Here is a 54,137-nt window from a genome sequence, read left to right on the forward strand (position 1 = left end):
TCAGGTGTGGTCATGCCGCCACCGTATCGCGGCGGGCGCACTCGGCGATGCGGTCGGAAACCACGCCGATCACCTGCCACGCCCGGTCGAGGACCGCGAGCACCGACTCCTCGGTCCAGTCCCCGCGCTGCCGCAGGAGTTCGTAGCCCATCTCGAGGTGCTCGACGTCGGCTTCGTCGTGCAGCTCGAAGTATTCGTCCTCGGGGAACGCGCGGGTGCCCGCCTGGCTGAACACGAGGCTGCCGGCTTCGAGGGCCAGGTGCGCCAGCACCGCGCGCTGCACGCCGGGCAGGATCGCGAACTGGTCGACGAACCAGGAAGCGCCCATCTCGATGACCGGGTCCCAGACCAGCTGCCGGTCCTCCGCGCGGCTGCGGGCCAGGATCTTGTCGTGGCCGACCTCTTCCTGCTGGTGCTCCAGCGCGAGCGCCCGCAGCTCCGGGTCGCTCTCGAAGCTGACTCGCGCGCTGATCATCCGCTGGAAGGCGTTCGACCACGGCTGCAGGTACGTGAGCACCGCTTTCCTGGTCTCCGGCGACGTGGTCTCGTCGCTCAGCAGGCGGATCAGTTCCGAGGACTCGTATTCCCGTTGCCGCTGCTCGTTGTGGCGGGCGATGCGCTCGACGTCCTGCTGGGTCACGATCGGCTCCTTACCGTGGTGCTGCGGGAGATCATCCTTCCGGGGACCGCTATCCGAGGTCGACGGGCGCGAGCGCCCGGTCGTAGACGGGGAACCGGAAGTACGTGGTCACGTCGCCGCGGCGACCGGCGGTGCGGTAGCTCACCAGCTCCAGCACGCGCGTCTCGGAAAGCGGGCCCGGCGCCAGCGCGGCGGTGAGGAGGCGGAACCGGCCGGGGTCGACGCCTTCGCGGTGCAGCAGTTCCGCCGTGCGCTCGACGGCTTCTTCGTCACCGGACGTGAGATCGGGCAGCCGCAGGTACGTCGTGGCCTCCGCGGCCCGGTCCACCCCGGACCGGAAAGCCAAGCAGCTCAGCGCGGCCTCACCCGCGTCGAGCCGGTCGCCCGCGAGGGTGCGGTACGCGGCCGCCGCGGCTTCGGCGTCGTGGCTCAGCGCCACCGAAGCGACGTCGTTGACCTCGGCGAGGCCGGCACCGTGGTTGCGGTAGTAGATCTTGACCCGGGCTTCGGCCTCGTCGCCCAGGTCCACCGCGAAGAACTCGATTTCCCGCACCCCGTCGACGGTTTCGACCCGGCGGCGGGCGTCGTCCCAGGCCGCGCCCATGCCGAGCCGCTCCATGGCCTCGGTGACGGCGCCCTCGCGGTGGGCGGGCGGCCAGGCGTAGAGGCCGAAGTACGTCTTGTGGACGACCCGCGACGGCGGGCGCCAGGCGATCGAGTGCCACACCGGCGCGGGGGACGGGCGGCCCGTCCGCGGGGTGAACGTCTCGTGGACGCGGTCCAGCCTGCCGGTGACGGGATCGCCGTCCCCGGGCCAGACGACGTCGTGGCCGAGGCTGTCGAACAGCACGCGCAGTTCGGGGTGACCGCCGGACCAGTTCACCGACATCTCGGCCGGGAAGCCGTCGGCCGCCACATAGGACGGGTGGACGGGCGCCGGCCCGATCCGCTCGTGCGCCCAGCGGGGCAGCGCGGCGCGCAGCATCCGCGTGGTCCGCACGGACTGTTCCAGCGGAACCCCGAGCGCTTCACAGGCCGTAGCCCAAAGCCCGCACAGAAAGTCACCGGACAGCCGACCCGATGCGGGGTAGTTTTCCCTTATATATTCAGGAAAGTCCGGCATTCGATCGGTCACGAGCGGATGCTATCAGTTGGATGCTTGCTCAACTAAAAAGCTGCACCCGGGTGGTGCAACCAATTGGGCCATGTGGGTACGCCGGTGTCCGGGGTGGACACGGAGGGACACATCGGACACCGGCGAGTCCTGACCGGACACGAAGCGGACAACGCGCAGGTCTCAGACCCGCGCGGGCACCACCGTCATCGCGTGCTTCACCAACCGGATCAGCGCGAGCTTGCTGGAATCCCTGTCACGCGCATCACACATGACGATCGGCACTCGATCCGGGACCACGAGGGCCTCGCGGATCTCGTCGGCGGTGTAGCGCGGCGCGTTGTCGAAGCAGTTCACCGCGACGACGAACGGGATCTTCCGGCGCTCGAAGAAGTCGATCGCGGCGAAGCTGGTCTCCAGCCGCCGGGTGTCGACCAGCACGACCGTCCCGATCGCCCCGCGCGCCAGGTCGTCCCACATGAACCAGAAACGCGCCTGCCCCGGCGTCCCGAACAGGTACAGCACGTGCCGCGGCGAGATGGTGATCCGGCCGAAGTCGAGCGCGACCGTCGTGGTCGTCTTCCGCTCCACGCCGGACAGGTCGTCGATGCCGGCGCTCGCCTCGGTGAGCACCTCTTCGGTCGTCAGCGGGGGGATCTCGCTGACCGAACCGACCATCGTGGTCTTCCCGGCGCCGAACCCGCCGGCGACGATGATCTTGACCGGCGTGGGGACCAGGTCGGCCCCGGTGCCGTCAGTACTTGATGAGGCCATCGAGAACCGCCTGGAGAGTTTCGAGGTCCGGCGACTGCGCCGGGTGGTGGGTGGGGGAGCGCGTGATCACGAGGCCGCGTTCGATCAGGTCGCCGACGAGCACGCGCACGACCCCGAGCGGGATCTTCACGTAGACGGCGATCTCGGCGATCGAAACCGGGTGGCGGCACAGCTGCACGATCGCCACGTGCTCCGGGCCCAGCCCGACCGGCTCCTGCTCCGAGCGCAGCGTCATCACCTGCGTGGACAGGTCCAGCCGCGCGGTGTCGGCCGGCGTCCGGCCGCTCGTGATCGTGTACGGCCGGACCAGTGGTCCGGCGGCCTCGTCGTACCAGCCGTCTTCCGCGCTCACGTGGCCTCCCGCAGGACGTGCGCCGCTTCACGCGGCGCGGACGCCATGTAGTCCCCGACCCGCTTCACCAGCCGGCTCATCTCGTAGGCGATCATCTCGACGTCGACGCTGTCCGCGGCCAGCACGGCGAGGCAGGCACCCTGGCCCGCCGCCGAGACGAACAGGTAACCGCGTTCCATCTCGATCATGTTCTGCAGCACCGGGCCGCGGTTGAACTGCTTGCTCACCCCCTTGGCGAGGCTCTGCAAGCTGGAGGCGATGGCCGACAGCTGGTCCGAGTCGTCCTTGCTCATGCCTGCCGACTTGCCGATGAGCAGCCCGTCGGCGGACAGCACGATGGCGTTCTGCGCGCCGACCACGCGGCTCACCACGTCGTCGAGCAGCCAGTTGAGATCGGGTTTGGGGTTCCCGTACTCGTTCATTCGACGTCAGACCCTGACTTTCCTGTGTGGACTTTCCGGTGTGTGGTCGGGAACTAGGCTTCGTCCGGCCCGCGGCCGCGGCGGGTGCCCTTGTGGAACGCCGCCAGCGTGCGCGCGGTGCCTTCGCCCGGCGTCACGACGTCGTCGTCGCCGTTGTCCGGTTCGGCTTCGAGCTGGGCGACGAGGTTCTGCTGGGGCTCGCGCCGGGGCAGCCGCGGCCGGTCGTCGGTCGGGCGCTGCGCGGCGGCCGGCTCCGCGGCGGGCACCGGCTCCGGTTCCGGCGCCGCGGCCGGCACGGAGGGCAGCGCTTCGGGCGGGGTGAGCGCCCGCACCGGGTACGGCCTCGGCTTGGTCTCCCGCTTCATCGGGATCTGGCCGGTGAACGAGCTGGGTGAGTCCATCGAACCGGGTGAGCTTTCTGCGGCCCGCGCGGCGGGCGCGCCCACCGGGGCCAGGACCGCGGTCGTTTCCGCCGGGGAGCTGCCGGGCTCGTCGCCGCCGGCGCTGTCCTGGCCCGCCAGGTGCTGGACCGGGATGAGGACGGTGGCGCGCAGGCCGCCGTAGCGGGACGGGTCGAAGGTGACGGTGATGCCGAGCCGGGCCGCCAGGCGCGCGACCACGAAGAGGCCGAGGCTGGAGTCGGCCCGCAGCGCCATCGCGTCGAACTCGGGGGCCTCGGCCATCATCGAGTTCGCCCACTCGCGGACGCCGTCCTTCATGCCGAGCCCCTGGTCCGACACGTCGACGACGACGCCGCGCGCGACCATGCGGCTGGTCACCTCGACCGGCGAGCCGGGCGGGGAGAACGACGTCGCGTTGTCGACGAGCTCGGCGACGAGGTGGATGGTGTCGGCCACCGCGGCGCCGACGATGGCGACGTCGGCGACCTGCTCCACCTGGACCCGCGCGTACTGCTCGGTTTCCGAGACGGCCGCGCGCAGGACCTCCATCAGCGCGACCGGCTTGCGCCAGCGGCGGCCGGGCTGCTTGCCGCCGAGGATGATCAGGTTCTCGGTGGTGCGCCGCGCGCGGGCGGCGAGGTGGTCGAGCTGGAACAACGACGCCAGCTGCGTCGAGTCGTCCTCGCGCGCTTCCATCTCGTCGAGGATCTGCAGCTGCTGGTGGACCAGCACCTGGTTGCGGTGCGCGATGCCGAGGAACACGTTGTGCACGCCGCTGCGGGCCTTCGCCTCGCTCGCCGCGGCGTTGACGGCGGTCAGCTGGGCGGTGTTGAACGCCTCCGCCACCTGGCCGATCTCGTCGCGGCCGTGGTCGAGCTGCGGCAGCTCTTCCTTGAGGTCGACCGATTCGCCGTTCTTCAGCCGCTCCACGATGTTCGGCAGCCGGTTGCGGGCGAGGTCGAGCGAGTCGTTGCGCAGCCGCGCGAGGCGCGTCATCAGCGCGCGGTCGACGAGCGAGCGGGACACCCGCACCGCGACGATGATCGCCGCCAGCGACGCGAGCAGAGCCAGGATCGACCCGATGATGACGTTGCGCAGCTGGGCGTCACCGGAGTCGATCGCGGCCGCGGAAACCTTGTCCGCCTGGGTGATCGCGAGGTCGTTGAGGCCCTGGGCGACCTGGGTGGTCGCGTTCAGCCAGTCCGTTTCGGACACCGGCACGGAGTTCTGCTCGCTGGGCGACCACGGGCCGTGCTTGACGATCGCCTGCTCGGCGGTGGCCAGCTGCTGCCACGCGGCGCTCTTGGCCAGCGCCCGGTAGCGGTCGCGGACGCCCGCGTCGAGGAACGGCTCGATCTGCGCCAGCTGCGCGCGGTAGGTCCCGGACAGCTGCGCGAACTGGGCGAAGTCGTCGGGGGCGAAGGTGCCGGCCGAGAAGGCCGTCGACACCAGCGAAGTCTCGCGCGACATCGCGTCACCGGCGCGGAACACCGAGGTCGCGGTGATGCCGCCGGTCGCGGCTTCGGCGTCCGGCACGATCCGGGCCTGGGTGTCGAACAGGTTGGACGCCGTGTCCATCACGCCGTTGTAGTAGCTGTTGACCTGCGCGCGGTCGATGCTGCGGAAGCTGACCTGCGAGCGCAGCACGGGCAGCTGGTCGAACTGGGACTTCAGCGCGTTGACCTTGGTCGCGATCTCGTCCGGCGCGGTGGAGATGGTCGCGGCGAACGCGTCCTTCAGCGTGTCGAGCTTCTCGTCGGTGACCTTCTGCTGCGCCTGCAGCCGGGCCGGGCCGAGGGCCGGGTCGTCCAGGTACTGCAGCGCGCTTTGGCGTTCCTTCTGGAATTCGGCCAGCGCGGTGGCCGCGGGGATGGACACCTCGCGCACCGAAGCGGCGACCAGCCGGACGTAAACGCCGTTGAAGAGGAAGTACGAAGAGACCGCGATCCACAGCACCAGCAGGGTCACGCTGGGAATGAGAACGGTCCTGGTCAGCCTTTTGCGGATCGACTTGTCGTACGGCTTGTCCGACTCGTCCTTGGCGTCTTTGTTCAGCACGGCGGTTCACGAACTCCTGAGTGACGGTCGGCGAGGAAAGGGGACCCGGACGAGGAGGCGGACACGACGATGGGACACAGCGGCGGCCCTCACCCGTCTTCGCCTCACTCTCCGTGTTGCCGCGGAATCGATCAGGGTCCGTTTTTTACCACGAACCACTGAGGGCCGGTGGTGCTGGCCCGGCTGGCGGACGCTTGTCCGACCAGCGTTGAACGGTGTTTACCGAGTGCATCGGGGTGGTTACCGCCATTTCCTCTGGTAACGGACCCGCGACGGTTTTCGGCGGCTTGCACGCTGGGCCGAACGGGTGAATGTGAATTCGGCCGATGCGGCGGACGGGGTGTTCACGTTGCGGGAAAGAAGGGGCGGCGGTAATGCCCGTGCGTACCCGGCGGAGGCCGTCGCGGCACACTTGATGATCTTGACCACAGGACGCCGTCACGGCGTGTCGCGGGAACCCGCGTCAGTGCTCGCCGCAGCCGGGTTCTTCCCGGACCTCCGGCAGTGGCCGCCGGGGCTCGCGGACGCCGCTGGGGTCGCCGCCGCCGGCTACCCACACGGTCACCGCGCCCCACCGGTCGAGCCGGGTACCGGCGGCCGGCAGCTGGGCGACGACCAAGCCGTTCAGCAAGGGGTGGGGACTGTCCGGATCGGGGCCCTGCAGCGTCAAGCCCGCGTCGTGCCCGGACAGCCACGCGTCGAGCGCCTGCCTGCCCCGGAAGTCCGGCACGACCACCGGTCGCGGTTCATCCGCCACTGCTCCTCACCCGCCGGCCAGTTTACCGGGGCGGGCAAGACTGGTTTGACAAAGAAGCAGTGCTTGTCAAACCAGCTTTACATCACGTACGGTTTCGTAAATCACTCGAGGAGGCGTGATGAGCGAAGTGACCGGAACCGTCCCCGCCGGGTCGACCGAGCTGTGGCGAGACCGCAAGCGGTACCTGTGGCTGATCGGCCTGGTCGTGCCGTCGCTGGCGTTCCTCGCCATCGGGCTGCACGCGGCGACCGGCTGGAGCGCCTGGTTCTGGATCGGCCCGGTCGTGATCCTGGTGATCGTCCCGCTCGTCGACCTGGCCGCCGGCCTGGACCGGAGCAACCCGCCCGACGACGTCCTCGAGCGGCTGGAGCAGGACCGGTACTACCGCTGGATCACCTTCGCGTTCCTCCCGATCCAGTACGTCGGCTTCGTCGCCGCGTTCTGGCTGGTCGCTCACGGCGGCCTCACCGTCGTCGACAAGATCGGGCTGGCCGTCTCCATCGGCTGCATCGGCGGCATCGGCATCAACACCGCGCACGAGCTGGGCCACAAGAAGGAGAGCCACGAGCGCTGGCTGTCGAAGATCGCGCTGGCGCAAAGCTTCTACGGCCACTTCTACATCGAGCACAACCGCGGCCACCACGTCCGCGTGGCCACCCCGGAGGACCCGGCGAGCAGCCGCCTCGGCGAGAGCTTCTACCGCTTCTGGCCGCGCACGGTCTTCGGTTCGCTGAAGTCGGCGTGGCGCCTGGAGCGCAAGCGCTACGCCCGCCGGGACAAGCACCCCTTCCGGCTCGGCAACGACGTCCTCAACGCGTGGCTGATGTCCGCGGTGCTGTGGGCGGCGATGATCGCGTGGCTCGGCGTGGGGATCCTGCCGTACCTGGTGATCCAGGCCGTCGTCGGGTTTTCGCTGCTGGAGGTCGTCAACTACATGGAGCACTACGGGATGCTGCGCCGGCGGGTCGGCGTGGCGGGGAAGCGCCGCTACGAGCGCGTGGATCCCAGCCACAGCTGGAACTCCAACAACATCGCCACCAACGTCCTGCTCTACCACCTGCAGCGGCACAGCGACCACCACGCCAACCCGACGCGGCGCTACCAGACCCTGCGCGACTTCGCCGAATCGCCGGTGCTGCCCACCGGGTACGCCGGGATGATCGTGCTGGCGCTCGTCCCGCCGGTGTGGCGGCGGGTGATGGACCCGCGGGTGCTCGCGCACTTCGAGGGGGACGTCTCCCGCGCCAACATCCAGCCGTCGAAGCGCGAGAAGATCCTTGCCCGGTACGGAACCCGGGTCACGGCCGCCGAAACCGCGCCGGCGGACACCCACGGCGACGCGAGCGAAGGCGGCATGTGCCCGGGCTGCGGGTACGTCTACGACGAGCAGCTCGGCGATCCGCGCGAAGGGTTCCCGGCCGGCACGCCGTGGTCCGCTATCCCGGACTCCTGGTGCTGCCCCGACTGCGGCGTCCGCGAGAAGGTCGACTTCGTCGCGCCGGGCCGGGTGGGTGCGTGATGCGGATCGAAGCGGACCGCGGGAAGTGCGACGGCCTGGGCATGTGCGAAGCGATGGCGCCCGACTTCTTCGAGGTCGGTGCGGACGGCACCGTCGTCGTGCTCGACGAGCAGCCGGGCGAGGAGCACCGGCAGGATCTTGCCGCCGCCGTGGACGCCTGCCCCGTGCTGGCCTTGAAGCTGACATGACCCTCGTCGTCGTGGGCGCGTCGCTGGCCGGGCTGCGTGCCGTGGAAGCCGCGCGCCGCACCGGGTACCGCGGCCGGACCGTGCTGATCGGCGCCGAGGAGCACCTGCCCTACGACCGGCCGCCGTTGTCCAAGGCCTTCCTCGCGGCGGACGGCCCGCGGGTGGTCGAGCCGTTCCACGCCGAGGCGGTGCTCCGCGAAGAACTCGGGGTCGAGCTGATGCTGGGCGCGCCGGCCGAGGGACTCGACACCGATGCGCGCGAAGTGACCGTCGCGGGCGCGGGCGTCCGCTACGACGCCCTGGTCATCGCCACTGGCGCCACCGCCCGCACCCTGCCCGGCGCCCGCACGCTGCGCACCGCCGAAGACGCCGTCGCGGTGCGCGCCGCGCTCGACCGGGGCGCGCGGACCGTCGTGGTCGGCGCCGGGTTCATCGGCTCGGAGGTCGCGTCCGCCGCCCGCGCCCGCGGCCTGCCGGTGACGATCGTGGAGGCGGCCGCCGTCCCGCTCGTCCGCGCGGTCGGGGAGACCGCCGGGGCGATGCTGGCGGAGCTGCACCAGGAGGCCGGCACCGAGCTGCGGCTCGGCGCCGAGGTCACCGCCGTCACCGGCAGCGGCGTGCACCTGGCCGGCGGCGACGTGCTGCCCGCGGATCTCGTGGTCGCCGGCATCGGCGCCGTCCCGGCCACCGGCTGGCTCGCGGGCAGCGGGCTGCTCCTGCACGAGCGCGACCGCGGCGTCGTGTGCGACGCGACCCTGGCCGCCGGGCCACCGGGGGTCTACGCGGCCGGCGACGTCGCGCACGTCGCGAACCCGCTGTTCGACGGCCTCCTGCGGCCGGAGCACTGGACCAACGCGGCCGAGCAGGGCGCGGCCGCCGCCCGGCACGCGCTCGACCCGGCGTCGGCGCGGCCCCTGGCAGCCGTGCCGTACTTCTGGTCCGACTGGTACGGCCACCGGATCCAGTTCGTCGGCACGCCGCACGCCGACGAGGTCGTGACCGCGGGGGACACCACCCTCTACCGCCGCGGCGACCGGCTCGTCGGCGCCCTGACCGTCGACCGCCCGCGCGAGATCATGAAGCACCGCAGGCGGATCGCCACCCGCGCGCCCTGGGCTGAGGCGCTCGCCTTCGCGGGCACGGCCTAAAATGACGATCATGAGCGGGGCACCTCCGGCGCCGCCCGAAGGTGGTCAGCACCGGCGGCCGATCATCAGCGCGGCCATCGAGCTGACCGCGCGGTCCGGCTGGCCGTCGGTCACCATGGCCCGGCTGGCCGAGCTGGTCGGGGTCAGCCGCCAGACCGTGTACAACGAAATCGGCTCCAAGGCCGCCCTGGCCGAGGCGATGGTCGCGCACGAGCTCGACCGGTTCCTCACGGTCGTCGACGCCGCTTTCGAACACCACCCGGACGACCTCGTCGAGGCGTTCTACGAGGCCGTCCGCTCGGTGCTCGAACTCGCCGAGGACAACGTGCTGCTGCGGGCGATCGTGTCGGCGTCCCACGGCGCCGCCCCGGAGCTCCTCCCGCTGCTGACCACCGACGCGGGCGCGCTGCTCGCCCGCGCGAAGGTCCTGCTCGCCGCGCGCGTGCGGCCGTACCGGCTGCCGCTCACCGACGACCAGGCCGACGTGGTGATCGACCTGGTCGTGCGCGCGGTCCTCAGCCACGTCATGCAGCCGTCGGACACCCCGGCCCGCACGGCGGATTCGCTGGCCTGGGTGGCGACCCGGGTGCTCGGCGTCGAGGCGGCGCGGCCGCTGCGGCACACCTGACGCTCAGCGGAGGCCGTGCCGGTCGAGCCACGCCGAGAGCTCGGTGGCGATCTCCTTGGGCCGGTCCTCCTGGGCGTGGTGCCCGGCCTCGCCGCCCGCGACGACGTCCAGCGCCGCGATGTTCTCGGTGCACCACCGCGCCATCTCGTTACCGATGAGCAGGGTGGGGGAGCCTTCGAAGGTGAGCAGCAGCTTGGGGACGTCCACGCTGCCGGCGAGCCACCGGTCGTAGGCCTCGACGCGCTCGACGAGCTCGGCCGGCTCCCCGCCGAGCGGCAGCTGACGGGCCCAGGCGAGGACCGGGCGGCGGCTCTCCGGCGTCGGGAACGGAGCGAGGTAGGCCGCGAGGTCGTCGGCGCCGACCGGCGTGCGGACGCCGCCGGTGAACGCCTGCCGGATGAAGAGGTCCTGCGTCAGCACCAGGTCTTCGCCGACGCCGGGCGTGCGGATCCTGCGGGAGCGCTCGGCCGCCTGCGGGGACAGGTCGTCCCACGCCATCGGCTTCACGATCGTTTCGAAGAACGCGAGCCCGCGGACCCGGCCGGGGTGGCGGGCGGCGTGGTCGAAGGCGAGGGCGCCGCCCCAGTCGTGGCCGACGAGGACGACGTCGTCGAGGCCGAGCTCGTCGAACCAGGCGTCGAGGTACCGGGCGTGGTCGGCGAAGGTGTAGGCGAGGTCGGGCTTGGGGGAGCGGCCCATGCCGATGAGGTCGGGCGCGAGCAGCCGCCCGGGACCGGCGTGGGGGAGGACGTGGCGCCAGCCGTGCGCCGAGCCGGGGTTGCCGTGGAGGAAGACGACCGGGGTGCCGCTGCCGGTTTCTTCGTGGTGGAGGACGGGCATTTCAGGTCCCTTCGAGCGGGGTGTCGAGCAGCAGGGTGAGCTCCCGGGTCAGGGCCTCGGTGCGGTCCCCGCGGCGGCCGCCGAGCGGCGCGAGCATGCGGTCGAGCAGCGCGCCGACGGTGGCGATCGCCGGCTCGACCACTTCGTGCCCGCGCCCGGTGAGGGCCAGCCGGACGGTCCGGGTGTCGGCGGGGTCGCGGGTGCGCTCGATCAGGCCGTCGGCGTCGAGGGTCCGGGCGAGCTTGGAGACGTAGAGGGCTTCGAGGCCGGTGTGGTCGGCCAGTTCCCGCTGGCTCGGCGCCTGTTCGCGCTGCAGGTCGAGCAGTGAGGCCAGGAAGACGTATTGGGCGTGGGTCAGGCCGACCGGGGCGAGCGCGCGGTCGACGGCCACCCGCCACTTCATGGAGAGGCGCCAGACCAGGTGCCCGGGAGTGCTCATGCCGGATAACGTACATGGCTATAGTAGCCATGGCTACTATCTGGCCGGGCGAGTGGGGCGGCTCGCGCTGTCATGAACGAGTCGTTCACCTCGCCGGACGCGGTGAACGAGTCGTTCACGTCAGCCGGCGAGCTCCCGGATCCGGGCCAGCGCCGCCCGGACTTCGGCGAAGCCGGTCGTGAGCGGGCTCAGCCCCACGCGGATGCCGTCGGGACGGCGGAAGTCGATCAGCACGCCGTTTTCGATCAGCACGCGGGACAGCCGCTCGGCGTCGGGGTGGCGGAGGGTGACGTGACCGCCGCGGCGGTCGTCGTCGCGGGGCGAGGCGACCTCGAACCCGAGCGGGACCAGCCACTCGTCGGCGAGGGCGAGCACCCACCGGCCCAGCGCCACGGCCTTGGCGCGCACGCGGTCGATCCCCGCCTCGGCCAGCAGCGCGACGCCTTCCTGGACGCCGACCATGCCGAGCACCGGCGGCGTGCCGGACAGCGCCCGGCGGATCCCCGGCGCGGGGACGTACTCCGCGGCCATGCCGAACGTGTCGGCCGCGCCCATCCAGCCGGTGATCGGCTGGCCGAACTCCGCTTGGTGGCGGGCGTTGACGTAGAGGAACGCGGGCGCACCGGGCCCCGCGTTGAGGAACTTGTACGTGCAGCCGACGGCGAAGTCGGCGCCCGCCGCGTCGAGCTCCACCGGGATCGAGCCGACGCTGTGGCAGAGATCCCAGACGGTGAGGGCGCCGCGTTCGTGCACCAGCCGCGTGATCGCGGCCAGGTCGGCGATCGCGGCCGAGCGGTAGTCCACATGGGACAGCACGACCGCCGCGGTGCGCGGCCCGGTCACCGCCGCGACGTCTTCGGGGCCGACGTCGCCGGCCTCGATCCACCGGACCGTGCGCCCGAGTTCGGCGGCGACGCTCTCGACCAGGAACCGGTCGGTGGGGAAGTTCGCGGTGTCCGTGACGATCTCGTCGCGCCCCGGCCGCAGCGCGACGGCCGCGCGCAGCACCTTGTAGAGGCACACGGACGTCGAGTCGGCGACGATCGTCTGGCCCGGCGCGGCGCCGATCGCGACGCGGCCGAGTTCGTCCCCGATCGCTTCGGGCAGCGCCAGCCAGCGCTCTTCCCACGACCGGATCAGCCGGCCGCCCCACTCTTCGGCGACGAGCTGCTGCAGCCGGTCCGCGGTGGCGCGCAGGGGACGGCCGAGCGAATTGCCGTCCAGGTAGGCGACGACGCCGGGATCGGTGATCGGGACGAACCGCTCGCGGAAGGCCGCCAGCTCGTCGTCCGCGTCGAGGCGCGCCGCCTCCGCCTGGGTGGTCAGCGGTTCTTCTCCTTCACCCGCACGGTTTCCTTGCGCACTTCGGCCTGCGTGGCGCGTTCCCGCACCAGCCAGTCGGGGCTGTCCGCCTTCAGCGCGTCGATCTCGTCGGTGGTGAGCGCTTCGGTGATGCCGCCGCGCGTGAGGCCGCCGATGGAGACGCCCAGCTTCGCCGCGACGACCGGCCGCGGGTGCGGCCCGTTCCGGCGCAGCTCCTGCAGCCATTCGGGCGGGTCGGCCTGCAGCGCGTTCAGTTCGTCGCGGGAGACGACACCCTCCTGGAACTCCGCGGGGGTGGCTTCGAGGTACACGCCCAGTTTCTTCGCCGCCGTCGCGGGCTTCATGGTCTGGGCGGTTTTGTGCGACGTCATGCCGTCCAGGGTAGCCAGCCGGGTGCCCGGTAACCTGACCCGGTGACCTCGTTCCGCCTCGCCTACGTTCCCGGAGCGACCCCCGCCAAGTGGGTGCGGACCTGGGCCGAGCGCGTGCCGGCGGTCCCGTTGACCCTGGTCCCGGTGGCCGCGGCGGACGCGACGGCCCTGCTTCGCGCGCGCGAAGCGGACGCGGCGCTGCTGCGCTCGCCGATCGACCGCGAGGGCCTGCACGCGATCCCGCTCTACACCGAGACGACCGTGGTCGTGGTGGCCAAGGACCACCTGATCGCGGCGGCGGACGAAGTGTCCACGGTGGACTTGGCCGACGACGTCGTGCTGCATCCCCTGGACGACACGTTGGAGTGGTCTTCCTTGCCGGGCCGCCCGGCGGTTTCGCGCCCGGAGACGACGGCGGACGCGATCGAACTCGTGGCGGCCGGCGTCGGGGTGCTCGTCGTCCCGCAGTCGCTGGCCCGCCTGCACCACCGCCGCGACCTGACCTACCGGCCGCTCGCGGACGCGCCGCAGTCGAGCGTGGCGCTGTCGTGGCTGGAGGACGAGACGACCGACCTGATGGAGCAGTTCATCGGCATCGTCCGCGGCCGCACGGTCAACAGCACGCGCGGCCGCGCTCCGGCTGCGGCTCCGGCGCCGGCTGAGCGCAAGCGTCCGGCGCGGAAGCCGTCGCCCCCGAAGCCGGCCCGGCGCACCGGCGGCGGCGCGGGCAAGCGGCGCCGCCGGTCCTGAAGCTCCCCGGGCTCAGGCGTGCGGCGTCAGGCGGTCGTGCAGACGCAGTTGCCGTCGGCGCGGTCGGCCAGGTCGGGGTCGTCGAACCAGTGGCCGTCCTCCCCGAGGTAGCGGAAGTGCAGCACCGTGCCGGGGGTGACGTCCACCGACGCCGAGCGGCGGCCGTTGGAGCGCGGGGTGAGGTGGTGGCGGCCGGGCGTCCAGTCGTTGAACGATCCCACGACGCTCACCCGTCCGGGCGGTGCGGCGAGCGGGAGACTGAAGGTGACGCGCTGGGTGCCGGCCCGGCTCTTGCTGATCTTGATCACTCGGTGGCGGCCTTTCGCGGAGGGCGGTCGGGAGGGGCGTGCTCGGCACTGAGCGCCGACATGGTCGCACAGCGGTGACGATTCGGTCACGTGGAGTGCCCGATGGAGTTACCGGGCCGCTCAACGGTTCGCCACCGTCCGGGTGGTCCTCGGGTGAACCATGATCATCTCGGGTTCATCGCGGGCCCCCGGTGGGAAACTGGCTGCCGTGACTGTCGTCGTCGATCGTCAAGTCAAGGATCCGTGTGCCTGGCTCAGCGCCGTCACCCACGAGCTCGCCGTCGCCTCCCCGGCGGACAGACGCGCGGTGCTCCTGACGGTGTGGGACGGGCTGGCCGCCGCCCGGCTGGCCGGACTGTTCGCGGCCGCGGCTTCGCCCCGGTGGCGAGCCCGGCAGCGCCACGCCGAATCCGTCGAGTTCGACCTCGCCCTGCAGTTGGCGCGCGAATGCACCATCGCCACGGGCTTGGCCATCCCGGCCCGGCTCCCGAGAGCCGCGGTCACCTGGCCGGAAGAGCGAGCCGACGCGGCGATCGCGGCGATCGTGTCGTTCTGCGGCACGGCCGAAGCGGTCCTGCGCCGGGCAGGCGAGCTGACGCCGGTGTGGGAGGACAGCCTGCTCGGGCCGGTGGCCCTGACGAGCTGGCTGGCGGAGTGCTGGACGGGCCGCCACGCGGGTTGCCCGCTGCAGCTCCCGGTGCCTCGACCGGCGTGGTGGCGCTGACGTGTCCGTCAGGTCAAGTCTGGGCCGCCGGTGGTGTACCGGGGCGGTGGAGAGGAGGCCGGGGTGACCGAAACGGCCCCGCTCAGAAGAATCCCGGACCCCGCTCGTGCGGCGATCCGCGCGCTCCTGCTGGCCGAACTGACCGCCGCCCACCGGCGAGTCGAGGCCGCGGGCTGCCCACCCGAGGTGCTGACGCGCGTGTTCGAGGCGCGCCGGAGCTGGCTGACCGAGCTCGGCCCGACGGCCCCGCCCAAGTCGGCTTAGGTGCCCGGGTCCGGTGTCCCGACGCGCGGCCGGCTCGGCCCGATCCGGTGTGCGCCGCACAGCTGGCCCGCGCTGGCAGCCGACTTGCGTCGGGCGGGCGACCTGGGCCGGGCAGGCGACTTGCGCTGTGCAGCCGACCTGCGTCGGGCAGGCGGACCCGCGCCGTGCGGCCGATTTGCGTCGGGCGGGCGACTTGCGTCGGGCAGTCGACCTGCGTCGGGCGGGAGACTTGCGCCGGGCGGCCGACCTGGGCCGGCCAGGCGACTTGCACCGAGCAGTCGAGGTGCGTCGAGCAGGCGACTCGCGTCGGGCGGTCGACTCGCGCCGCGCAATCGACCCTGGCCGGGCAGCCGACCTGCGCCGGGCAGCAGACCTGCGCCGGGCAGGCGATTTGCACCGAGCAGTCGACCTGCGCCGGGCAGGCGATTTGCACCGAGCAGTCGACCTGCGTCGGGCAGGCGACTTGCGCCGCGCAGGCGATCTGTATCGGGCGGGCGACTTGCGCCGAGCGGCCGACCTGCGTCGGGCGGGCGACTTGCGCCGCGCGGCCGCCCCGGACCGCGCGGCCGCCCCGGACCGCGCAGCCGACCTGCGCCGGACAGCCGCCCCGGACCACGCAGCCGATCCGGGCCGCGCAGCCGACCCGAGCCGCGCAGTCGACCCGGGCCGTGCGGCCGATCGCCCTCAGCGGTCCAGGATGGCCAGCACCGTCGCCACGATCCCCTCGAGCCGCTCCCGGTCCGCGAGTGCGGTCGCCAGCCAGTCGTCGCGGGTCGAGTCGCCCACTCCCGCCGCGCCGAACAGCACGCGGAGCACGGCCGTGACCACCTCCTTCGGGGGGTCGCCGCGGGCCAGGCGGGTCTCGATCGCCGTCAGTGCGCGCTCGGCCAGTTCCACCAGCTGTGCGTCCTCGATCTCGTCCGGGCCGACCAGCTCCAGCGCCGGCAGCTCCGCCGCGTTGTCCGCCGGCATCGGGGCCACCGGGGCGCGCTTGTGGCCCAGCGGCCGCTCGACGTGCTCGGCGTACCACTTCGGGTGGGAGCGCATCGCCGTCAGCACCTTCCGCACTTCGCGGTCGATCGTGTCGCGGTCGGCCACCGCCTCGCCGGTCACCTCGGCGCGCCGCGCGGCCCACGCGTCCAGGGGCCACAGCTCGGCGCCCGCCGTCGTCGGGACGCCGGCCCAGGTCAGGACCTGCACCGCCAGGTCGCACAACCAGGCGTCGCCGGCGAGGGCGTCGCCCAGCCAGGACGGGAGGCGAGGGCGTTGCAGGGCCCCGATTTCGCCGCGCCGGCGCCGGTGGGCGTCGACCGTCGCCGGGTTGAGGCGGGTGGCCAGCCAGCCTTCGAGGTTCTCGATCGGGTCGGTCGCGCGCCGCAGCGCGTGCTCCACCACCGCCTCGACGTCGTCGTGGAAGCGGTCGAGGCAGTCGGGGCGCAGCCACTCGAGGCCGCGCGCGCAGTCCGGGTGCCGCCGGCGGCGTTCCAGCGGCTTGGTGATCCGCGTGAACACCAGCGGCCACGCCACGCTGTAGACCGCGCCACGCAGCCGGGCGCGGACGCCGGGCGTCGCGCCCGCGGCCGAGTCGGCGAGCAGGCCGTCGCGGGCCAGCCGGCGGACCCCCGCGACGTCGGTGCTGTCGAGCAACCCGTCCTCCCGATGTCGTCGACGGGAAAATGGTCGGACAGGCGGCGAACCGGAAAGGGCCGCGCGCAGGCCGAATCACAGCGGAAATGGCCAGGCACTGGCCAACCCGGAATCACCTGATCGGCGCATCGAGTACGCCCGATCGCCCGGAAGTCCGCGTGCCACAATCGAATTCCCATGGCACACGAGGACGGTTTGCTCCGGGAACTCACCACTTTGCGGCGCGGCTGGGGATTGGAAGCCGATCGGCTGCGGAGCCGGCTCGGGCCGCTCGTCTCGGGCTGGTGTGAAATCCACCGGACGGCGAGCGACCGCGACGCGCGGCGAGTTCTCCGTGAAATGATTTCGGCCGCGATCGCGGATTTCCCGGAAGCCGACCGGCTGGCGGTGAACGTCGCGCTCGGCATCGCCACCGGAACGCAGCACGCCCGGCTCAGCGACCGGGTCACCATCCTCGCCGAGCGCCTCCGGGTCTCCGAACGCACGGCGCGGCGCCGCATCGACCGCGCCTTCGTCCGGCTCGCCGCCGAAATCCAGGCCGGCTCGCAGCCCGGCGAAGGCGCGCCCGATCCGGACCGGGGCTGGTTCGTCAAACGGCTCAAGGCACTGCTGCGGCTGGACACCGCCGAGCCGGAGCTGATCGAGGAACGCGTGATCGTGGCGACCCAGGACGGGCTCCGCCGGATCTCCGCGCAGTTCACCGTGCCCCGCACGGACGACGGCCTGGACGGCGAGCGGCACGTCGCCGCCGACGCCCAGCACGGCGTCCGGATCAGCGACCGGAGCCGGGAGGGCCAGCGGCACTTCCGCTGGCTGCTCGACCTGCCACGGCCGCTGTCCCGCGGCGACAGCCACACGTATTCGCTGGTCCTGCGGGTCCAGGACGGCCGCCCGATCCGGTCGTCCTACACGTTCGTGCCGCTGGTGACGTGCGAGTCGTTCACGGTCCGCGTGCGCTTCGACCCGGACCGGCCGCCGCGGTCGGTGTGGCGCCTGGACCGCGTCGCGCCCTCGGTGCTCGCCGACCCGCCGCAGCCGGGCGCGCCGCTGGACCTCGACGGCGCCGGCGAGGTCGCGCAGGACTTCGCCGCGCCGCAGCTCGGGTACGCCTACGGGCTGCGCTGGCTACCCGACCAAGATATTCCTTGACATGAATATTCTGCTTGGTGAATACTCTGCTGCATGGACGGGATCGCAGCAGCACTCGGGGACGCCGCGCGGTGGCGCATCGTCGAACTCCTGGCCGAGCGCCCCCGCTCGGTCGGCGAGCTCGCCGAGCTGACCGGGCTGCGGCAACCGCAGACCACGAAGCACCTGCAGACCCTCGCCCGGGCCGGTCTCGTCGCCGTCTTCCCGCTGGGGCAGCGCCGCGTCTACGCCCTCGAGGCGGAGCCGCTCGCCACCTTCGCGGGCCGGCTGCGGGAACTGGCCGAGGCCACCGCGGGCCACGCGGGTGAGCGGGACGTCGTCGCGCGCTACCGGGCGGCCATCGAGGCGGACTCGGCGGTCGCCGGCCGGGACCGCTGGGCGGACGGGCGCGAGTTCGCGTTCGACCGCATGCTGCCCGTGTCACGCGAGACCGTCTGGCGGTACTGGACCGACCCGGACCTGCTGGCGTCGTGGTGGGTCCCGGCACCGTTGACGCTCACCGACTGCGGCATCGAGCCGCGGCCGGGCGGGCGGGCCGTGATCGCCTACCGCGACGCCGACGGCGAATACCGCTCCGAAGGGAAGGTCCACGCCGCGGACGAACCCGGGCACCTGGCGTTCGACCTCGCGGTGCCGGGCCCGGCCTCGTTCACCGGCCACTACGACCTGACGTTCACCGAAGTCCCCGAGGGCACCCGGCTGCGCCTCGGCCTGCGCATCACCGCCACGACCACCGAGGCCCTGTCCGCCATCGCCGGCATCGAAACCGGCTGGGGCCAGGTCCTCGACAACCTCACCGCAGTACTCATCGAGAAGGGTTGACCACCATGACCGACCGCAAGGTGACCGCGAACCTGAGCATCACCCTCGACGGCCGCTACCACGGCCCCGCCGGGCCCGCCGACATGGGCGCGATCGTCACGTACGCGATGACCGACGTCGCGCGCCGCCACCTCACCCGCATCTGGGAAGGCGCGACGACGGCGGTGCTCGGCCGCCGCAACGCCGAGGGCTTCCTCGGCTTCTGGCCGACGGTGGCCGCGGACGAGAACGCCGACCCGCGCGACCGCGGCTACGCGAAGTGGCTGGTGGACGTGGAGAAGGTGGTCTTTTCGACCACGCTGACCGAGGCCCCGTGGGAGCGCACCCGGCTGGTGAACGCGCCGGCCGCGGACGTCGTCGCCGAGCTCAAGGCGTCGGGGTCGGGCGAGATCCTGGTCAACAGCAGCGCGAGCGTCATCAAGGCGCTGCTCGAGGCGGACGCGCTGGACCGGCTGTACCTGATGGTCTGCCCCGAAATCGCGGGCGGCGGGCCGCGGCTGTTCGACGACGGCCTGCCCGCGTCGAAGTGGCGGCTGACCCACCACGAGACGGGTGAGCTGGGGGAGACGGCGGTGGTCTACGACCGGGTGCGCTGAGGAGTCCGGAGTGGACGGTTCGGCGCAGTGGGGAAATGGTGGGGCGGGCGGGGCTCGAACCCGCGGCCAAGGGATTATGAGTCCCCTGCTCTAACCAACTGAGCTACCGCCCCCTGACCCCGGCACGCGGATTTGCTTCCGCACAGAAGTCTCAGTTCGCTTCAAGTTATCACAGCGGCCATCCGGGCAGATCCGGTAGGCCAAACAGGTTGAAGTGGCCGCCGACCGGCGCACGCTCGTCTAGGTTGCAAGGGCGTCACCGCTGAACGGAACGGCGGGAGGGACCGATGGCGGCAGCCACCCCGCCCGACCGCCGGGCGAGCCGGCTGGCGCTGCTGGACGCGTTCACCGCGGGGGCGGGCCTGGGCTTCCTCGCGCACCAGTACCGGGAGGCGCTCGTGGCGAACCCCGTGGTCGTCGGCCTCGTGCTGGTCTTGCTGTGCGCACTCGGGTTCCTGATCCGCGCCGCCGCGCGAGCCCTCTTCCGAGCGGGCTCGCGCGTCGACGCGATACTGGCGGAGGAACTGCGGGACAAGCCTTCTCCGCACCCCCGGTGACGGAAGTCGTTGCGGAGCAAGGCTAAAACCGCGGATTCCGCTCAGGTGCCCGCGCTGGGTGCTGTGGTCGGCGTGGTGGGTGTGGTCATCCCCGGCGTGGTGGATGCCGGGGGAGTGGTGGGTGTCGTGGTGACTGTGGTGGGCGGCGGCGCCGCCGCGCCGTAAGCCGCGTAGGTGAACCAGATCTGGCCGAACGTCTTCGGCGCGGTCTGGGTGAACATCGCCCGCACCTGGAACGTGGTCGCCGTGAACGAGCCCTGCACCGTGTTGAGCATGAACGCGTTGAAGGGCCCGGGCGTGTTCGCCGACACCACGACCGCCTCCGGCACCTTGCCGAGGGCGTGGGTGACCGTGCAGAAGCCGTTGCCGTCGGTCACGCAGGTGGCTTGCGCCGCCTGGACGATCTGGACGATCGGGGCCGGTGCCGGGCCGACGGCGGCGGACGCGCCCGCGAAGGCGACCGCGCCCGCGGTGACCACGAGCGCGCCGCCCAGTGCGGCGAGTGCGGTTCGAACCTGAAGTGCCATGGTGGATCCTCCCCTGGGAACGTCGCCACCGGGATCGCTCCGCCGGCCGCCGCCGTTACGCCCGACTGTCCACAACGGACGCGAACCGGTACCGGGACGTCCCGAAACCCCCGGCCGTGCTCAACTCCACCGGCTGCAGGCGGATCTGCGTGCCGCCCGGGTGGTCGAAGAGCCGGACCCCGTCGCCGAGGAGGATCGGGGCCACGTGGACCAGGACCTCGTCGAGCAGGCCCGCCTCCAGGCAGCGGCGGGCCGTCGTCGGGCCCAGTACCGCGACACAACCGTTGCCCGCCGCCGAGGACGCCGAAGCGACCGCCGTCCGCAGGTCCGCCTCGAAGGTGAACCCCGGCTCGGCCGTGGCCGGGTCGTCGCGGGTCACCACGAAGACCGGGACCCGGACGCGCCCGCCGTAGACCTCGCCCTCCGCCGTCGTCGCCGGGGCGTACGTGTTGTGTCCCATGACGACCGCGCCGATCTCGCCCAGCAACCGCTCGACGACCGGGTTCGGGCCGGCGGGCAAACCGCGGAGCCAGGACATGTCGTCGGCGGGGCCGGCGACGAAGCCGTCGAGGGACATCGTGATGTGGAACAGGACCTGGGCCATGGGTGCCGCCTTCCGGTGGGTGACACCGGTACCGACGAGCGGGGCCGGCGGAACTCATCGGTCAGGCGGGCACGAGTTCCCGCTCGTCCGAGGCGGCGTAGCGCCGAGCGAGCGTCGCGCAGACGATCAGCTGGATCTGGTGGAACAGCATCAGCGGCAGCACGATCAGCCCCACCTGCGTGTGCCCGAACAGCACCGTCGCCATCGGCAGGCCGCTCGCCAGGCTCTTCTTCGACCCGCAGAACACGATGGTGATCCGGTCCGCGCGGGCGAACCCCAGCAGCCGGGCGCCCCAGCCGGTCGCGGCCAGCACGACCGCCAGCAGCACGCCGCACACCGCCACCAGCACCAGCAGGTGACCGAGGTCGAGCCGGTGCCAGATGCCTTCGACCATGCCCGCGCTGAACGCCGTGTAGACCACCAGCAGGATCGACCCGCGGTCGACCAGCTTCAGCGGCGCCGCGTGCGCGGAGATCCAGCCGCCGATCCAGCGCCGCGCCAGCTGGCCCGCCACGAACGGCGCCAGCAGCTGCAGCACGATCCCCAGCACGGCCGAACCGTCGACGCCGGCGCCGTCGCCCGCGAGCAGCAGCGCCACCAGCAGCGGCGTGAGCACGATCCCGGCCAGGTTGGACAGCGACGCGCTGCAGATCGCCGCCGCGACGTTGCCGCGGGCGATCGAGGTGAACGCGATCGACGACTGCACGGTCGAGGGCAGCACCGCTAGGAACAGCAACCCGGCGGCCAGCTGGGCGGGCAGCACGGACGACGGCAGCGCGAACAGGGCCAGGCCGAGCAGCGGGAACAGCACGAACGTCGCGCCGAGCACGACCGCGTGCAGCCGCCAGTGCCGCAGCCCGTCGAGGGCTTCCTGCGTGGACAGCCGGGCGCCGTACAGGAAGAACAGCAGCCCGACGGCGATCGTCGTGGCGGTGCCGAAACCGGCGGCCACCGCGCCCGAAGCGGGAAACAGGGTGGCGACGCCGACGGTGGCGAGGATGGCGAGGACGAACGGGTCGAGACGCAACCGGGACATGGATCTCCTTCCACAGTCATTGTCAGCGGCTCCGCGTTCATTGTGAACCCCGATGACCGGACTGACTGTCATCGCGAATTGCGATAAAGTGCCCCGGTGCTGGACCCGCGCCTGTGCCGCTCCTTCCTCGCCGTCGCCGAGACGCGCAGCTTCACCGCGGCCGCGCGGCGGCTGGGCGTCGGGCAGCCGACCGTCAGCCAGCACGTCCGGCGGCTCGAGCGCGACTCGGGCGGGCTGCTGTTCGCCCGCGACACCCACACCGTCGAGCTCACCGCGCGCGGGCAGGCGATGCTGGGGTTCGCGCAGACGGTCGTCGACACCGAAGAACGCGCGGAGCGGCACTTCCGCGGCGCCGAACTGCGCGGCCGCGTCCGATTCGGCGTGTCCGAGGACTTCGCGCTCGGCGAGCTGCCGGAGATCCTGCACCGGCTGCGCCGCAGCCACCCGCTGGTGGACGTCGAGCTGACGGTCGAACTCTCGGACGTCCTCGCGCAGCGGCTGCGCGCCGGGCAACTGGACCTGGTGCTGGGCAAGCGCCGCCCGGGCGCGCACCACGGGCGGCTGCTCTGGCGGGAGCCGCTGGTCTGGATCGGCTCGGCGGCCACGGTGCTGGAGCCCGGTGAGCCGGTGCCGCTGGTGCAGTACCCGATGCCGTCGATCACGCGGCAGCTGGCGGTGGAGTGCCTCGAACGCGCCGGCCTCGAATGGCGCGCGGCGTGCCAGACGTCGAGCCTGACCGGCCTGCGCGCCGCGGCGGCGGCCGGGCTCGGCGTCACCCTGCACGCGCGCAGCCTCGTCCCGGCCGACCTCATCGAGCTCGACGGCCTGCCCGAACCCGGCGACATCGAGTTCATGCTGCTGGCCAGGGAGTCGATGGCCGGTCCGGCGGCGGCGCTGGCGGAGTTCGTCCTGGAGCGGGTGCGGCGCTGAGTCAGTCCTCGTCGCCCAAGAGTCTCCGGAGGCGCCCGAGCGCGCGGTGCTGAGCGACGCGGACGGCGCCGGGGGTCGAGCCGACCGCGGCGGCCGTCTCCTCCGCCGACAGCCCGACCACGATCCGCAGCACGACGATTTCGCGCTGCTTCGCCGGGAGCACGTCCAGCAGCTTGGCCAGCCGCTCGTTCAGCTCGAACCGCAGCGCCCGCTGCTCGGGGCCGACGGCTTCGCTGACCCCGTCCGGGATCTCGGGGACCGGGTCGGTGCGGTTGCGCGCCGCGGCGCGGTGGGCGTCGGCCACCTTGTGCTGGGCGATGCCGTAGACGAACGCGAGGAACGGCCGGCCCTGGTCGCGGTAGGAGGGCAGCGCGGTGAGCACGGCGAGGCACACCTCCTGCGCGACGTCGTCGGCCGAGGCGAACGAACGCTCGTGGCGCCCGACGCGGGCCCGGCAGTAACGCACCACCAGCGGGCGGATGGTGGCCAGCAGCCGGGCGGTCGCGGCGTCGTCGCCGGCGATCGCGTCCGCGACCGGCTCGTCGTGCCGTCGCCAGTGCGACGGGAACGCGTCGGCGGGCTGCGCCGCGGCGATCTCCCGGACGAGCACCCTGCTGCGCACCCGCAGCAGGGTGCCCTCCACGTCGAGGCCGGCCCGCAGCGAGTCGTGCAGCGCGGTATTGGACTCCCGCAGCAGCTCGGTGATCGCCCGGTCCCCGTACTCGGTTGCCGGCATGGTGCTCACCTTTCCCTGTCCCGCTGGTCACCGGGTCGGGCGACCCGGAGGCGCCGGAGGCGCTCCCGCACGTGCCGGAGGGTGGACCGGACGGTCGCCGGTGCGATCCGCAGGGCCTCCGCGATCTGCGCCGGGGAGAACCCGTCGAGGGACCACGCCAGGACCATCCGCTGCCTGCCGGGCAGCGACGCGAGCAGCTCGATGAGCCCGGCGTGCTGGTCGACCAGCACGGTGAGCTCGTCGTCGTCCCGCGGATCGCCCGCCAGCGTCCAGTCCGCCCGCGCGTCCCCCACGCCGTCGAGCAGCCGCCCCGCGACCCGGCGGACCCACGCGCGCGGGTCGTCGAGGGTCGGCCACGCCTCCAGCGCGTGGACCATCGCTTCGGCGGCCGCGTCCCGCGCGGTCTCGACCTCGAACCCGGCCTTGCAGAGGAACGCCACCAGCGGCGCGAAGTCGGCGCGGAAGAACGCGTCGAAATCGTCGTGACCGCCCACGGACCCCTCACCACCCCTCGCCTCCACAAGGACAGGTGCGCCGAGGTGACCGCTACGTGTAACGATTCGATCAAGACTCCCCGGTAGGAGTAATGGCGCGCTTCTCCTTGGTGACACTTCGTGACGAATGACGACGGACAAGTCGGGTACCCGGGTTCGATGACCCACCGAGACGTGATCGAAAACCCGGTGCGGACGTCCGCGCGCCCGGGCGCCGATCGGCGCCGGCCGGGTCCGCGAACGGCGGATTCCGGTCGCCGCGCCCGCGCCGGGAGCCGGGGCGCCGCCGACGACGGCACCGCACGGGCCGGCCGGCCGTGTTTCGGCCGCGCCTGGGGTGGAAAGCCGTGTGGTGCAAGGAAGAGACCGGTCGGCCGCAGCTGCTGACCGAGGCGGTGGCCGGCACCCGCCGCCGCCGGAGCGGCCGGGTCGCGCGGGGCGCGGCCGCGCCGATCGGGTGACGTGATCGACATCGAGATCCCGGGAAGAAGGGCGTACTCTCATGTGTTGCAGTCTTGGTTGCCCGGAGGGTGAGCCGGGGACCGAAGCCAAAACCCCTTGACCGATGCGGATATGCTCGCGCGTCCGCGGCGGTCAAGTCGGTTGACGCGCGATGACAATGGGAAACAGAAGAACCGAAGGAGGTGACTGAAGGAAATGGAAGCCACGATGACGGGCTGGGCGGAACTCGCGGCCTGCAAGGACGAGGACCCGGAACTGTTCTTCCCGATCTCCGCGGTAGGCCCCGGCGCCCGGCAGACAGTGCAGGCCAAGGCCGTGTGCGCACGCTGCCCGGTGCGCGCCGAATGCCTCGGCTACGCGCTCGACAACGGGCTCGACCACGGTGTTTTCGGCGGGACCACCGCCGAGGACCGACGCCGGCTGGCGCGCACCGCGCCGCAGCGGCACCGAGTGGCCTGACCGCCGCCCGGTGACCTCTCCCGGCGGCCTCGAGCAAAAACACCGAATCCGGAAGAAAATGGATCCGGGAGTGTGCGTGCCCGGGCGGGTGATTCCTGTGCGAATCACCCGCCCGGGTTTTTCACGTCCGCGTTCGGGTCGCTATTCGCTGCGCACCGGGATCGCGTTCACCACGACGCGTGCTCACCCGGCCACGTTTCGGGCAGGTCCCAGGCGGCGGCCGGCACCGACTCGAACGCGGCCATCGCCGTGATCAGCCCGTCTTCGACCGTCAGCACGCTGACCCCGAACCACCGGAAGCCGTCTTCGCCCGGCCGCCGCAGGTAGGTGGCCACGGCCGGCCGGCGGTTGGCGCGGACCGGCCGCATCCGGAACCGCCCGACGCAGTGCGGCGACGCCGGGTCCATCGAGAGCGACAGCGCCCGGATGATCGACGCGCGGTTGTCGAACCAAAGCGTGTACGGCGGCATGATCGCCTGGGCGTCTTCGCGCAGCAGTCGCGCGACCGCGGCGGGGTCGCCGTTCTCGTACGCGGCGATGAACCGCTTGAGCAGCGCGGCTTCCTCGGCCGTCGGGTCGCCGGCCGTCCACTCGGCACGGTGCGCGGGCAGCCGCTCACGCAACGTCGTCCGCGCCCGCTGGAGCGCGCTGTTCGCCGAAGCCACGCTCGTCTCCAGCGCCGCCGCCGTCTCCTTCGCCGGCCAGCCGAGCACGTCGCGCAGGACGAGCGCCGCCCGCTGCCGGGGCGGCAGGTGCTGGAGCGCGGCCAGGTAGGCGAGCTCGATGGTCTCCCGGTCGACGACGGCGTCGTCCGGCCCGGCCCCGTCGAGCAGCCGGTCCGGGTACGGCTCGAGCCACGGCAGGTCGGCGGCCGCGATCGGCCCGTTCGGCTCCCCGGCCGGCCCGAGCTGATCGGGCAGCACCCGCCGGGGCCGCCGGGCGAGGACGTCGAGGCACGCGTTCGTCGCGATCCGGTACAGCCACGTGCGCGCGCTCGCCCGGCCTTCGAAGCCGTCGCGCGCCTTCCACGCCCGCAGGAACGTCTCCTGCGCCAGGTCCTCGGCGTCACTCAGCGAGCCGAGCATCCGGTAGCAGTGCACCTGGATCTCCCGGCGGTGCCGCGCGACGAGCGTCTCGAAGTCCGGAGTGCGACCCACCCGGGCACGCTAGCGCACCCGGGCTGCAAGACTGTGCCGAAACCGGGGCTCTGCCCCGGGCCGGGGGCTCCGCCACCCGGAACCCCCGAAAGAGAGGCTGTGCGGTGAGCGGAACGGTGCTGGTGCTGGGCGGACGCAGTGAAATCGGGCTGGCCCTGGCGAAACGCCTGGTCAGCGGGGACACCCGGCGGTTCGTGCTGGCCGCGCGGCCGGGCGCGGACCTGACCGCGGAGGTCGCCGCGCTGCGCGAGGCCGGCGCCGAAACCGTCGAGACCGCGGACTTCGACGCCGACGACCTCGCCGCGCACGGCCCCTTCCTGGAGAAGGTGACGGCCGAGCACGGGCCCCTGGAGACGGTGGTGCTCGCCTTCGGCATCCTCGGCGACCAGTCCCGCGCGGAAACCGACGCCGCCCACGCCGCGGCGGTCGTGCACACCGACTACGTCGCCCAGGTCGGCGTGCTGACCCACGCCGCGAACCTGCTGCGCGCCCAGGGCCACGGCACACTGGTGGTGTTCTCGTCGGTGGCCGGGATCCGCGTGCGCCGCGCGAACTACGTCTACGGCTCGGCGAAAGCCGGTCTCGACGGCTTCGCGAGCGGCCTCGCCGACGCCCTGCACGGCTCGGGGGTCCGCCTGCTGCTGGTCCGCCCGGGCTTCGTGGTCGGCCGGATGACCGACGGCATGGCGCCGGCACCGTTCTCGAGCACCCCGGACCAGGTGGCGGAGGCGACGGCGGCGGCGTTGCGCCGGGGCCGCGGCGTCGTGTGGGTGCCGGGCGTACTCCGCCCGGTGTTCTTCGCGATGCGCCTCCTGCCGCGCGCGATCTGGCGCCGCATGCCCCGCTGAGCCGGCCGCTGTGGCCGGCGCCACAGCACTTTCCCGTGCGCGCGCCGGTGCGGTCCGTAGCGAAAACCGGCCGATCGGCCCGAACCGGCTCGGCCGATCGGGCAGCGTCACGACCTTCCTACAATTTTCTCAGGTGATTCCCAGCTAACCCGGTGATCCTCGAAGGAGGGGATCCGCCCGAGGGAAGCAAGGGGAAGTGTCGTGCTGCTGTCGTCCCGGGGGCGCCGCATCGGAGGGCGCGTGGCCATCGGCGTCGTGTCGACGCTGGTGCTCGCCGCCACCGGGTACGCGTGGACGCAGCTGAGCAAGCTGGACGCGGGCATCGTCACCGCGGACGTCATCCCGCCCTCGGCGCAGATCGACGAGCAAGACGCGATTCCCGGCGAGCCGCTCAAAGTGGCCCAGAACATCCTGCTCGTCGGGATCGACGCGCGCACGGACGCGTACGGCAACCCGTTGCCGCAGAACGTGCTCGACGCGTTGCACGCCGGCAGCGGCGACGACGGCGGCGACACCACCGACACGATGATCGTCGTGCACATCCCGGCGGGCGGCGCGGCGGCCACCGCCATCTCCCTCCCGCGCGACTCCTATGTGGACATCGCGGGCGGGTACGGCAAGCACAAGATCAACTCGGCGTACAGCCGCGGCAAGAACGCCTCGATGTCCGGCCTGCGCGCCGAAGGCCTGAGCGGCGCGCAGCTGGAGGTCGCGGCGAACGCGGCGGGCGCGAAGACGGCGATCCAGACCGTCGAGAAGTTCACCGGGCTGACCATCAACCACTACGCGGCGATCAACCTCGCCGGATTCGACGCGCTGTCGCAGGCGGTCGGCGGCGTCGAGGTCTGCCTCAAGGCGCCGGTGCACGACAGCTACTCGGGCGCGGACTTCGCGGCCGGGCCGCAGACGCTGTCCGGGGCGCAGGCGCTCGCGTTCGTCCGGCAGCGCCACGGCCTGGCCAACGGCGACCTCGACCGGATCGCGCGGCAGCAGGCGTTCCTGTCCGGGATGGCGAAGAAGGTGCTGAACGCGGGCACCTTCACCGACGTCTCGAAGCTGAACTCGCTGGTCGGCGCGGTGCAGGGCGCCGTGGTGCTGGACAAGGGCTGGGACGTGCTGAGCTTCGCGCAGCAGCTGCGGGGGATGACCTCGGGCGCGATCGCGTTCGCCACCATCCCGGTGCAGAGCCTGTCGCTGCAGACGCCGTCCGACGGCGACGCGGTGAAGGTCGACCCGGCGCAGGTCCAGCAGTTCGTGCGCACGGCGATCAGCACGCCCGCGGTGCAGGCCTCGGGCGACGACACGACCGGCGGCGTCAAGCCGGTCGCGGCGACCACCACCCGGACGCCGGACAGCAAGCAGCCGGCGACCAGTACGGCCGCCGGCTGCGTGAACTAGCCCGTCACACGAACGCGGACTGCCCCGTGATCGCCTTTCCGACGATCAGGGTGTTCATCTCGCGCGTGCCCTCGAACGAGTAGATCGCTTCGGCGTCGGCGAAGAACCGCGCGACGTCGTATTCGAGCACGATCCCGTTGCCGCCGAAGATCTCCCGGCTCCAGGCGACGACCTCGCGCATCCGCGAAGTGACGAACGCCTTGGCCAGCGACGACTGCTCGTCCTTGAAGATCCCGGCGTCCTGCAGGCGGGCGAGCTGCACGAGCATGCCCCACGACGCGGTGATGTTGCCGAGGCTCTTCACGAGCAGGTCCTGCACCAGCTGGAACCGCGCGATCGGGCGGCCGAACTGCTTGCGCTCCTGCGAGTAGGCCAGCGCGGCTTCGTAGGCGCCGATCATCACGCCCAGCGCCTGCCAGGCGACCCCGCCGCGGGTGGCGCGCAGGATCTCGGCGACGTCGCGGAAAGAGTCGATGCCCTGCAGGCGGTTCGCCTCCGGCACGCGGACGTCGGTCAGGGTGATCTCGGCGTTTTCGACGATCCGGAACGCCGTCTTGCCCTGGATCTTCTCCGGCACGAAGCCGGGCATGCCCTTCTCGACGACGAACCCCTTGACGTGGTTGTCGTCCAGGTCGCGGGCCCACACGACGACGTAGTCGGCGAAGGTCGCGTTGCCGATCCACTTCTTGGCGCCGTTGAGGATCCAGGTGTCTCCGGTCCGCTTGGCCGTGGTGCGCATGCCACCGGCCACGTCGGACCCGCCGAGCGGCTCGGTCATCGCGAACGCGCCGATCTTGTCCATCGCCGCCATCTCGGGCAGCCAGCGGTCGCGCTGTTCCTGGCTGCCGCCGCTGTAGATCGAGTACATCGCGAGTCCGTTGTGGACACCGAAGAACGTCGCCACGGACGCGTCCGTGCGGCTCATCTCCATCGCCATCATGCCGGTGAGCAGGTGGCTGACGGCGGCCTTGTGCTCGCCGTAGCCCTCGTACGGCAGGCCGGCGAGACCGCTTTCGCGGAACATGCCGATGAGTTCCTCCGGGAAGGTGCCGGCTTCCCAGTTCTCGTTCACCAGCGGCTTGACGTCGTTCGTCATGAACTCGCGCGCCTTCACGAGCAGCTTGCGCTCGTCGTCGGCGAGCAGCGCCTCGAAGTCGTAGAAGTCGGCGGTCAGCTTGTCCTTCAGCGGTTCCATGTCAGTTCTCCTCCACTGCGTGCAAAACGGCGAGCTGCTTGCGGTCGCGCGTCTCGGCCAGGTCCGAGTACGTGGAGGAGCCGTAAGCGGTTTCGACGGCTTCGATCAGCCGTTCCTGCTCTTCGGGGCTCTGGCTGGGGGTGCCCAGCCCGGCCCACATCTTCTTCATGGACTTGCCGATGTGCTCGGCCATGTGCCGGTAGCCGCCGGGGCCGCCGCCGAGGTGCGAGCCGAGGAACGGCCCGACCGTGGCCCAGCGGATGCCGAGCGAGTTCGTGATGACCTTGTCGAGCTCTTCCGGTGTCACGACACCCTGCTCGACGAGGTAGATCGCCTCGCGGCTGAGCGCGTTCTGCAGCCGGTTTCCCACGAAGCCGGGCATCTCCTTGCGTTCCACGACCGGCGTCCGGCCGAGGGAGGTGTAGAACCCGACGGCCCGCTCGACCGACTCGTCGCTGGTGCGCTCGCCGGGGACGACCTCGACCAGCGGGATCAGGTGCGGCGGGTTGAACGGGTGTCCGATGAGGACCCGGCTGCCGTCGATCTCCTCGGTGAACGCGGTCGAGGGGATGGCGCTCGACGAACTCAGCAACAGCGCGTGCTGCGGAGCTTCCTCGACGAGCTGCTTGAACAGGTCCTTCTTGAACTCGACGTTCTCCGGCCCGTTCTCCTGCACGACGTCCGCCGCTTTCACTGATTCAGTGACGCTTTCGGCGATGCTCACCCGGCTCGCCAGCTCGGCGGCGGTGGTGCCCAGGTGCGGCGCGAACGTCTTCAGCGCTTCGGCGACGGCGTCGGCGAGGTCGGGGCGGGGGTCGGTGACCCGGACGGTCAGGCCGTGGTGGGCGAACAGCGCCGTCCAGGACAGGCCGATGGTGCCGGCGCCGATCACTGTGGCGTTCTTCATGACTGCACTCCCTTCAGGTAGTCGAAGACCGGCTTGACCGGGGCGAGCGTCAGGTCGGTGAGGATGTGGCTGGCGGAGACGACCTCCAGCACCGGCAGGTCGGCCAGCGGCGCCAGGACGTGCTGGAACAGCTGCAGCCGCGCGGGGCCGGTGTAGGCCTCCTTGACCACGACGTCGGTGATCTCGGTGCGGACCAGTTCCTGCACGCGCGGCGCGCCGTCGTAGCCCGGGATCGTCTTGAGCATGAACGTCGGGACGGTGATCTGGCGTTCGGCCTCGCGGGCGTCCAGCTCGTGGTGCTTGTAGCCCATGGTCGCGGTGGCCACCCGGAGCGTCCCGTAGTCCAGCGTGCCCACGAGAACACCGTTGTCGACATAGAGCTTCGGGCTGCCGACCGTCTTCGGGTACGCGCTGACCTCGCGCCCGGACGCCGTCGCCGGGAAGTTGTCGAGGTACATCGCGTGCAGGTACTCGCCGCGCTCGCCGTCGAAGCTGACGTCGATCGCCTGGCCGGACTCGGTGTAGGGGCCGTAGCCGGAGACGTCGCCCATCTTCATGACTTCGAAGCGCACCAAGGGTTCTTCGACCTTCAGCGGCTCCGGCACGACGGCGCGCAGGGCGTCGGCGTCGGTGCGGTAGACGATGTTCAGGTACTCGCGGTTCGTGAACCTCGGGACCACGGGCGCGAACGCCGGGGCGGTCAGGGGAGTGGTCACGTGCCTGCGGACTTCGTCGATCTTCATTTTATTCGCCTGTCCACTTCGGAGCGCGGCGCTCGGCGAAGGCGGTCATGCCCTCGCGGACGTCGGCGGACTGCATCAGCTTCTTGATTTCTTCCCGCTGCACGGCCGCGGGATCCGCGGCACGCGCGATCTTCTTCACGGCGGCGAGCGCCAGGGGTGCGTTCTCCGCCAGCTTCTCGGCCAGCTGGAGTGCGACGGCGGCGGCGTCACCGGCCGGCGTCACGCGGTTGACCAGGCCCAGTTCGCCGGCGCGGCGGCCGCTGACCGGCTCGCCGGTCAGCAGGAACTCCATCGCCAGGTGGTGCGGGATCCGCTTCGGCAGCCGGAGCACGCCACCGCCCGCGGCGATCAGGCCGCGCTTGACTTCGGGGAGGCCGAGGCGGCTGTGTTCACTGGCGACGATCAGGTCGCAGCCCAGCGCGAGTTCGAACCCGCCGCCCATGGCGAACCCTTCGACGGCGGCGATCAGCGGCTTGCCCAGCTCGGCTTCGGTCAGCCCGCCGAACCCGCGGCCCGGGATGTCGGGCGACTCGCCCTTGAGCGCGGCCTTGAGGTCCATCCCGGCGCTGAAGGTGTTCTCGGCGCCGGTCAGGACACCCGCCCGGAGCGTGGGATCGGCTTCCAGCTCGTCGAGGGCGGCGGCCAGCTGGGTCGCGACGGCGGCGTTGACCGCGTTGCGGGCCTGGGGCCGATCGATCGTGATCAGCAGGGTTCCGCCGATCCGCTCGGTGCGTACTTCACTCATGACTTCACACTTCCTTGACGCCACTTTCGTAGGGAAAGTTGCGTTGGTCTAGACCAGTTCGGCGAGGACTTCGGCGGTGTCCTGGCCGGCCAGCGGGGCCAGGCGGCGGATCGAGCCGGGCGTCGCGGAGAACTTCACGGGGATGCCGACCGTGCGGATGGTGCCCTCGCTCGGGTGCTCGACGGTGTCGAGCAGGTGGCCGTCGCGGACGTAGGCGTCCTCGTGCGCGCGGTCCAGTTCGAGCACCGGCGCCATCGGGATGCTGTGCTTCGCGCAGACCTCGGCCCACTCCTCGGTGGTCAGCGCCGGCGCGCACGCGGCGATCTGCTCGGTCAGCCACTCGTTGTCGGCGCGGTCGATGGCGTCGCCGTTCACGCGCGCGTCCGCCGCCAGCTCGGGGCGTCCGGCCGCGGCGAAGAAGTCGCGGAAGTTCTTCGGGTTGTAGGGGATGACGCAGGCGAGGCCGTCCTTGGTGTGGACCGCGGCGTGGCCCTTCGTCATCGACAGCCCGAACCCGGTGGGGCCCTCGGCCGGCTCGTAGGTGTGCCCGGCGAGGTGCTCGACCAGGTTGAACGCGAGCAGCGTGTCGGTCATCGGGATCTCGATCTGCTGGCCCTCGCCGGTCTTGTCGCGGTGGACCAGCGCGGCGAGCACGCTGTAGGCGATGGTCAGCGACGACACCTTGTCGCCGATGATCGTCGGCAGGTAGACCGGCTTGCCCAATGCGCGGTTGGCCACGTCGACCAGGCCGGAAGAGGCCTGCACGGTCTCGTCGTAGGCGGCGTTGCCGGCCTGCGGGGAGTCGCCGCGGAAGCCCTGCGCGTGGGCGTAGACCAGGCGGGGGTTGCGCTCGGCGACGTCGGCGTAGTTCAGGCCGAGGCGGCTCAGCGCGCCGGGGCGCATGTTGGTGATCAGCACGTCGGCGGTGTCGATCAGCTTCAGCGCCTGCTCGCGCTCGGCGTCGTCCTTGAGGTTGAGGGCCACGCTGCGCTTGTTGCGGTTCACGTTGAGGTTCAGCGCGGTCATGCCCGGCGTGGTCCGGTAGCTGCCCACCCGGACGGTGTCCGCGGGGGACTCGATCTTGATCACGTCGGCGCCCAGGTCACCGAGGATCTGGGCCGCGTACGGGCCCATGACCACGGTCGAGAGGTCGATCACGCGCACGCCGTCCAGCGGTCCGGTGCTGTTCATCGTTCGTCCTTTCGCGCCTTGCTGTTTCGCTCTACCTACGAAGCTAATAGCGTGGGCGCTGAAAGGGAATGATCATGATGCGAACAATGGTATGACCGCAGTGGTCATACCATTTGTCAGCTGGTGAGGGGTTCGGCGAAGATCGCTTTCGCGGCATCGACGAGTTCTCGCAGGTCGCCGTCGGTGCGATCACGCCGCCAGAGCAGGCCGGTGTCCAGCTGGGGCCGGAAATCGGTGAAGGGCAGCACGATGACGTTGTCGAGCCGGTAGCCGTGCATCGGCGACTTCTCGTCGAGCATGGAAATGGAGAACGCCTCGCCGCTGGAAATGATTTCGGACGTCCCGCCGTACCCGGTGTTGGTCAACCGGATGCGTTTCTTGACGCCGAGTTCGCTCAATTGGTGGTCCAATTGGTCGAAATACGCGGGGACGATTTCACCCGGCGGGGCGACGTACGGGAAGTCGGTCAGCTCGGCCAGGCTCACGGAGTCCCGCCCGGCGAACAGCTCGGCCGGCACGACGGCCCCGAGCCGTTCGCTCATCACGGGCAGCTGCTCCAGAGCGGGATCGGTGACCGGCAGCCGCGCCAGCGCGAGGGCCAGCTTGCCCTCGTGCACCCCCTGCACGAGATCGGCGGTCGTCCCGGGCCACCGCTTGAGCTCGTAGGTCTCCCGAACGCGCCCGGCGAGGGCGTTGACGCGGTCCCGCAGATCGGGGTGCACCCCGGCGGGCATCCCGAGGAAAACGGTCCGCCGCTGCGGCCGGGTCGCCTCGGCGAGCTTCCACGGAATGGCCCCGACCTGTTCGAGAACGTCCCGCGCGAGGGGCAGCAACGCGGTCCCGGCGTCGGTGAGGGTGACGTGGTGGGTGCTGCGGTCGAACAGCTGCTGCCCGAGCTCGTGCTCGAGGTCCTTGATCCGCTGGGACAGCGGCGAGGCGGCCATGTGCAGCTTCCGCGCGGCGGCGGAGAAGTTCAGCTCCTCGGCGACCGCGACGAAGTAGCGCAGGTGCAGCATCTCCACGTGATCACCCTAGACGGCCGTCACCGCCGTTGCAGGAACTGGACGAACTCCCCGAACTCGACCTTGTTCCGGTAGGACACCCGTTTGCGGTCCCGCAGCAGGAGCGGCAGGGCACCCGGGTCGACGTCGTCGAGCAGGACGGGGATCACGCGGCGGGTTTCGTCTCCGGAGAACTGGGCGTTGAGGATCGCCTGGTACTCCGCGCGCATCCAGCCCGAATCCCGCTGGTCGATGCTGAAGCACGGCAGGACGAAGCGGCTGCGTGACAGGCCTTTTTCGATCGCGTCGGTGATCGCGTCCCCGAAGGCGATCTGCTCGGAGTCCAGCCAGCAGGTCAACCCCGCCCCGGACAGCCGGCCGGCCAGCTCGGTGACCGTCGGCTTGTCCGGTGACGAGTGACACAGGAAGACGTCGAAGTCGTATTCGGCGGGCGGGTCCACCTGGCTGGGGGAGGGGATGTCGCTCAGGGTCGCGGAGAAGTCCCGCGCCAGCATCGTCGCGCGGTAGAACTTGACCAGCCCGGTCAGCCCGGGGAACGGCAGGTGCGGCACGGTCGCGGACAGCTCGCAGGTCCGGTCGTCCGCGACGATCTCCCCTCGGACGTGCCCGGAGAAGAACTCCAGCGAGAACCGGTTCGCCCGCCTCGAGAGCACCACCGGCTCGGCCGAGACGGCCACCGGCACGAACAGGCCCTCCTTGACCACGCCGATCCGGGCGAACGTCGAGTCCGCCGAGTCGCCCGACGGTGCGGTGTAGAAGGCGAGGAACGACCAGGCGGTGTCGGCCCGGCAGACCAGGCCGGCCCCGGTCTGGTGCCGGTCGGTCAGGGTGATCGACGCGCTGACCCGGCCGTTCAGCATCCGCTGGTCGGACAGGACCGCGTAGGACGTGCCGAACTCGCCGGTGCCCTTCCCGTGCCCGGTGAGCAGGGTTTTGCCGAAGGTCCAGGCGCCCGGCTCAGAGCCTTGCCAGGTACTCACGCAGTGCCTCCACCCGCCGCCCGATGGTCTCGGCGTCGTCCGGGTAGCGCGCGGCCAGCTCGCCGCCGAGGGTGATGGCGCGGGCCACGAGGTCCACCACCATCCCTTCGTCGAAGGCACTCACGTTGCTGCGGCGGCTCGAGAAGCGCACCTTCTCCTGCCGGAGGCCTTTGCGCCAAGACGACAGGAACTGGTGCACAGCGGGGTCCGCGAGATAGGGCGCGAACAGATCGGCGAACTCCATCGATACTTCGGACGTCACCCGGCGGGCCAGGAGATTCGCCAGTTCCTGGCGGCCGCGTTCGGTCTCACGCTCGGCCTCCAACGCATCCTCCACATGCCGCATGCCTTCCACTTCGGCGATGAGGAGGCGCTTCATGAGGTTCATGTCGCCCGCGTCGAGCTTGTCGAGCATCTCCTCGTCGGAAGTCGTCATCGTGTGCTGGCTGACCACACTGAGCACCAGCGGGTCGGCCTGGGTCGCCGCGGCCTGCTCGACCGGGAGCAGGTCGACGGTGGCGGTGGCGCTCGTCACGAGCTTGTCGGCGTCGTAGAGCCGGGCGCCGATCTCCGGCCGCTCGTTGCCGAGCGCTTCCGGGTCGATCGACAGGCGCACGGCGAAGTTGAACATGTCTTCGCCCTTGAGCGGCCGGACCCGGTAGCGGTTGCCGTTCTTCTTCAGGATGTTGAGCTCCTGCTCCAGGGCGACCCCGGTGGGCAGGGTGAGTTCGACCCGCGGCCGGTCGAGCGTGGTGCTCAGGGCCCCGCTGAACTCTTCTTCGATGATGTCTTCGAGCCGTGATTCGCTGATGCTCCAGAACCGGCCGCCCGAGCCGGAGGCGATGGCTTCGAGGAGATCCTCGTTGAAATCGTCCCCGATCCCGATCGTCGACGTCGTGATGCCGAGGTCCCGGGATTGCGCCGCTTCCCTGGCCAGCGTGGTCCGCTTGGTCTCGCCGGCGTTGGCTTGCCCGTCCGACAGCAGGAACAGTCGGTTGTAGTGCCGATCGGTGGTGTGCGTCTGCAGTTCCAGCAAGCCGAGGTACCAGCCGAGCGAAAGGTTGGTGTTGCCTCGCGAACCGACGGCGCGAATCCGCTCCTGCGCCGTGGCGCGGTCCATCTGCGGATTGGCGACCACTTCAGCCTGGCCGTCGAAAACCACCACGGTGAACAGATCGCGTTCGGCGAGGCGGCCCAGGATGTCGAGGCAGCTGCGTTTCGCGGTCTCCAGTTTCCGGCCGTTCATGCTGGCGCTCCGGTCGATCACCACGCACAGGTTCATCCGCATCGCGTCACCGGATTCGCGGGCGGAACTCCCGGCCCGGCAGCGGATTTCGACGACCACGTCGAGGTCGGTGGCCGTGTCGTTCCGCACCGCGGGCCGCTCGGTCAGCACGACCAGTTCGATCGGGCCGCCAGTTTCGCTCATGGTTTCCGCCTCCACCTTTTCCGACGAGGACGCCTGGGAAGTCGCCGGAACACGGCGGTTGTTACGGCGGAGAAGAAACCGCGGTGGTCAACGGGAAAACGATCGTGAACGCCGCCCCGCCTTCCGGGGCCGGGCCCGCGGTCAGCGTTCCGCCCATCCGGGTGACGAGACCGTGCACCAGCGCCAGCCCGATGCCCGACCCCACCGGCCGCCGATCCCGGTACCTCTTGTTCAGCACGCCCCGCTCGAACGCCACCGGGTAGTCCTCCGGTGCCAGTCCCGGCCCGCCGTCGCGCACCGAAAGTGCGGCTCCGGCGGCCGACACCGAGAGCGCGAACACCATCGGCGCCCCGGCCGGCGTCACCCGCAGCGCGTTTTCCGCCAGTCCGTCGACCACCTGACGCAGCCGCCGGGCGTCCGCCACCACCACGACCGGGGCCGCGGGTGCCGACACCGACAGCCGGACGTTCTCGCGGGCGCACCGCAGCTGCCAGACCTCCGCGCAGTCACGCACGAGCGCGGCCAGGTCCACCGAAGCCGGGTCCAGCCGGAACTCGTCCGCGCCCAGCCTCGCCAGTTCCAGCAGGTCCGTCACCAGCCGCTCGAGCCGCAACGCCTCGCGCTGGATCGTCCGACCCGCGTGCACAGCGTCGTCACCGGCGGCGACGCCGTCCGCGATCGCCTCCGCGAAGCCCGTCACGGCGGTCAGGGGCGTCCGCAGCTCGTGCGACACCGACAGCAGGAACTCCCGCTGCCGCGCCTCGCTCACCGCCAGCGCGTCGGCCAGCGAGTTCAACGATCCCGCGACCTCCGCCACCTCGCGCGGCCCCTGGACCGGGACCCGCACGTCCCGCCGTCCCGCCCGGAGCGAGCCCGCCGCGAGCGCCGCCCGCCGCAGCGGACGGCCCAGCAACCGGCCCGACACGAAGCCCGCCAGTGCCGCCACCACCAGGCCGATCCCCAGGGCCAGCGCGATGTTCCGCACCAGCGCGCGCTGCGTCGCGTCGGCGTTGCGCGCGGGCAGGACCAGCGCGAACGCCGCCCCGCGCGCGCCGACCACCCGCGTCTCGACCAGGTACTGCGAGCCGCCGACCGTGACGCGGCCCGAATGGTCCGCCGCCAGCCCCAGCTTGCCCGCGGCCTGCACCGCGACCGCCTCGCCGAGCGCCTGCCCGCCGCCCGCGCGGCGCACCACGACCGAAATACCCTGCCCGCGTACGACGTCGGCCACCTTGCCGACCCCGAGCCGGTTGCCGATGCCGGTTTCGTCGAGCTGCGTCGCGACGACGTCGGCCTGCGCGGACAGCGAAGACTGCAGCACGTTGTCCGCCGTCGTCCGCACCAGCCGGGCGCCGACCAGCCCGGCGACGATCACCGCGACCCCGGCGACGCCCAGGCACACCAGCGTGATCCGGCCGGCCAGCGTGCCCCTCACGCCGGGTCCGCCGCGTAGCCGATGCCGCGCACCGTCCGGATCGGACTCGCCGCGCCGAGTTTCGCCCGCAGCTGCGCCACGTGGACGTCGACCGTGCGCGTGCCCGCCGCCGCGGCGTAACCCCAGACAGCGCTGAGCAGCTGGTCGCGCGAAAGCACCTGCCCCGGGTGCCGGAGCAGGTGCGTGAGGAGGTCGAACTCGGTGGACGTCAGCGAAACCTCCGCCTCGCCCGCCCAGGCGCGGCGGCTGGTGACGTCGACCCGGGCGCCGCCGACGGTGAACGTCTCCGCGGCCGGCGTCGCCCCCGACGCGCGCCGCAGCACCGTCCGGACCCGGGCGGCCAGCTCGCGGGGGCTGAACGGCTTCGTCAGGTAGTCGTCCGCGCCGATCTCCAGGCCCAGCAGGCGGTCGAGCTCGTCGTCGCGGGCGGTGACGAACAGCACCGGCGTCCAGTCCCCGGCCGCGCGCAGCGCCTTGCAGATCTCGATACCGTCCATTCCGGACAGTCCGATGTCGAGCACGATCGCGACCGGCTTCAACCGCCGCACGGCGTCGAGGGCCCGCCCGCCGTCGGCCTCGACGTGCACCCCGAAGCCGTCGCGCTTGAGGTAGAGCGCCGCCAGCTCGGCGATCGCGGCCTCGTCCTCGACCACGAGGACGAGGCCGCGTCCCGGTGACCCCATACCTGCTCCCGTCTCCGCCGTTACCGACGGGGAGACGCTAGCCGGTCAGGGCGTGCCATCGCTGTTCATGTCCGACTCGATGCCGTTGAGCGTCGACTCGACGCCGCTCAGCTCGGACGACGCGGGCGCGTTGTCGGACGGCGAGCCCATCAGGTTGTCGCGGCACCCGGAACAGCCGAGCGCGATGAGCGCGGCGGCCCCGACCGCCGCCGCGATCCTCGCCGCCCTCACTTCGCCGGCTTGCAGTGCGCGGACGCGAACGCGTCGAGCTTCTGCTTGGCCGCGTCCAGCTCGCCGACGCGGCCCTGGCGCTTGGTGGCGCGCTGGTCGAGCTGGTCGGCGCGCTGCGTGTGGCCCTTGGCGCGCTGGTCGGCGGCCCGCGCCTTGAGGTTGGCGACCGAGCCGCTGATCTCGGCGCCGCCGTTGATCCGCTTCTTCAGGTTGTCGGCCTTCTTCTGCAGCTTCGGCACCCAGTCCGAGCAGACCTGCTGGGACTCCTCGGGGCTGAGCGTGATCGGTGCGACCGGCGCCGGCGACGTCGTCTGGGCCGAGGCCAGCGGCGCCGCCACCAGCAGGCAGGCCGCGCTCCCGGCGCCCGCCAGCGCCAGCCGCGTCCAAGTGGTTCCTCGCATCGTGTCTCCTCGTGTCGGGTACGAGGAGAACTCTGGCCGGGCGGTGTTCGGAGGGCGTCCGCCTAGTGTTCGGGCTTTGTAAGGCCGGCGGTGACCGACGTCCGCGCGAGGTCGAACGTCAGCGTGTCGCCCAGCACCGGCAGCGCCGGGTCGAACAGCTGCCCGTCCGTGCCGCCGAGGAGCAGGCCGAGCCGGTGCCCGGCCGGGACGGCGTGGTCGAGGGCGCTGAGGGTGAACGTCATGGTGTACGCCCGGCCCGGGACGAGCGGCTCACCGTGGCGCAGCGACGCGTGGTGCCCGAGGTCCGCCCAGCCCGCGGCGACGATCCGGTGGTCCACGTGCACGAGGTCGGTGGCCGTGTCGAGGAAGCACGCGGAGTCCCCGGGCCGGCTCTCGCCCCAGCACGACCTCGTCGTCAGGTTCTTGATCCCGCTCCCGTAGTTCGCGGTGGCGCGGACGTCGGCCGGCCCGTAGTCGACGAGCGCGACGCCGACCCGCGCGGCGGTCTTGTCCGACGACGCCGTGATCGTCACCGAAGGCGACCCGGCGATCCGCACCGCGGCGGGCAGCGCAGGGCCGGTGAACTTCGCCGCCGACACCCCGGCCGCCCAGTCCTCGCGGCCCACGGCGGGGTCGTCGACGACGGTGGCCGTGCCCGACCCGCGGAGCCCGAGCGTGCCGCCGGCCGACGGGTACACGGTCACCGGCAGGGCCGCGGGCGGCCAGCTCCGGACGTCGGTCCAGTGATCCGGCGTGGTCTCGAGGTGGACGGCGGGCTCGTGCTCGACGCCGTTGCGGACGCCCTTCAGCCAGCGGTCGAACCAGCGGCCCAGCGTCTCGACCCACTGCGCGCGCTGCAGGTCGAACGGGTCGACGTGCCCGGCCTGGCTCAGCCACGCCTTGCGCGGGACCCCGGCGCGGCCGAGCGCGTCCCAGTAGGCGGCGAACTGGTTCGGCGCCACGACGCTGTCCCCGAACCCCTGCGCGATGAGCACGCTCGCGCGGCCGGGGTCCGGTACGTAGTTCACGCTGCGCCAGTAGGCGTTGTAGTCGCCGTTCGTGCCCATCCGCGCCTTGAGGTCCGCTTCGAACGGCTTGCACAGCTCGGCCGCGCGCTCGTTGTAGGTGAACGACGACCCGGTGTTCTCGGGCGTGGCCAGCGGCGCGCCGTTCGCGACGAGCTGGGCGTAGTTGTCGGCGACCCCTTCGATCGGCACGATCGTCTTCAGCCCGGGGACCCCGGACGCGGCCATGCCGATCGCGGTGGCGCCGTCCTGGGACTTGCCGATGGCGCCGACGTCCCCGGTGGCCCAGTCCGCTTTCACCGGGCGGCCGCCTTCGGGGGCGTCGAAGGCCTTCGCGCGGCCGTTGAGCCAGTTCACGACGGCGTTGCCGTTCGCCACGTCGTCGAAGCACCCCGACGAGCGGTTCGTCCCGCCGACGTCGGCGAGCACCACGGCGTACCCGCGCGGCACGAAGTAGTTGTCGTAGAAGAGCGGGAACTGCTCCGGGGTGCCGTCCGGCGCGTACGTCTTCTTCTGCGACTCGTTGCCCCGGCCGCAGCAAGCGTAGTACGGGCTGACGTCGAGGATCGCCGGGACGCGTCCGCCGGTCGCCGGCCGGGCGATGTCGGCGGCGACGCGGTCGATCTTCCCGTCGTGGTCGTGGTCGGTGCCGGTTTCGACCCACGCCGTTTCGCGGACGGGCGGGCTCGCGGCCGCCGCCACGGGCGTCAGCACGGTCGTCGTGAGCACTGCGGCGGAAATCCCCAGGAGCAAGCGCATCGCGCCAGTATCACGCGGGTTGTTCGTACCTGGCCAGGAACTGCGCCATCGCGGCGTCGACGGCTTCGCGGTCGCCGGTCGTGACGAGGTCGAGCAGCAGCCCGCGGGTGACGGCGAGGCCGAGCCGGGCGTGGGCGGGGCGGTCGGCTTCGGGGACGCCGTACTTCCCGAGCAGCGCTTCGATCGGGGCCAGCCAGTCGTCGACGACGCCGTCGAGGAGCCCGGTCGTGCCCGGCGTGCCGCCGAGGGCCTGGCCGTAGAGCTGGAAGAACAGCCTCTCGTTGGTGCGCAGGTCGTCGTCGGTGAGCCGCCGCCAGAACTCCGCCGGGTCGAGACCGGCGAGCGCCGCGCGCTGCCGGGCTTCGACTTCGCGCGCCACCGCCGTGAGCAGGCCTTCCTTCGAACCGAAGTGGTAGATCAGCATGCGGTGGCTGGTGCCGAGGTCGGCGGCGAGGGCCCGCAGGCTCTTGCCCGCGCCGCCGTGGTGGGCGATGTGGTCGATCGCGGCGGCGAGCAGCCGGTCGCGCGGGCTTGTCCCGATCATGTACCAGATGGTACACGTACCAAATGGTACAAAGTATTTCCGTGCGCGGCCGGACGTCCGCGCCGCCCGACGCCGTGTACGCGCTCCTCCGCGACGGCGCGACCTGGCCGGAGTGGTCGCCGCTGGGCTCGTTCGAGCTGGTCCGGGAGGGGGAGGGGGAGCCGGAAGGGCTGGGCGCGGTCCGGCTGTTCCGGACCGGCGGCGTCAAGTCGTACGAGAAGGTCGTCGCGCTGGAGCCGGGCCGCCGCTTCGGCTACGTGCTGGAGCACGGCCTGCCGCTGCGGGACTACGTCGCCTACGTCGACCTTTCCCCGCGCGACAGCGGCACCGAGATCCACTGGCACTCGACGTTCACGGCGAAGATCCCCGGCACCGGCTGGTTCTACCGGTGGTTCCTGGGGCGCTTCATCGGGCGGGTCGTGGCGGGGCTGGTCGAGGCGGCGCCGGTGGCCCCATAAGGTGGGCGCATGTCAGCGCCACGACGGGGATCGACCGGCCGCACGCAGGAGGAGCGCAGCGCGGCGATGCGCGTCCGGCTGCTCGACGCGACGATCGACTGCCTCGTCGAGTACGGCTACGCGGGCACGACGACCACCCGAGTCGCCGACCGCGCCGGCGTCACGCGCGGCGCGCAGGTGCACCACTTCCCGACGAAGGCCGACCTGGTGACGTCGGCGATCCGGCACCTGGCGGCCAAGCGCACCGAGGTCGCGATGGCCGAGCTCGACCGGCTCCGCGCGTCCACCGACCCGGTCGGCGACGCGCTGCAGCTGATGTGGGAGATGCACCAGGGCCCGGTGTTTTCGGCGACGGTGGAGCTGTGGGTGGCCTCGCGCACGGACCCCGAACTGCGCCGCCAGATGGCCGCGGTCGAGCCGATCGCGACGTCCAGCCTGGTCGAATTCGGCAAGGCGCTGCTGCCGGAGCACGCGGAGCACCACGAGTTCCTGCACGCGGTGTACACGGCGATGGACGTCGTGCGCGGCATCCTCATCGCCAGCTGGGCCACCCGTGACCAGTCGGAGCTGGAAGCGCGCTGGGAGCGCGGACGCCGTCACCTGCGGGTCCTGTTCGAAGCGCTGCTGGCTCCCACCGGCTGAAACGCGTGTTACTCTCTCCGGGAGAGTGAGGAGACGCGCCGTGTGGCAGCCCGACCCGTACGACCGCAACTGCCCGACCCGCCAGCTGCTCGACCGCATCGGCGACCAGTGGACGGTGCTGATCGTGGGCGCGTTGAGGGACGGCCCCCTCCGCTTCACGGAGATCGGCCGCCGCGTGGACGGCATCTCGCAGAAGGTCCTGACGCAGACGCTGCGCAGCCTGGTCCGCGACGGCATCCTCACCCGCACGGCGTACGCGACGATCCCGCCGAAGGTGGAGTACGAGCTGACTTCGCTGGGGCGGAACCTGTCGGAGCCGCTGGAGATGCTCGATCGGTGGGCCCGGGTGCACATGTCGTCGGTGCAGGACGCGCGTGAGGCGTACGACGCGGAGCACACGCCGGCGTCGGCGTAGCCCGGGACGGTTCCCTGATGGCGTCCGCGTTCGCCGTGCTCAACGAGACTGTGCCCGCGCCGGGCTGGGCTCTGGTGGCCACGACCGCGTTGTTCGCTGCTGCTGTGTCGGCGACGTCGTTCGCGCTCATGACGACCGGGAGACGGTTGCTGCTGAACCGGGTGAACGTTCTCGGGACGCTCTTCCACGAGGGTGGCCACGCGCTCGTGAGCATCTTGACCGGGGGCGGGGTGTTTCGCATCGAGATCACCGGTGCCGAGTCCGGTTCCACGCGGCATTGGAACCCGTCGCCGTTCGCGGGTGTTCTCGCCACTGCTGCCGGATACGCGATGCCTCCGCTGGCCGGTCTCGGTGCGGCTGCGTTGCTGCATCGGGGTTTGGTGCCTGCGGTGCTTGCTCTTACTGCTGTTGCCATGTTGTTCATCCTGCTGTTCACGCGGGACGTCATCACCGGTCTCGTGGTCGTCACGGTTGGTGCGGTGGTGTTTTGTGCGCTGCGGTGGGCTCCGGATTGGGTGAAGAACGGGGTTGCGTATGCGGAGGCTTGGTTGTTGCTGACCAGTGAGGTCGGTGGGCTGGGGGCGTTGGTGGCGAACCGGGTGCGTGGGTTTCAGGGGGATGATGCTTCTTCGCTGGCTGAGCGGACTGGGGTTCCTGGGGTTGTCTGGATCGTCGCTTGGTTCGTGCTGATCGGGTGGGCTGTTTGGTGCGCCTTTCCGATGTTGTGGCCGTAGTTGTCGGCTTTACTGATGCGGCTTCGCCGGGGCGTGGGAAATCAGCGCTCGTGGTGGTTGCCTTTGTGTGGTGGTCGGCAGCGCCGATTCCCCACGCAACGATCATCGCCACCTGATCGAGTGATGAACATGTGGTCGATGGTCGGGTAATCTTGTTGTGTGGACAGAGAAGCGGTGTGGCAAGCGGACGCGGAGGCCTTGGCCGACCGTCTCCGTGGGCTGCTCACCGTTGTGCGGTCTGCCGAGGCGGAAATCGGGGCTCTGCTGGTGGAAATCGAATCCCGCGGGGTCATGGAACTGTTCGGGTACCGCTCGGTTGCCCGGTTACTGGAGCACCTCGCCGACATTCCCCATACGGCCGCCCAGCGCACCGTCGCCCGAGCCCTCTCCCTCACCTCTGCGCACACCCTCGACGCCACGCCCGCTGTCGCCCCCGCCACCGGCGCCGCCGCTCTGACGGGTGCCCTGAGCACCCCGATGATCGACACCATCATCGAGGCCGTGTCTCGGATCCCCGTCGAGCACCGCGACTCCGCCGAACAGGACCTGCTGGCCTTCGCCGCCGACGCAGGCCACAAACAAGTCGCCGCCCTCGGCACCCGGATCCTGGCCCACCTCGACCCCGACGGCCCCGCCCCCGAGGACACCGAACCGGCCACCCCCACCCGCGAACTCTCGTTACGCCGCAGGCGCACCGGAACCTGGGAACTCACCGGCCGGTTCGACGACGAAACCGGCACCCGAGCCAGCGCCCTACTCGACGCCCTCGCCGAACGCCGCACCGCCGACGACGACGCAGACTTCCGTTCCCCACAGGAACGCTACGGCGACGCCTTCTCCGACGCCATCGACCTCGCGCTCAACTCCCCAGAGCTGCCCACGCAGGCCGGTGAACGCGCCCACGTCCTAGTCGCCGTCTCCCTGTCGGACCTGCAATCCGGCCTCGGCAACGCGACCCTGGGCGACACCGGCCTGATCTCCGCGGTCGAAGCCCGCATCCACGCCTGCGACTGCAAACTGATCCCCACCGTCCTCGGCGCCACCAGCGAACCCCTGGACCTGGGCCGAGCCCGCCGCCTGATCTCACCCGGCCTCCGCCGAGCCCTGTTCCTGCGCGACCGAGGCTGCGCCTTCCCCGGCTGCCACCGCCCACCGCGGCACTGTCAAGGCCACCACATCCGCCACTGGGCCAACGGCGGCCCCACAGATCTCGCGAACCTGGTCCTGCTCTGCGCCCACCACCACCGCCTGATGCACCGCTCGGGTTGGCAGGTCCGCCTCGCGACCGACGGCCACCCCGAATTCCTACCTCCACGCTTCCTGGACAAGCACCGAAAACCCAGGCGCAACAACATCCACCAGCCACTCCCATTCGCAGCCTGACACAACCGAACACGGGAAAGGCCCGCAGCCACCGGCTACGGGCCTACACCCACGCCCCACAACGTGCCTCCGCCAACACTCCCCAGCGACCACCAATCGCCCTCCACCCCCGACCCCACACCGCACTCATTCGGCATCCGACGGCCATCGCCCGCCTAGTGCCACCCGCCCGAGCAGCGCCCCGGAGCGCTGCCCACTCCAGTGCTACCCGCCCGAACAGTGGCCGTGGGCGCTGCCCGCCCAGCGCTACCCGCCCGAGCAGCGCCCCGGAGCGCTGCCCACCCCAGTGCTAACCGCCCGAGCACTGTCCTTCAGCGCTGCCCGCCGCAGCGCTACCCGCCTGAGCGGTGTCCCCGAGCGTTGTCGTTCGAGTTCTAATGGCCGAGCCTTGTCCTCGGGTGCTGCCCTGCCCGAGCACTGTCCTTGGGCGCTGCCCGCCCAGTGCTACTCGCCCGAGCGGTGTCCTCGAGCGCTGCCGTCCCAGTTCTACCGGCCGAGTGTCGTCCTCGGCTGCTGCCCGCTTGAGTACTGTCTTCTTGAGCACTGTCTTCGGGTGCTGCCCGCCGCAGCGCTGCCCGCTTGAGCACTGTCACCGGGCGCTGCCCGCCCCAGTGCTACCCGCCGGACCACCCGGTGCTCTACCCGGTCCAGCGGCGCTCGCCCCGAGTGCTGTCCGCCCCGGCAGCGTCCGCTCACTGCCGCCCCAGTGCTTTCCGCCTGAGCGCTGCCGACTTCAGCGGTGCTGCTCAGCGTTGGCCGGCCGAGCAGATTCCGCCCGAGCGCTGTCGGCCCCAGACTGCCCACCCAGCATTGCCCGCCGCCGCTCTCCCACCTCAGCACTGTCCGCCCGGGTGCCGCCCGCTCCCGCCTCGAGCGCTGTCCCCCCAGCAGTGTCCGCCGCTGCTGCCCGCCCGCCAACGCCCCCAGTCGACAGAGCGCCTACCGGCCGCCGTCATCGCCGAGGTTCCCGCAGCGGGTGCGCGTCAGCCGATCACCGCAACCGCCGGGATCCCGCAGCGGGCGCCCGTCCTCGCGCCGACTGGGTCCGTGACTGCCGAGGTTCCCGCGGCGAGCGCGCACCCACGGCAACGCCGCACCGACCCCCGCAACCGCCAGGAGCCACATCGACCAGGCCGGCCACCGCGCCCGCAACGAAGTCAACACTCCCTACCGGACCACCAAACCAGCCTCATGGGCCAGCAACCCCGCCTGCGTCCGGTTGGCGCACTCCAGCTTCACCAGCATCCGCGACACATAACTCTTCACCGTAGCCTCAGCCAGATGCAACCGGCCCGCGATGTCCGCATTGGACAGTCCCTCACCCAGGCACGCCAGCACATCGCGCTCCCGATCGGTGAGACCCGCAGTCCGGCGCCGCGCATCCTCGCCACGCTCACGCCCATCCGAAGACAACGCCACCAGCCGACGCGCCGCCGACGGTGACAGCACCGTATGACCGTCCGCCGCCACCCGGACCAGGCCGATCAGATCCTCCGGCGGCGTCGACTTCACCAAGAACCCCGCCGCCCCCGCGCGCAGAGCCCGGATGACGTACGTGTCCGCATCGAACGTGGTCAGCGCCACCACCGCAGGCGGGTCGGGCATGGCCGTGATCCGGGCGATCGCCGTGAGACCGTCCACGCCCGGCATGCGCAGGTCCATCAACACCACGCGCGGCCGGTGGCGGATCACGGCCTCGACCGCTTCCGCGCCGTCGGCGGCCTGTGCCACCACCTCGATGTCGCCCGCCGAACCCAGGATCGTGCGCAGGTGGGCGCACACCATCGGCTCGTCATCGACCACGAGCACCGGGATCACAGTGCGTGCCTTCCGCCGTCGGTACGTAGGCGGGCAGTATCGCACCGACCCGGAAGCCGCCGCCGGGGGCTGGGCCTGCCTCGAAGCGGCCGCCGACCAGCTCCACCCGCTGGCGCAGGCCCGCCAGGCCCGCTCCGGAGCCGCTCGTGGCCAGGGCCGGGTCGGGTGGGCGGGCCGCCGCCGTGTTGGTGATCAAGATGTCCAGGCCGGCTTCGCGGTAGTGCAGGGAAACCGTCGCCGACGCGCCCGGTGCGTGCTTGCGCACGTTCGTCAGTGCCTCCTGGACCAGCCGGAACGCCGTGCGCGCGACCGTCGGGGACAGCCGGGCCGGGTCGCCGTCCACCAGCAGCTCCGTCGTCACGCCGACCGAACGGGACTCCTCCACCAAGCGCGCCGGGTCGCCGGGCTCGGCCGGGCTGAGCGTCCGGGCGCCCACGACCTCCGTGCCGTTGCGCAGGACGCCGACCAGGTCGCGCAGCTCGTCGAGCGCCTGGGCGCCTTCGCGGCGGATGTCCTCCGCCGCCGTCCGGACCGCCGGCTCGGCCGACGTCACGCCCAGCGCGCCGGCGTGCAGCACCATCAGGCTGAGCCGGTGCGTGACGACGTCGTGCATCTCGCCCGCGAGGCGCCGCCGTTCCTCCGCGCGGGCCTGCTCGGCGAGCAGGTGCTGCTCGCGCTCGGCGCGTTCCGCGCGGTCGCGCAGCGACTGCAGCAGCTGGCGCCGCGCTTCGAAGTACAGCGAAACCAGGGCCGGCAGCGCCGTGCTGAGCAGTCCGAACGGCGTCACCGCCCAGCTCGGTGTCCACGGCCGCGCGGCCACGACGGCCAGGATCCCGGCGACCCACAGCACGGTCCGCCGGTCCAGCACCCGCGCCGCCTGCGAAAGGATCACCGGGGCGATCGTCGGGACGGTCAGCAGCGCGAGCGGGTTGACCGGCACCAGCAGACCGGGCGCGAACAGGTCGGACGCCAGCATCGCGAACGCCGCCGCCGTGACGAACGCGCACACCTGGACCGGGAACCGGAACAACAGCACCAGCGTGCAGTCGCAGACCACCTGCAGGACCAGCCCGGCTGCCGGGCCGAGCGCCCCCGACGTCCGGTCGCCCAGCGCGAAGAAGAGCGCGTTCAGCCCGGCGAACGCGAACGCGGCGAAGAACAGCCAGTAGGCGTCGGAGCGGCTCGGCCACAACGGCCGCCGGGCGGTGGTCACGCGGTCACGGTAACCGCCGCGCAAGCCCGCCGCGCCCGGATGACAACCAAAGTTGCGGGCCGCCCCCGGAGCCCGCAACCTTCGGCGCCGCGAACACCACCCTCGTCCGCTTTCGCGGGGTCCCGGCGAACCGGTGGACTGGGGACACCACGGCGAAGGGGGGAAGAAACGATGACTGTCCTGACGCGACCGAAGACGACGTTCGCCACGGGCCCGGTGCTCGTGGTCGCGGGACTGGCCGGGCTCGCGCTGCTGCTGACCAGCGGGCGCTACGCCGGCGGGTTCGACGAGCTCTACTTCCTGGTGGCCGGTCGAGATCACCTGGACTGGGGGTATTTCGACCAGCCACCGCTCATCCCGGCGCTGGCGGCGGCGATGGACTGGCTCGCGCCGGACTCGCTCGTCGTGCTGCGCCTGCCGATGACGCTGGCCGCGGCTGCCGGGGTGGTCGTCACGGCGCTGATCGCCCGCGAGTTCGGCGGCGGCCGCGGCGCCCAGGTGATGGCGGCCACGTGCTACGCGACCTCCGGCATCGTCATCGCGAGCCACTGGCTGGCCACCTACGTGCTCGACCCGTTCCTCTGGACGGTCGTCACGTGGCTGCTGGTCCGCTGGACCCGCACCCGCCGCGACGGCCTGCTCGTCTGGGCCGGCGTCGTGACGGCGGTGTCGCTGGAGACGAAGTTCCTGATCCCCGCGCTCTGGGCGGCGGTGCTGCTCGCCGCGCTGTGGCTGGGCCCGCGGGAGCTGCTCACCCGGCCGAAGCTCTGGCTGGGCGCCGCGATCGCGGTCGTGGCCACGCTGCCGACGCTGGTCTGGCAGGCCACCCACGGCTGGCCGTACACCCACATGAGTGACGTCGTCGCGGCGGAATTCCCCGGCTACGGCGGCTTCGCGCGGGACGCGCTGCTCGGCGCCGGGGTCGGGGCCGGCGTGCTCGCGCTGCTCTACGGGGTCTGGCGGCTGCTGCGCTCGCCCGAACTGCGGCCGTACCGGTACCTCGGCGTCGCGGCGCTGGTGGTGTCGGTGGCCGTGCTGGTCATGCACGGCCGAGCCAACTACGTCATGGGGCTGTACGCGGTGCCGTTCGCGGCCGCGGCCACCGAGCTCAGCAGGCGGAACCTGGTCCGGTGGTGGAAAGCGGTGGTGTGGCCGGTGTTCGCGGTGTCGGCCGTCGTGACGCTCGCCGCGCTGCCGGTGTGGCCGGCGACGGCGCGGACGTCGTACGGGCCGTTCCTGCTCGGCAGCACGTTCGCGCAGGGGGAGCTGCCGCAGCAGGAACTGGCGAAGGCGGTCGGGCAGGCGTACGCGGCCCTGCCCGCGGACGTCCGGGCGCGGACCGCGGTGTACGCCGAGATCTACCCGTTCGCGGCGGTGACGGAGTTCTACGGTCCGCCGTCCGGCATCCACCGTGTCTACAGTGGACACCGCGGGTACTGGTACTTCGGGCCGCCGCCGGAAACGGCCGACGCGGTGCTGTTCCTGGGCTTCGACCCCGGCCTGCTGCGGCCGTATTTCGCGCACGAGACGACGGTGGTCGACGGACTGCTGTGGGAATACGACGGCCGGACGGCGCCGTGGCGGGACATCTGGCCCGCGCTGAAGCGGCAGTGAGGAGAACGACGATGCTTTCCCTGCCCGCACGGGCGTACCTGCTCGCCTGCGACACCCGGCGGGACCGGCTGCCGGACCGCGAGCGCGTGGCGCTGCTGGTCCGCGCGGCGGCGCTGACGGACCTGGTGCTGCGCGGCCTGGTCGCCGACGACGGCGGCCGCCCGGTCGTCACCGGCGCCGGCGGCACCGGGCACCTGGTGCTCGACGACCTGCTCGTCGAGCTGGCCGCGGACCCGCACCGCAAGTGGCGCGCCCGGGTCCGCCGCGGCGCCCGTGGCACGCTCGAATCCCTGGAAGCGCAGCTCGACGCGGCCGGGGTGATCACGCTGCGGACGTCGCGGGTGCTGGGGCTGTTCCCGCGCCGCCGCCCGGAGGTCCGCGACCGCGCCGAGGCGGTCGCGCTGCACGACGAGGTGGCGTCGGCGCTGCGGAGCACCGGCGAGGTGCCCCCGGCGGTGGCGGCTCTGACGGCGTTGGCCGCGGCGGTCGAGCTGGGCGCGGTGCTCCCGCGCGCGGAACGGCGGCGGCACAAGGCGCGGATCGCGCAGCTGGAGGAGCAGGCGGGCGCGGCGGTCCCGGCCCTGCGCAAGGTGATCCGCGAGGTGAACGCGGCCCGCGCGGCGGCGATCTCGGCGGCGTCGGGCGGCGGTGGGGGTGGCGGCTGAGCGGTGCCGCCGCGGGAGGCGGCTGTGGACGGCGGCGGTCGCGGCTGAGCGGTACCGCCGCGGGGAAGCGGCGGAGCCGGTGCGGCGCAGGTGAATGCGGTGCCGCCGCGGGAGGCGGCTGTGGCCGGCGGCGGTCGCGGGAGAGCGGTGCCGCTGCCGGGACGGGGTTCGCGTGGCGGTCTCGGGCGGTGGCTGAGCGGTGCCGCCGCGGGGAAGCGGCGGAGCCGTTGCCGCGCAGGTGAATGCGGCCCGCATGGCGGCGGTAGTGCGGCCGGGGCGGCAGCACTACCGCAGCGGTGCCGCCGCGCGATGGGCTGCGGTGCGGGCGTCCTCCATGGCGTTTCGCTCCGCGGGGGCCGGCCGGTGCCAGGGAGCCGAGGGGGCTCGCTGGCGTCAGCCGGTGAACAGCCGGCCGAGGTAGTAGTCCACTGTGGCCACTGCCTCGGCCGGTGTCCGGTGCCCCATCAGGATTTCCGAGCCCTGCGAGTCCGCGAGGGCCCACAGGATCGCCGCCTCCGTCGCGGGGTCGGCCCACGCCGGGACGTCGCCCGCTTCCTGGGCCTGGCGGACCTGGTCGGCGAAGAACGCCAGCAGTTCGGGCATGCCTTCGCCGAAGACCTTCGACATCGCCGGGTCGGCGACCGCGCGGATGAAGTACGCGACGCCCATCAGGAAGTCGCCCTCGCTGTCCGGGTCGCGCGGCAGGACCTCGACCAGGCACGCGCGCAGGATCGAGCGCGGGGTCGGCGGTCCCTCGGCGAGCACCTTCGCCGTGATCCGCTCGCTGCGCAGCTTGTGCCGGTGCGCCAGGGCGAACCGCAGCATTTCGTCCTTGGTCTTGAAGTAGTGCTGCACCGATCCCATGGACATGCCCGCTTCGGCGGCGACGTGGCGAAGGCTGACGCCTTCCAGTCCGGCTCTCGTGGTCAGCCGCTGGAGCGCCTCCGCGATCTGCACGCGGCGCTGCTCGTGATCCACCTGTTTCGGCACGTCCGCTCCCGTTGTCATGCGATCGCATTGCGAAGACCCGGCGTCCGCCGTTACGATGCGGTCGCATTGTAAAACAACCTCGGGGGTATCCGTGTCTGACGGTGTGGTGCGGCTGAGGCCGCCGCGCAACGCGCTCGATCGCCGGGCGATCGGCTGGTGGCGCACGCAGTCGGCGCTCGTGTTCGGCCCGGCCGTGCTCGTGCTCGCCCTGCTCGGCGTGCTGATCCCGCCGGCCGCGTGCTGGCTGCTCGGCCCGGCCGCCGTGCTCGCGGTGCTCGGCGTGGCCTGGTGCGCGGTCCTGCCGGTCTGGTGGTTCGGCCTGCACCGCTGGGAGGTCACCGGCACCGCCGTCTACGTCCGGTCGGGCTTCCTCTGGCAGGAGTGGCGGGTGGCGCCGCTCTCGCGCGTCCAGACCGTCGACACGCTGCGCGGGCCGCTGCAGCAGCGCTTCGGGCTCGCCACGGTCACCGTGACCACGGCGTCGGCGCGCGGCGCGGTCAAGCTCCGCGGGCTCGACGCGCAGGTCGCCGCGGACGTCGCCGAGCGGCTGACCGACCGCACCGAAGCCACGCCCGGGGACGCGACGTGAGCGAGTGGCGCCGGCTCGACCGGCGCACCCTCGGCGTCACCGCGCTCGTCACGGCGGGGATCGCCGTCTCGGCGGGGATCCCGGTCGCCATCGGGACGCGCTCGCTGTGGCTCGTCCCGGCCGCCGTCCTGTTCGTCGGCCTCGGCGTGCTCGGCGACTACGTCCGCTGGCGGTTCACCCGGTACCGCTGCACGCCCGAGCGGCTGGAGCTCGAGTTCCGGTTCCTCGCCCACACGCGCAAGTCCTCGCCGCGCGAACGGATCCGCACCGTTGACCTGACGGCCCACCCGCTGCACCGCGTGTTCGGTGTCGCGGTGCTGACCATCGGCACCGGGCAGCGGGCCGAGATCGCGCTCGGCCCGTTGGCCAGGGCGGACGCCGAAGCGCTGCGCACCGAGCTGCTGCACCGCGTCCCGGCCACCGAGCGCACCGACGGCTCGCTGGCGAGCCTCGACCCGCGCTGGATCCGGTACGCGCCGGTGTCGTTCGTCGCGCCGGCGCTCGGCCTGTCCGCGTTCGGCGCGCTGTTCAAGGTCGCGGACTGGTTCGGGGCCGGCGGCGGCCTGCTGAACTGGCTGCTGGACCGCTTCGGCGACCTCCCGCTCGCCGCCAGCGTCCTGCTCCTGCTGGTCCTGGCGGTCGTCCTCGGCGTGGCCGGCGCCGCGGGCCTGTTCGCCGAGATGTGGTGGCACTACCGGCTGGACCGCGAACCCGGCGGCACCCTGCGCGTCCGCCGCGGCCTGCTGACGACCCGGTCGGTCACCCTCGAGGAGCGGCGCCTGCGCGGGGTCGAGCTCGTCGAGCCGCTCGGGGCCCGGCTCGCCGGCGCCGCACGCGTCGACGCCATCGCCACCGGCGTGAAGCGCGACGACGACAAGACCGAATCCAAGACGCTGCTGCCGGCCGCCCCGCGGGCGGTGGCCGTGGCCGTCGCCGCGCGGGTGCTGGGCGAGCCCGCCACGGACGTCCCGCTGGTGGCGCACCCGCGGGCCGCCCGTGGCCGCCGGCTGCGCTGGGCCCTGCTGACCGCGCTGGTGCCGGTGCTGGCCCTGCTGGTGCTCGGCGCCTTGCTCACCGACGTCCTGCTCGTGCTGGGCGGGGCCCTCGCCGTCGTCGCGCTGCCCGTGGCGGTCCTGCTCGCCGTGGACGCCCACCGCGGCCTCGGGCACGGCGCGCGCGGCCGCTACCTGGTGCTGCGCGCGGGCACGGTCCGGCGCAGCACGGCGGTGCTGGCGCGGGACGGGGTGATCGGCTGGACCGTGAAGCAGTCGGTGTTCCAGCGCCGCCGCGGGCTCGCGACCTTCACCGCGACCACGGCGGCGGGCACGGGCGCCTACTCGATCTTCGACGCCGACGCCGGCGAAGGACTCGAGTTCGCGGCGGCGGCGGTCCCGGGGATCCTGGCGCCGTTCGCTTCGGTACCCGCCGAAGCGTCGCGGACCTAGGTTCGGGGGCATGGACGAATTCCGTGCCCTGCACGTCCCCGGGTCCCCGCTGCTGCTGCCGAACGCGTGGGAGTTCGGCGTCGGCGCGTTCCTCGCCGCGCAGGGCTTCCGCGCGCTCGGCACGACGAGCCTCGGCGTGTCCGCGGCGGCGGGGGAACCGGACGGCGCGCCGTCGACGCGGGCCGCGACCGTCGCCCTCGCCGCCCGGCTGACCCGGCTGGACGCGCTGGTGAGCGTCGACATCGCCGACGGCTTCAGCGCGGACCCGGCGGCCGTCGCCGACCTGGCCGGAGAACTGGCCGCCGCCGGTGCCGTCGGCGTCAACCTCGAAGACGGCCGCGCGGACGGTTCGCTGGCGCCCGTCGACGTCCAGTGCGCGCTGGTCACGGCCGTGAAGGAGCGCGTGCCGGAGCTGTTCGTCAACGCGCGGACCGACACG

At 72.0% G+C, this 54,137-nt stretch carries 62 protein-coding genes and 1 tRNA gene (2 of these 63 cut by a window edge); 25 read left to right on the forward strand and 38 right to left on the reverse strand.

Going from position 1 to position 54,137, the window contains the following annotated elements:
- The 8 genes from AB0B33_RS11475 to AB0B33_RS11510 all read right to left on the reverse strand — a co-directional run.
- A protein-coding gene (locus AB0B33_RS11475; protein WP_360769807.1) for a hypothetical protein crosses the window boundary here: on the reverse strand, window positions 1-14 show its 5' end (the start). It extends 802 nt beyond the left edge of the window; the window shows 14 of its 816 coding nt (coding positions 1-14); it begins with the start codon at window positions 12-14; the stop codon falls past the left edge of the window.
- On the reverse strand, window positions 11-640 hold the full coding sequence (locus AB0B33_RS11480; RefSeq protein ID WP_360769810.1) for a hypothetical protein: 630 nt from the start codon (window positions 638-640) through the stop codon (window positions 11-13). The genes AB0B33_RS11475 and AB0B33_RS11480 overlap by 4 nt, the downstream gene beginning before the upstream one ends.
- Window positions 641-689: 49 nt before the next feature.
- Window positions 690-1,640 carry a hypothetical protein gene (locus AB0B33_RS11485; protein WP_360769813.1) on the reverse strand — a complete coding sequence of 317 codons (951 nt, stop codon included), beginning with the start codon at window positions 1,638-1,640 and terminating at the stop codon, window positions 690-692.
- Window positions 1,641-1,937: 297 nt separating this feature from the next.
- The gene (locus AB0B33_RS11490) at window positions 1,938-2,528 is read right to left on the reverse strand and encodes an ATP/GTP-binding protein (RefSeq protein WP_203612585.1); all 591 of its coding nucleotides are present in this window, start codon (window positions 2,526-2,528) and stop codon (window positions 1,938-1,940) included.
- Window positions 2,509-2,880, reverse strand: coding sequence for a DUF742 domain-containing protein (locus tag AB0B33_RS11495; protein WP_247020948.1), 372 nt, complete (start codon window positions 2,878-2,880; stop codon window positions 2,509-2,511). The genes AB0B33_RS11490 and AB0B33_RS11495 overlap by 20 nt, the downstream gene beginning before the upstream one ends.
- On the reverse strand, window positions 2,877-3,302 hold the full coding sequence (locus AB0B33_RS11500; protein WP_155545909.1) for a roadblock/LC7 domain-containing protein: 426 nt from the start codon (window positions 3,300-3,302) through the stop codon (window positions 2,877-2,879). The genes AB0B33_RS11495 and AB0B33_RS11500 overlap by 4 nt, the downstream gene beginning before the upstream one ends.
- Before the next feature lie 53 nt (window positions 3,303-3,355).
- Window positions 3,356-5,761 carry an ATP-binding protein gene (locus AB0B33_RS11505; RefSeq protein ID WP_360769816.1) on the reverse strand — a complete coding sequence of 802 codons (2,406 nt, stop codon included), beginning with the start codon at window positions 5,759-5,761 and terminating at the stop codon, window positions 3,356-3,358.
- A 463-nt stretch (window positions 5,762-6,224) separates the two neighbouring features.
- Entirely contained in the window at window positions 6,225-6,518 is a 294-nt protein-coding gene (locus tag AB0B33_RS11510; protein WP_360769819.1) for a PASTA domain-containing protein, read from the reverse strand.
- 118 nt (window positions 6,519-6,636) lie between these two features.
- On the opposite strand from AB0B33_RS11510, the gene AB0B33_RS11515 reads away from it, so the two are divergent.
- The 4 genes from AB0B33_RS11515 to AB0B33_RS11530 are packed head-to-tail and all read left to right on the forward strand — an operon-like array spanning window position 6,637 to window position 10,001.
- Window positions 6,637-8,037 (forward strand): fatty acid desaturase, encoded by a 1,401-nt coding sequence (locus AB0B33_RS11515; RefSeq protein ID WP_360769822.1) that lies wholly within the window; start codon window positions 6,637-6,639, stop codon window positions 8,035-8,037.
- Window positions 8,037-8,225: a ferredoxin gene (locus AB0B33_RS11520; protein WP_247020956.1), complete on the forward strand. Its 189-nt coding sequence runs from the start codon at window positions 8,037-8,039 to the stop codon at window positions 8,223-8,225. The genes AB0B33_RS11515 and AB0B33_RS11520 overlap by 1 nt, the downstream gene beginning before the upstream one ends.
- Entirely contained in the window at window positions 8,222-9,373 is a 1,152-nt protein-coding gene (locus AB0B33_RS11525) for an FAD-dependent oxidoreductase (protein ID WP_360769824.1), read from the forward strand. Before AB0B33_RS11520 ends, AB0B33_RS11525 begins: the two co-directional genes overlap by 4 nt.
- A 1-nt stretch (window position 9,374) precedes the next feature.
- A complete protein-coding gene (locus AB0B33_RS11530; RefSeq protein WP_360769827.1) occupies window positions 9,375-10,001 on the forward strand; it encodes a TetR family transcriptional regulator in 627 nt (208 codons plus the stop codon).
- Window positions 10,002-10,004: 3 nt separating this feature from the next.
- Here the strand turns inward: AB0B33_RS11530 and AB0B33_RS11535 are convergent, their stop codons facing one another.
- From AB0B33_RS11535 to AB0B33_RS11550, 4 genes are all read right to left on the reverse strand, one after another.
- The gene (locus AB0B33_RS11535; protein WP_360769830.1) at window positions 10,005-10,841 is read right to left on the reverse strand and encodes a haloalkane dehalogenase; all 837 of its coding nucleotides are present in this window, start codon (window positions 10,839-10,841) and stop codon (window positions 10,005-10,007) included.
- 1 nt (window position 10,842) lies between these two features.
- Window positions 10,843-11,280, reverse strand: coding sequence for a MarR family transcriptional regulator (locus tag AB0B33_RS11540; protein ID WP_360769833.1), 438 nt, complete (start codon window positions 11,278-11,280; stop codon window positions 10,843-10,845).
- Between the two features lie 120 nt (window positions 11,281-11,400).
- On the reverse strand, window positions 11,401-12,606 hold the full coding sequence (locus tag AB0B33_RS11545; RefSeq protein WP_360770370.1) for an aminotransferase class V-fold PLP-dependent enzyme: 1,206 nt from the start codon (window positions 12,604-12,606) through the stop codon (window positions 11,401-11,403).
- Window positions 12,603-12,974 (reverse strand): DUF5997 family protein, encoded by a 372-nt coding sequence (locus tag AB0B33_RS11550; RefSeq protein WP_247020965.1) that lies wholly within the window; start codon window positions 12,972-12,974, stop codon window positions 12,603-12,605. The genes AB0B33_RS11545 and AB0B33_RS11550 overlap by 4 nt, the downstream gene beginning before the upstream one ends.
- Before the next feature lie 42 nt (window positions 12,975-13,016).
- Here AB0B33_RS11550 and AB0B33_RS11555 point away from each other — a divergent pair, with 42 nt between their 5' ends.
- Window positions 13,017-13,724, forward strand: a complete 708-nt coding sequence (locus AB0B33_RS11555; protein ID WP_360769836.1) for a LysR substrate-binding domain-containing protein — start codon at window positions 13,017-13,019, stop codon at window positions 13,722-13,724.
- Window positions 13,725-13,750: 26 nt separating this feature from the next.
- Here AB0B33_RS11555 and AB0B33_RS11560 read toward each other — a convergent pair whose 3' ends face one another.
- Entirely contained in the window at window positions 13,751-14,032 is a 282-nt protein-coding gene (locus AB0B33_RS11560; RefSeq protein ID WP_247020969.1) for an isoamylase, read from the reverse strand.
- Between the two features lie 208 nt (window positions 14,033-14,240).
- On the opposite strand from AB0B33_RS11560, the gene AB0B33_RS11565 reads away from it, so the two are divergent.
- Both AB0B33_RS11565 and AB0B33_RS11570 read left to right on the forward strand, forming a co-directional pair.
- Window positions 14,241-14,756 carry a hypothetical protein gene (locus AB0B33_RS11565; RefSeq protein ID WP_247020971.1) on the forward strand — a complete coding sequence of 172 codons (516 nt, stop codon included), beginning with the start codon at window positions 14,241-14,243 and terminating at the stop codon, window positions 14,754-14,756.
- A gap of 63 nt (window positions 14,757-14,819) precedes the next feature.
- Window positions 14,820-15,020 carry a hypothetical protein gene (locus AB0B33_RS11570; RefSeq protein ID WP_360769840.1) on the forward strand — a complete coding sequence of 67 codons (201 nt, stop codon included), beginning with the start codon at window positions 14,820-14,822 and terminating at the stop codon, window positions 15,018-15,020.
- 684 nt (window positions 15,021-15,704) lie between these two features.
- Here the strand turns inward: AB0B33_RS11570 and AB0B33_RS11575 are convergent.
- Window positions 15,705-16,667, reverse strand: coding sequence for a hypothetical protein (locus AB0B33_RS11575; RefSeq protein WP_360769843.1), 963 nt, complete (start codon window positions 16,665-16,667; stop codon window positions 15,705-15,707).
- A 177-nt stretch (window positions 16,668-16,844) separates the two neighbouring features.
- On the opposite strand from AB0B33_RS11575, the gene AB0B33_RS11580 reads away from it, so the two are divergent.
- From AB0B33_RS11580 to AB0B33_RS11590, 3 genes are read left to right on the forward strand one after another with little or no spacing between them, the layout of a single operon-like run.
- On the forward strand, window positions 16,845-17,816 hold the full coding sequence (locus AB0B33_RS11580) for a hypothetical protein (protein WP_360769844.1): 972 nt from the start codon (window positions 16,845-16,847) through the stop codon (window positions 17,814-17,816).
- 33 nt (window positions 17,817-17,849) lie between these two features.
- Window positions 17,850-18,638 (forward strand): metalloregulator ArsR/SmtB family transcription factor, encoded by a 789-nt coding sequence (locus tag AB0B33_RS11585; protein ID WP_360769847.1) that lies wholly within the window; start codon window positions 17,850-17,852, stop codon window positions 18,636-18,638.
- Window positions 18,635-19,234, forward strand: a complete 600-nt coding sequence (locus AB0B33_RS11590) for a dihydrofolate reductase family protein (protein ID WP_360769850.1) — start codon at window positions 18,635-18,637, stop codon at window positions 19,232-19,234. Before AB0B33_RS11585 ends, AB0B33_RS11590 begins: the two co-directional genes overlap by 4 nt.
- Window positions 19,235-19,270: 36 nt before the next feature.
- Here the strand turns inward: AB0B33_RS11590 and AB0B33_RS11595 are convergent.
- Window positions 19,271-19,347: transfer RNA gene (locus tag AB0B33_RS11595), tRNA-Ile, on the reverse strand.
- Window positions 19,348-19,521: 174 nt separating this feature from the next.
- On the opposite strand from AB0B33_RS11595, the gene AB0B33_RS11600 reads away from it, so the two are divergent.
- Entirely contained in the window at window positions 19,522-19,791 is a 270-nt protein-coding gene (locus AB0B33_RS11600) for a hypothetical protein (RefSeq protein WP_360769852.1), read from the forward strand.
- Between the two features lie 41 nt (window positions 19,792-19,832).
- Here the strand turns inward: AB0B33_RS11600 and AB0B33_RS11605 are convergent, their stop codons facing one another.
- The 3 genes from AB0B33_RS11605 to AB0B33_RS11615 form a co-directional block, all read right to left on the reverse strand.
- Complete coding sequence (locus AB0B33_RS11605) at window positions 19,833-20,318, reverse strand: hypothetical protein (RefSeq protein ID WP_360769854.1); 486 nt, start codon at window positions 20,316-20,318, stop codon at window positions 19,833-19,835.
- A 55-nt stretch (window positions 20,319-20,373) separates the two neighbouring features.
- Entirely contained in the window at window positions 20,374-20,922 is a 549-nt protein-coding gene (locus AB0B33_RS11610) for a dihydrofolate reductase family protein (RefSeq protein WP_360769856.1), read from the reverse strand.
- A gap of 61 nt (window positions 20,923-20,983) precedes the next feature.
- A complete protein-coding gene (locus AB0B33_RS11615; RefSeq protein ID WP_360769859.1) occupies window positions 20,984-21,958 on the reverse strand; it encodes a bile acid:sodium symporter family protein in 975 nt (324 codons plus the stop codon).
- 96 nt (window positions 21,959-22,054) lie between these two features.
- Between AB0B33_RS11615 and AB0B33_RS11620 the strand changes: the two genes are divergently transcribed.
- Entirely contained in the window at window positions 22,055-22,888 is an 834-nt protein-coding gene (locus tag AB0B33_RS11620) for a LysR substrate-binding domain-containing protein (protein WP_086865023.1), read from the forward strand.
- A 1-nt stretch (window position 22,889) separates the two neighbouring features.
- Here the strand turns inward: AB0B33_RS11620 and shbA are convergent, their stop codons facing one another.
- Window positions 22,890-23,483 carry an RNA polymerase sigma factor ShbA gene (gene shbA / locus AB0B33_RS11625; RefSeq protein WP_247025049.1) on the reverse strand — a complete coding sequence of 198 codons (594 nt, stop codon included), beginning with the start codon at window positions 23,481-23,483 and terminating at the stop codon, window positions 22,890-22,892.
- Between the two features lie 146 nt (window positions 23,484-23,629).
- Window positions 23,630-24,118: a sigma-70 family RNA polymerase sigma factor gene (locus AB0B33_RS11630; RefSeq protein ID WP_360769863.1), complete on the reverse strand. Its 489-nt coding sequence runs from the start codon at window positions 24,116-24,118 to the stop codon at window positions 23,630-23,632.
- 657 nt (window positions 24,119-24,775) lie between these two features.
- On the opposite strand from AB0B33_RS11630, the gene AB0B33_RS11635 reads away from it, so the two are divergent.
- Window positions 24,776-25,039: a WhiB family transcriptional regulator gene (locus AB0B33_RS11635; protein WP_247020990.1), complete on the forward strand. Its 264-nt coding sequence runs from the start codon at window positions 24,776-24,778 to the stop codon at window positions 25,037-25,039.
- A 167-nt stretch (window positions 25,040-25,206) separates the two neighbouring features.
- On the opposite strand, the gene AB0B33_RS11640 is transcribed toward AB0B33_RS11635, so the two are convergent.
- On the reverse strand, window positions 25,207-26,196 hold the full coding sequence (locus AB0B33_RS11640; protein ID WP_360769866.1) for an RNA polymerase subunit sigma-70: 990 nt from the start codon (window positions 26,194-26,196) through the stop codon (window positions 25,207-25,209).
- Between the two features lie 104 nt (window positions 26,197-26,300).
- Here AB0B33_RS11640 and AB0B33_RS11645 point away from each other — a divergent pair, with 104 nt between their 5' ends.
- On the forward strand, window positions 26,301-27,044 hold the full coding sequence (locus AB0B33_RS11645; protein WP_360769869.1) for an SDR family NAD(P)-dependent oxidoreductase: 744 nt from the start codon (window positions 26,301-26,303) through the stop codon (window positions 27,042-27,044).
- A 201-nt stretch (window positions 27,045-27,245) separates the two neighbouring features.
- A complete protein-coding gene (locus AB0B33_RS11650) occupies window positions 27,246-28,442 on the forward strand; it encodes an LCP family protein (RefSeq protein ID WP_360769872.1) in 1,197 nt (398 codons plus the stop codon).
- A 4-nt stretch (window positions 28,443-28,446) separates the two neighbouring features.
- Here the strand turns inward: AB0B33_RS11650 and AB0B33_RS11655 are convergent, their stop codons facing one another.
- The 14 genes from AB0B33_RS11655 to AB0B33_RS11720 form a co-directional block, all read right to left on the reverse strand.
- On the reverse strand, window positions 28,447-29,637 hold the full coding sequence (locus AB0B33_RS11655; RefSeq protein ID WP_360769874.1) for an acyl-CoA dehydrogenase family protein: 1,191 nt from the start codon (window positions 29,635-29,637) through the stop codon (window positions 28,447-28,449).
- 1 nt (window position 29,638) lies between these two features.
- The gene (locus AB0B33_RS11660) at window positions 29,639-30,544 is read right to left on the reverse strand and encodes a 3-hydroxyacyl-CoA dehydrogenase NAD-binding domain-containing protein (RefSeq protein WP_360769877.1); all 906 of its coding nucleotides are present in this window, start codon (window positions 30,542-30,544) and stop codon (window positions 29,639-29,641) included.
- Window positions 30,541-31,287, reverse strand: coding sequence for an acetoacetate decarboxylase (locus AB0B33_RS11665; protein WP_360769880.1), 747 nt, complete (start codon window positions 31,285-31,287; stop codon window positions 30,541-30,543). The genes AB0B33_RS11660 and AB0B33_RS11665 overlap by 4 nt, the downstream gene beginning before the upstream one ends.
- 1 nt (window position 31,288) lies before the next feature.
- Window positions 31,289-32,032 (reverse strand): crotonase/enoyl-CoA hydratase family protein, encoded by a 744-nt coding sequence (locus AB0B33_RS11670; RefSeq protein ID WP_360769883.1) that lies wholly within the window; start codon window positions 32,030-32,032, stop codon window positions 31,289-31,291.
- 48 nt (window positions 32,033-32,080) lie between these two features.
- Window positions 32,081-33,223 carry a CoA transferase gene (locus tag AB0B33_RS11675; RefSeq protein WP_360769886.1) on the reverse strand — a complete coding sequence of 381 codons (1,143 nt, stop codon included), beginning with the start codon at window positions 33,221-33,223 and terminating at the stop codon, window positions 32,081-32,083.
- 116 nt (window positions 33,224-33,339) lie between these two features.
- Window positions 33,340-34,245 (reverse strand): LysR family transcriptional regulator, encoded by a 906-nt coding sequence (locus AB0B33_RS11680; RefSeq protein ID WP_360769889.1) that lies wholly within the window; start codon window positions 34,243-34,245, stop codon window positions 33,340-33,342.
- A 20-nt stretch (window positions 34,246-34,265) separates the two neighbouring features.
- Window positions 34,266-35,225, reverse strand: a complete 960-nt coding sequence (locus tag AB0B33_RS11685) for a toll/interleukin-1 receptor domain-containing protein (protein ID WP_360769891.1) — start codon at window positions 35,223-35,225, stop codon at window positions 34,266-34,268.
- Window positions 35,203-36,669, reverse strand: a complete 1,467-nt coding sequence (locus AB0B33_RS11690) for a VWA domain-containing protein (protein WP_360769894.1) — start codon at window positions 36,667-36,669, stop codon at window positions 35,203-35,205. Before AB0B33_RS11690 ends, AB0B33_RS11685 begins: the two co-directional genes overlap by 23 nt.
- A 46-nt stretch (window positions 36,670-36,715) precedes the next feature.
- Window positions 36,716-38,089, reverse strand: a complete 1,374-nt coding sequence (locus AB0B33_RS11695) for a HAMP domain-containing sensor histidine kinase (protein WP_360769896.1) — start codon at window positions 38,087-38,089, stop codon at window positions 36,716-36,718.
- Window positions 38,086-38,772: a response regulator transcription factor gene (locus tag AB0B33_RS11700; RefSeq protein WP_247021017.1), complete on the reverse strand. Its 687-nt coding sequence runs from the start codon at window positions 38,770-38,772 to the stop codon at window positions 38,086-38,088. Before AB0B33_RS11700 ends, AB0B33_RS11695 begins: the two co-directional genes overlap by 4 nt.
- A 45-nt stretch (window positions 38,773-38,817) precedes the next feature.
- On the reverse strand, window positions 38,818-39,003 hold the full coding sequence (locus tag AB0B33_RS11705; RefSeq protein WP_247021019.1) for a hypothetical protein: 186 nt from the start codon (window positions 39,001-39,003) through the stop codon (window positions 38,818-38,820).
- Window positions 39,000-39,404: a hypothetical protein gene (locus AB0B33_RS11710; protein ID WP_247021021.1), complete on the reverse strand. Its 405-nt coding sequence runs from the start codon at window positions 39,402-39,404 to the stop codon at window positions 39,000-39,002. Before AB0B33_RS11710 ends, AB0B33_RS11705 begins: the two co-directional genes overlap by 4 nt.
- 62 nt (window positions 39,405-39,466) lie before the next feature.
- Window positions 39,467-41,188, reverse strand: coding sequence for a CocE/NonD family hydrolase (locus AB0B33_RS11715; protein WP_360769901.1), 1,722 nt, complete (start codon window positions 41,186-41,188; stop codon window positions 39,467-39,469).
- Window positions 41,189-41,198: 10 nt separating this feature from the next.
- Window positions 41,199-41,732, reverse strand: coding sequence for a TetR/AcrR family transcriptional regulator (locus AB0B33_RS11720; RefSeq protein ID WP_360769903.1), 534 nt, complete (start codon window positions 41,730-41,732; stop codon window positions 41,199-41,201).
- A 23-nt stretch (window positions 41,733-41,755) separates the two neighbouring features.
- Here AB0B33_RS11720 and AB0B33_RS11725 point away from each other — a divergent pair, with 23 nt between their 5' ends.
- From AB0B33_RS11725 to AB0B33_RS11745, 5 genes are all read left to right on the forward strand, one after another.
- Window positions 41,756-42,190 carry an SRPBCC family protein gene (locus AB0B33_RS11725; protein ID WP_360769906.1) on the forward strand — a complete coding sequence of 145 codons (435 nt, stop codon included), beginning with the start codon at window positions 41,756-41,758 and terminating at the stop codon, window positions 42,188-42,190.
- Window positions 42,191-42,256: 66 nt separating this feature from the next.
- Window positions 42,257-42,832 carry a TetR/AcrR family transcriptional regulator gene (locus tag AB0B33_RS11730; protein ID WP_315863280.1) on the forward strand — a complete coding sequence of 192 codons (576 nt, stop codon included), beginning with the start codon at window positions 42,257-42,259 and terminating at the stop codon, window positions 42,830-42,832.
- A 40-nt stretch (window positions 42,833-42,872) separates the two neighbouring features.
- Complete coding sequence (locus AB0B33_RS11735) at window positions 42,873-43,247, forward strand: helix-turn-helix domain-containing protein (protein ID WP_360769908.1); 375 nt, start codon at window positions 42,873-42,875, stop codon at window positions 43,245-43,247.
- 17 nt (window positions 43,248-43,264) lie between these two features.
- Window positions 43,265-43,981 (forward strand): M50 family metallopeptidase, encoded by a 717-nt coding sequence (locus AB0B33_RS11740; RefSeq protein WP_360769911.1) that lies wholly within the window; start codon window positions 43,265-43,267, stop codon window positions 43,979-43,981.
- Window positions 43,982-44,140: 159 nt separating this feature from the next.
- Window positions 44,141-45,364 (forward strand): DUF222 domain-containing protein, encoded by a 1,224-nt coding sequence (locus AB0B33_RS11745; RefSeq protein WP_360769913.1) that lies wholly within the window; start codon window positions 44,141-44,143, stop codon window positions 45,362-45,364.
- A gap of 1,167 nt (window positions 45,365-46,531) precedes the next feature.
- Here the strand turns inward: AB0B33_RS11745 and AB0B33_RS11750 are convergent.
- Window positions 46,532-47,182, reverse strand: coding sequence for a response regulator transcription factor (locus AB0B33_RS11750; protein ID WP_247021037.1), 651 nt, complete (start codon window positions 47,180-47,182; stop codon window positions 46,532-46,534).
- Complete coding sequence (locus AB0B33_RS11755) at window positions 47,157-48,395, reverse strand: histidine kinase (protein ID WP_360769917.1); 1,239 nt, start codon at window positions 48,393-48,395, stop codon at window positions 47,157-47,159. Before AB0B33_RS11755 ends, AB0B33_RS11750 begins: the two co-directional genes overlap by 26 nt.
- 171 nt (window positions 48,396-48,566) lie before the next feature.
- Between AB0B33_RS11755 and AB0B33_RS11760 the strand changes: the two genes are divergently transcribed.
- Together AB0B33_RS11760 and AB0B33_RS11765 are read left to right on the forward strand one after the other, a co-directional pair.
- Window positions 48,567-50,009 (forward strand): glycosyltransferase family 39 protein, encoded by a 1,443-nt coding sequence (locus AB0B33_RS11760; protein WP_360769920.1) that lies wholly within the window; start codon window positions 48,567-48,569, stop codon window positions 50,007-50,009.
- A gap of 11 nt (window positions 50,010-50,020) precedes the next feature.
- The gene (locus AB0B33_RS11765; RefSeq protein ID WP_360769923.1) at window positions 50,021-50,674 is read left to right on the forward strand and encodes a GPP34 family phosphoprotein; all 654 of its coding nucleotides are present in this window, start codon (window positions 50,021-50,023) and stop codon (window positions 50,672-50,674) included.
- Between the two features lie 393 nt (window positions 50,675-51,067).
- Here the strand turns inward: AB0B33_RS11765 and AB0B33_RS11770 are convergent, their stop codons facing one another.
- Window positions 51,068-51,664 (reverse strand): TetR/AcrR family transcriptional regulator, encoded by a 597-nt coding sequence (locus AB0B33_RS11770; protein ID WP_360769925.1) that lies wholly within the window; start codon window positions 51,662-51,664, stop codon window positions 51,068-51,070.
- A 55-nt stretch (window positions 51,665-51,719) separates the two neighbouring features.
- Here AB0B33_RS11770 and AB0B33_RS11775 point away from each other — a divergent pair, with 55 nt between their 5' ends.
- The 3 genes in view from AB0B33_RS11775 to AB0B33_RS11785 are tightly spaced (at most 10 nt apart) and all read left to right on the forward strand, a layout consistent with a single transcriptional unit that may run on beyond the window.
- Window positions 51,720-52,253: a PH domain-containing protein gene (locus AB0B33_RS11775; RefSeq protein WP_360769928.1), complete on the forward strand. Its 534-nt coding sequence runs from the start codon at window positions 51,720-51,722 to the stop codon at window positions 52,251-52,253.
- Entirely contained in the window at window positions 52,250-53,698 is a 1,449-nt protein-coding gene (locus AB0B33_RS11780; RefSeq protein ID WP_360769930.1) for a PH domain-containing protein, read from the forward strand. The genes AB0B33_RS11775 and AB0B33_RS11780 overlap by 4 nt, the downstream gene beginning before the upstream one ends.
- Window positions 53,699-53,708: 10 nt before the next feature.
- Window positions 53,709-54,137, forward strand: partial view of an isocitrate lyase/phosphoenolpyruvate mutase family protein gene (locus tag AB0B33_RS11785; RefSeq protein WP_360769933.1) — the 5' portion only. Its footprint extends 336 nt past the window's final position; the window shows 429 of its 765 coding nt (coding positions 1-429); the start codon lies at window positions 53,709-53,711; the stop codon falls past the right edge of the window.

Source organism: Amycolatopsis sp. NPDC049159, assembly GCF_040648295.1.
GTDB classification, from domain to species: Bacteria; Actinomycetota; Actinomycetes; order Mycobacteriales; family Pseudonocardiaceae; genus Amycolatopsis; species Amycolatopsis pretoriensis_A.

Coding starts and splice junctions, on each gene's coding strand:
- AB0B33_RS11600 (WP_360769852.1), top strand. CDS start 19,522: ATGGCGGCAGCCACCCCGCCCGACCGCCGGGCGAGCCGGCTGGCGCTG.
- AB0B33_RS11525 (WP_360769824.1), top strand. CDS start 8,222: ATGACCCTCGTCGTCGTGGGCGCGTCGCTGGCCGGGCTGCGTGCCGTG.
- AB0B33_RS11715 (WP_360769901.1), bottom strand. CDS start 41,188: ATGCGCTTGCTCCTGGGGATTTCCGCCGCAGTGCTCACGACGACCGTG.
- AB0B33_RS11530 (WP_360769827.1), top strand. CDS start 9,375: ATGACGATCATGAGCGGGGCACCTCCGGCGCCGCCCGAAGGTGGTCAG.
- AB0B33_RS11490 (WP_203612585.1), bottom strand. CDS start 2,528: ATGGCCTCATCAAGTACTGACGGCACCGGGGCCGACCTGGTCCCCACG.
- AB0B33_RS11710 (WP_247021021.1), bottom strand. CDS start 39,404: ATGCGAGGAACCACTTGGACGCGGCTGGCGCTGGCGGGCGCCGGGAGC.
- AB0B33_RS11610 (WP_360769856.1), bottom strand. CDS start 20,922: ATGGCCCAGGTCCTGTTCCACATCACGATGTCCCTCGACGGCTTCGTC.
- AB0B33_RS11700 (WP_247021017.1), bottom strand. CDS start 38,772: ATGGGGTCACCGGGACGCGGCCTCGTCCTCGTGGTCGAGGACGAGGCC.
- AB0B33_RS11765 (WP_360769923.1), top strand. CDS start 50,021: ATGCTTTCCCTGCCCGCACGGGCGTACCTGCTCGCCTGCGACACCCGG.
- AB0B33_RS11535 (WP_360769830.1), bottom strand. CDS start 10,841: ATGCCCGTCCTCCACCACGAAGAAACCGGCAGCGGCACCCCGGTCGTC.
- AB0B33_RS11660 (WP_360769877.1), bottom strand. CDS start 30,544: ATGAAGAACGCCACAGTGATCGGCGCCGGCACCATCGGCCTGTCCTGG.
- AB0B33_RS11670 (WP_360769883.1), bottom strand. CDS start 32,032: ATGAGTGAAGTACGCACCGAGCGGATCGGCGGAACCCTGCTGATCACG.
- AB0B33_RS11760 (WP_360769920.1), top strand. CDS start 48,567: ATGACTGTCCTGACGCGACCGAAGACGACGTTCGCCACGGGCCCGGTG.
- AB0B33_RS11515 (WP_360769822.1), top strand. CDS start 6,637: ATGAGCGAAGTGACCGGAACCGTCCCCGCCGGGTCGACCGAGCTGTGG.
- AB0B33_RS11725 (WP_360769906.1), top strand. CDS start 41,756: ATGGTACAAAGTATTTCCGTGCGCGGCCGGACGTCCGCGCCGCCCGAC.
- AB0B33_RS11580 (WP_360769844.1), top strand. CDS start 16,845: ATGGCACACGAGGACGGTTTGCTCCGGGAACTCACCACTTTGCGGCGC.
- AB0B33_RS11585 (WP_360769847.1), top strand. CDS start 17,850: ATGGACGGGATCGCAGCAGCACTCGGGGACGCCGCGCGGTGGCGCATC.
- AB0B33_RS11500 (WP_155545909.1), bottom strand. CDS start 3,302: ATGAACGAGTACGGGAACCCCAAACCCGATCTCAACTGGCTGCTCGAC.
- AB0B33_RS11775 (WP_360769928.1), top strand. CDS start 51,720: ATGCGGTCGCATTGTAAAACAACCTCGGGGGTATCCGTGTCTGACGGT.
- AB0B33_RS11665 (WP_360769880.1), bottom strand. CDS start 31,287: ATGAAGATCGACGAAGTCCGCAGGCACGTGACCACTCCCCTGACCGCC.
- AB0B33_RS11550 (WP_247020965.1), bottom strand. CDS start 12,974: ATGACGTCGCACAAAACCGCCCAGACCATGAAGCCCGCGACGGCGGCG.
- AB0B33_RS11540 (WP_360769833.1), bottom strand. CDS start 11,280: ATGAGCACTCCCGGGCACCTGGTCTGGCGCCTCTCCATGAAGTGGCGG.
- AB0B33_RS11605 (WP_360769854.1), bottom strand. CDS start 20,318: ATGGCACTTCAGGTTCGAACCGCACTCGCCGCACTGGGCGGCGCGCTC.
- AB0B33_RS11720 (WP_360769903.1), bottom strand. CDS start 41,732: ATGATCGGGACAAGCCCGCGCGACCGGCTGCTCGCCGCCGCGATCGAC.
- AB0B33_RS11655 (WP_360769874.1), bottom strand. CDS start 29,637: ATGGAACCGCTGAAGGACAAGCTGACCGCCGACTTCTACGACTTCGAG.
- AB0B33_RS11730 (WP_315863280.1), top strand. CDS start 42,257: ATGCGCGTCCGGCTGCTCGACGCGACGATCGACTGCCTCGTCGAGTAC.
- AB0B33_RS11520 (WP_247020956.1), top strand. CDS start 8,037: ATGCGGATCGAAGCGGACCGCGGGAAGTGCGACGGCCTGGGCATGTGC.
- AB0B33_RS11635 (WP_247020990.1), top strand. CDS start 24,776: ATGGAAGCCACGATGACGGGCTGGGCGGAACTCGCGGCCTGCAAGGAC.
- AB0B33_RS11675 (WP_360769886.1), bottom strand. CDS start 33,223: ATGAACAGCACCGGACCGCTGGACGGCGTGCGCGTGATCGACCTCTCG.
- AB0B33_RS11615 (WP_360769859.1), bottom strand. CDS start 21,958: ATGTCCCGGTTGCGTCTCGACCCGTTCGTCCTCGCCATCCTCGCCACC.
- AB0B33_RS11740 (WP_360769911.1), top strand. CDS start 43,265: ATGGCGTCCGCGTTCGCCGTGCTCAACGAGACTGTGCCCGCGCCGGGC.